This is a genomic window from Limnohabitans sp. (assembly GCF_044361645.1).
Lineage (GTDB): Bacteria > Pseudomonadota > Gammaproteobacteria > Burkholderiales > Burkholderiaceae_C > Limnohabitans_A.
The window spans coordinates 1-56542 of sequence record NZ_JBIKIL010000002.1; the positions used below are offsets into that span (position 1 = coordinate 1).

The 56542-nt window shown below is 58.3% G+C and carries 56 protein-coding genes, 3 tRNA genes and 2 pseudogenes (1 of these 61 cut by a window edge); 25 read left to right on the forward strand and 36 right to left on the reverse strand.

All coding sequences use genetic code 11. The annotated features are described in order from the left end of the window. Window positions 1–164 precede the first annotated feature (164 nt). The 15 genes from carA to rpsB all read right to left on the reverse strand — a co-directional run bounded on the left by carA (window position 165) and on the right by rpsB (window position 14617). Window positions 165–1334 carry a glutamine-hydrolyzing carbamoyl-phosphate synthase small subunit gene (gene carA, locus ACIQ39_RS00385; RefSeq protein ID WP_396432625.1) on the reverse strand — a complete coding sequence of 390 codons (1170 nt, stop codon included), beginning with the start codon at window positions 1332–1334 and terminating at the stop codon, window positions 165–167. 199 nt (window positions 1335–1533) lie between these two features. Continuing rightward, window positions 1534–2307 (reverse strand): TrmH family RNA methyltransferase, encoded by a 774-nt coding sequence (locus ACIQ39_RS00390; protein ID WP_396432626.1) that lies wholly within the window; start codon window positions 2305–2307, stop codon window positions 1534–1536. Next, complete coding sequence (gene rnhB, locus ACIQ39_RS00395; protein WP_396432627.1) at window positions 2298–2921, reverse strand: ribonuclease HII; 624 nt, start codon at window positions 2919–2921, stop codon at window positions 2298–2300. The genes ACIQ39_RS00390 and rnhB overlap by 10 nt, the downstream gene beginning before the upstream one ends. Then, a complete protein-coding gene (gene lpxB / locus ACIQ39_RS00400; RefSeq protein WP_396432628.1) occupies window positions 2893–4047 on the reverse strand; it encodes a lipid-A-disaccharide synthase in 1155 nt (384 codons plus the stop codon). Before lpxB ends, rnhB begins: the two co-directional genes overlap by 29 nt. Window positions 4048–4067: 20 nt before the next feature. Then, window positions 4068–4862: an acyl-ACP--UDP-N-acetylglucosamine O-acyltransferase gene (gene lpxA / locus ACIQ39_RS00405; RefSeq protein WP_396432629.1), complete on the reverse strand. Its 795-nt coding sequence runs from the start codon at window positions 4860–4862 to the stop codon at window positions 4068–4070. Window positions 4863–4867: 5 nt separating this feature from the next. Continuing rightward, window positions 4868–5314 (reverse strand): 3-hydroxyacyl-ACP dehydratase FabZ, encoded by a 447-nt coding sequence (gene fabZ, locus ACIQ39_RS00410; protein WP_396432630.1) that lies wholly within the window; start codon window positions 5312–5314, stop codon window positions 4868–4870. After that, a complete protein-coding gene (gene lpxD, locus ACIQ39_RS00415; protein WP_396432631.1) occupies window positions 5311–6303 on the reverse strand; it encodes a UDP-3-O-(3-hydroxymyristoyl)glucosamine N-acyltransferase in 993 nt (330 codons plus the stop codon). The genes fabZ and lpxD overlap by 4 nt, the downstream gene beginning before the upstream one ends. Before the next feature lie 23 nt (window positions 6304–6326). Then, window positions 6327–6845 carry an OmpH family outer membrane protein gene (locus ACIQ39_RS00420; protein ID WP_396432632.1) on the reverse strand — a complete coding sequence of 173 codons (519 nt, stop codon included), beginning with the start codon at window positions 6843–6845 and terminating at the stop codon, window positions 6327–6329. After that, window positions 6845–9163: an outer membrane protein assembly factor BamA gene (gene bamA, locus ACIQ39_RS00425; RefSeq protein ID WP_396432633.1), complete on the reverse strand. Its 2319-nt coding sequence runs from the start codon at window positions 9161–9163 to the stop codon at window positions 6845–6847. The genes ACIQ39_RS00420 and bamA overlap by 1 nt, the downstream gene beginning before the upstream one ends. 235 nt (window positions 9164–9398) lie before the next feature. Then, window positions 9399–10592: a 1-deoxy-D-xylulose-5-phosphate reductoisomerase gene (locus ACIQ39_RS00430; RefSeq protein WP_396432634.1), complete on the reverse strand. Its 1194-nt coding sequence runs from the start codon at window positions 10590–10592 to the stop codon at window positions 9399–9401. 16 nt (window positions 10593–10608) lie between these two features. Then, on the reverse strand, window positions 10609–11457 hold the full coding sequence (locus ACIQ39_RS00435) for a phosphatidate cytidylyltransferase (RefSeq protein ID WP_396432635.1): 849 nt from the start codon (window positions 11455–11457) through the stop codon (window positions 10609–10611). Between the two features lie 71 nt (window positions 11458–11528). Next, window positions 11529–12089, reverse strand: a complete 561-nt coding sequence (gene frr / locus ACIQ39_RS00440; protein WP_396432636.1) for a ribosome recycling factor — start codon at window positions 12087–12089, stop codon at window positions 11529–11531. 24 nt (window positions 12090–12113) lie between these two features. Continuing rightward, on the reverse strand, window positions 12114–12836 hold the full coding sequence (gene pyrH, locus ACIQ39_RS00445) for a UMP kinase (protein ID WP_396432637.1): 723 nt from the start codon (window positions 12834–12836) through the stop codon (window positions 12114–12116). Between the two features lie 59 nt (window positions 12837–12895). After that, entirely contained in the window at window positions 12896–13789 is an 894-nt protein-coding gene (gene tsf / locus ACIQ39_RS00450; protein WP_396432638.1) for a translation elongation factor Ts, read from the reverse strand. Window positions 13790–13867: 78 nt separating this feature from the next. Next, window positions 13868–14617 (reverse strand): 30S ribosomal protein S2, encoded by a 750-nt coding sequence (gene rpsB, locus ACIQ39_RS00455; protein ID WP_396432639.1) that lies wholly within the window; start codon window positions 14615–14617, stop codon window positions 13868–13870. A 223-nt stretch (window positions 14618–14840) separates the two neighbouring features. Here rpsB and ACIQ39_RS00460 point away from each other — a divergent pair, with 223 nt between their 5' ends. Together ACIQ39_RS00460 and ACIQ39_RS00465 are read left to right on the forward strand one after the other, a co-directional pair. Continuing rightward, entirely contained in the window at window positions 14841–16196 is a 1356-nt protein-coding gene (locus ACIQ39_RS00460; RefSeq protein ID WP_396432640.1) for an amidase, read from the forward strand. A 4-nt stretch (window positions 16197–16200) separates the two neighbouring features. After that, the gene (locus tag ACIQ39_RS00465; RefSeq protein WP_396432641.1) at window positions 16201–17691 is read left to right on the forward strand and encodes an NAD(P)H-hydrate dehydratase; all 1491 of its coding nucleotides are present in this window, start codon (window positions 16201–16203) and stop codon (window positions 17689–17691) included. A 6-nt stretch (window positions 17692–17697) separates the two neighbouring features. Here ACIQ39_RS00465 and rnr read toward each other — a convergent pair whose 3' ends face one another. After that, window positions 17698–19974 (reverse strand): ribonuclease R, encoded by a 2277-nt coding sequence (rnr, locus tag ACIQ39_RS00470; RefSeq protein ID WP_396432642.1) that lies wholly within the window; start codon window positions 19972–19974, stop codon window positions 17698–17700. A gap of 18 nt (window positions 19975–19992) precedes the next feature. On the opposite strand from rnr, the gene ACIQ39_RS00475 reads away from it, so the two are divergent. Next, window positions 19993–20077 (forward strand) — tRNA-Leu (locus ACIQ39_RS00475). A gap of 219 nt (window positions 20078–20296) precedes the next feature. Here the strand turns inward: ACIQ39_RS00475 and rimO are convergent. Together rimO and phaR are read right to left on the reverse strand one after the other, a co-directional pair. Further along, window positions 20297–21694 (reverse strand): 30S ribosomal protein S12 methylthiotransferase RimO, encoded by a 1398-nt coding sequence (rimO, locus tag ACIQ39_RS00480; protein WP_396432643.1) that lies wholly within the window; start codon window positions 21692–21694, stop codon window positions 20297–20299. Window positions 21695–21751: 57 nt separating this feature from the next. Beyond that, window positions 21752–22336 carry a polyhydroxyalkanoate synthesis repressor PhaR gene (gene phaR, locus ACIQ39_RS00485; RefSeq protein ID WP_396432692.1) on the reverse strand — a complete coding sequence of 195 codons (585 nt, stop codon included), beginning with the start codon at window positions 22334–22336 and terminating at the stop codon, window positions 21752–21754. Window positions 22337–22594: 258 nt separating this feature from the next. Here phaR and ACIQ39_RS00490 point away from each other — a divergent pair, with 258 nt between their 5' ends. The 10 genes from ACIQ39_RS00490 (at window position 22595) to ACIQ39_RS00535 (ending at window position 30405) form a co-directional block, all read left to right on the forward strand. Next, on the forward strand, window positions 22595–23230 hold the full coding sequence (locus ACIQ39_RS00490) for a riboflavin synthase (RefSeq protein WP_396432644.1): 636 nt from the start codon (window positions 22595–22597) through the stop codon (window positions 23228–23230). A 13-nt stretch (window positions 23231–23243) separates the two neighbouring features. Next, complete coding sequence (ribBA, locus tag ACIQ39_RS00495) at window positions 23244–24371, forward strand: bifunctional 3,4-dihydroxy-2-butanone-4-phosphate synthase/GTP cyclohydrolase II (RefSeq protein ID WP_396432645.1); 1128 nt, start codon at window positions 23244–23246, stop codon at window positions 24369–24371. Between the two features lie 2 nt (window positions 24372–24373). Then, window positions 24374–24904, forward strand: coding sequence for a 6,7-dimethyl-8-ribityllumazine synthase (gene ribH, locus ACIQ39_RS00500; protein ID WP_396432646.1), 531 nt, complete (start codon window positions 24374–24376; stop codon window positions 24902–24904). Further along, window positions 24901–25452, forward strand: coding sequence for a transcription antitermination factor NusB (gene nusB / locus ACIQ39_RS00505; RefSeq protein WP_396432647.1), 552 nt, complete (start codon window positions 24901–24903; stop codon window positions 25450–25452). The genes ribH and nusB overlap by 4 nt, the downstream gene beginning before the upstream one ends. A gap of 20 nt (window positions 25453–25472) precedes the next feature. Continuing rightward, window positions 25473–26660: a pyridoxal phosphate-dependent aminotransferase gene (locus tag ACIQ39_RS00510; protein ID WP_396432648.1), complete on the forward strand. Its 1188-nt coding sequence runs from the start codon at window positions 25473–25475 to the stop codon at window positions 26658–26660. Beyond that, window positions 26657–27124: a YbgC/FadM family acyl-CoA thioesterase gene (locus tag ACIQ39_RS00515; RefSeq protein WP_396432649.1), complete on the forward strand. Its 468-nt coding sequence runs from the start codon at window positions 26657–26659 to the stop codon at window positions 27122–27124. The genes ACIQ39_RS00510 and ACIQ39_RS00515 overlap by 4 nt, the downstream gene beginning before the upstream one ends. Further along, a complete protein-coding gene (gene tolQ, locus ACIQ39_RS00520) occupies window positions 27121–27831 on the forward strand; it encodes a protein TolQ (protein ID WP_396432650.1) in 711 nt (236 codons plus the stop codon). The genes ACIQ39_RS00515 and tolQ overlap by 4 nt, the downstream gene beginning before the upstream one ends. A 14-nt stretch (window positions 27832–27845) precedes the next feature. Beyond that, window positions 27846–28262 carry a protein TolR gene (gene tolR, locus ACIQ39_RS00525; protein WP_396432651.1) on the forward strand — a complete coding sequence of 139 codons (417 nt, stop codon included), beginning with the start codon at window positions 27846–27848 and terminating at the stop codon, window positions 28260–28262. An 11-nt stretch (window positions 28263–28273) separates the two neighbouring features. Continuing rightward, on the forward strand, window positions 28274–29212 hold the full coding sequence (tolA, locus tag ACIQ39_RS00530) for a cell envelope integrity protein TolA (RefSeq protein ID WP_396432652.1): 939 nt from the start codon (window positions 28274–28276) through the stop codon (window positions 29210–29212). Between the two features lie 170 nt (window positions 29213–29382). Then, window positions 29383–30405 (forward strand): DUF533 domain-containing protein, encoded by a 1023-nt coding sequence (locus ACIQ39_RS00535; protein WP_396432653.1) that lies wholly within the window; start codon window positions 29383–29385, stop codon window positions 30403–30405. A gap of 245 nt (window positions 30406–30650) precedes the next feature. Here ACIQ39_RS00535 and ACIQ39_RS00540 read toward each other — a convergent pair whose 3' ends face one another. After that, on the reverse strand, window positions 30651–31865 hold the full coding sequence (locus ACIQ39_RS00540) for a hypothetical protein (protein WP_396432654.1): 1215 nt from the start codon (window positions 31863–31865) through the stop codon (window positions 30651–30653). Window positions 31866–32130: 265 nt separating this feature from the next. On the opposite strand from ACIQ39_RS00540, the gene ACIQ39_RS00545 reads away from it, so the two are divergent. Next, window positions 32131–32658, forward strand: a complete 528-nt coding sequence (locus ACIQ39_RS00545; protein WP_396432655.1) for an SOUL family heme-binding protein — start codon at window positions 32131–32133, stop codon at window positions 32656–32658. Between the two features lie 7 nt (window positions 32659–32665). Further along, entirely contained in the window at window positions 32666–33085 is a 420-nt protein-coding gene (locus ACIQ39_RS00550; RefSeq protein ID WP_396432656.1) for a dihydroneopterin aldolase, read from the forward strand. Window positions 33086–33280: 195 nt separating this feature from the next. Here the strand turns inward: ACIQ39_RS00550 and ACIQ39_RS00555 are convergent, their stop codons facing one another. Next, entirely contained in the window at window positions 33281–33640 is a 360-nt protein-coding gene (locus tag ACIQ39_RS00555; RefSeq protein ID WP_396432657.1) for a DUF1161 domain-containing protein, read from the reverse strand. Window positions 33641–33874: 234 nt separating this feature from the next. Here ACIQ39_RS00555 and ACIQ39_RS00560 point away from each other — a divergent pair, with 234 nt between their 5' ends. Beyond that, window positions 33875–35548 carry a choice-of-anchor I family protein gene (locus ACIQ39_RS00560; protein WP_396432658.1) on the forward strand — a complete coding sequence of 558 codons (1674 nt, stop codon included), beginning with the start codon at window positions 33875–33877 and terminating at the stop codon, window positions 35546–35548. Window positions 35549–35585: 37 nt separating this feature from the next. On the opposite strand, the gene cho is transcribed toward ACIQ39_RS00560, so the two are convergent. Continuing rightward, complete coding sequence (gene cho, locus ACIQ39_RS00565; RefSeq protein WP_396432659.1) at window positions 35586–36473, reverse strand: excinuclease Cho; 888 nt, start codon at window positions 36471–36473, stop codon at window positions 35586–35588. Window positions 36474–36493: 20 nt separating this feature from the next. Then, the gene (locus ACIQ39_RS00570; RefSeq protein ID WP_396432693.1) at window positions 36494–36925 is read right to left on the reverse strand and encodes a LexA family protein; all 432 of its coding nucleotides are present in this window, start codon (window positions 36923–36925) and stop codon (window positions 36494–36496) included. 1112 nt (window positions 36926–38037) lie between these two features. Between ACIQ39_RS00570 and ACIQ39_RS00575 the strand changes: the two genes are divergently transcribed. Both ACIQ39_RS00575 and ACIQ39_RS00580 read left to right on the forward strand, forming a co-directional pair. Then, window positions 38038–38409 carry a flagellar protein FlaG gene (locus tag ACIQ39_RS00575; RefSeq protein ID WP_396432660.1) on the forward strand — a complete coding sequence of 124 codons (372 nt, stop codon included), beginning with the start codon at window positions 38038–38040 and terminating at the stop codon, window positions 38407–38409. A gap of 161 nt (window positions 38410–38570) precedes the next feature. Next, complete coding sequence (locus ACIQ39_RS00580; RefSeq protein ID WP_396432661.1) at window positions 38571–39404, forward strand: flagellin; 834 nt, start codon at window positions 38571–38573, stop codon at window positions 39402–39404. A gap of 61 nt (window positions 39405–39465) precedes the next feature. On the opposite strand, the gene ACIQ39_RS00585 is transcribed toward ACIQ39_RS00580, so the two are convergent. Beyond that, window positions 39466–41217: a motility associated factor glycosyltransferase family protein gene (locus ACIQ39_RS00585; protein WP_396432662.1), complete on the reverse strand. Its 1752-nt coding sequence runs from the start codon at window positions 41215–41217 to the stop codon at window positions 39466–39468. A 254-nt stretch (window positions 41218–41471) separates the two neighbouring features. Between ACIQ39_RS00585 and pseB the strand changes: the two genes are divergently transcribed. From pseB to ACIQ39_RS00620, 7 genes are all read left to right on the forward strand, one after another. Further along, a complete protein-coding gene (pseB, locus tag ACIQ39_RS00590) occupies window positions 41472–42470 on the forward strand; it encodes a UDP-N-acetylglucosamine 4,6-dehydratase (inverting) (RefSeq protein WP_396432663.1) in 999 nt (332 codons plus the stop codon). A gap of 3 nt (window positions 42471–42473) precedes the next feature. Next, window positions 42474–43634, forward strand: coding sequence for a UDP-4-amino-4,6-dideoxy-N-acetyl-beta-L-altrosamine transaminase (gene pseC / locus ACIQ39_RS00595; protein WP_396432664.1), 1161 nt, complete (start codon window positions 42474–42476; stop codon window positions 43632–43634). Then, window positions 43631–44323 carry a pseudaminic acid cytidylyltransferase gene (gene pseF / locus ACIQ39_RS00600; RefSeq protein WP_396432665.1) on the forward strand — a complete coding sequence of 231 codons (693 nt, stop codon included), beginning with the start codon at window positions 43631–43633 and terminating at the stop codon, window positions 44321–44323. The genes pseC and pseF overlap by 4 nt, the downstream gene beginning before the upstream one ends. After that, window positions 44320–45429: a UDP-2,4-diacetamido-2,4,6-trideoxy-beta-L-altropyranose hydrolase gene (pseG, locus tag ACIQ39_RS00605; protein ID WP_396432666.1), complete on the forward strand. Its 1110-nt coding sequence runs from the start codon at window positions 44320–44322 to the stop codon at window positions 45427–45429. Before pseF ends, pseG begins: the two co-directional genes overlap by 4 nt. Next, a complete protein-coding gene (pseH, locus tag ACIQ39_RS00610; RefSeq protein ID WP_396432667.1) occupies window positions 45422–45961 on the forward strand; it encodes a UDP-4-amino-4,6-dideoxy-N-acetyl-beta-L-altrosamine N-acetyltransferase in 540 nt (179 codons plus the stop codon). Before pseG ends, pseH begins: the two co-directional genes overlap by 8 nt. Then, on the forward strand, window positions 45948–47003 hold the full coding sequence (pseI, locus tag ACIQ39_RS00615) for a pseudaminic acid synthase (protein WP_396432668.1): 1056 nt from the start codon (window positions 45948–45950) through the stop codon (window positions 47001–47003). The genes pseH and pseI overlap by 14 nt, the downstream gene beginning before the upstream one ends. Before the next feature lie 383 nt (window positions 47004–47386). After that, complete coding sequence (locus ACIQ39_RS00620) at window positions 47387–48214, forward strand: flagellin (RefSeq protein ID WP_396432669.1); 828 nt, start codon at window positions 47387–47389, stop codon at window positions 48212–48214. A 376-nt stretch (window positions 48215–48590) separates the two neighbouring features. On the opposite strand, the gene ACIQ39_RS00625 is transcribed toward ACIQ39_RS00620, so the two are convergent. The 13 genes and pseudogenes from ACIQ39_RS00625 to uvrC all read right to left on the reverse strand — a co-directional run. Further along, window positions 48591–49142 carry a tripartite tricarboxylate transporter substrate-binding protein gene (locus ACIQ39_RS00625; RefSeq protein WP_396432670.1) on the reverse strand — a complete coding sequence of 184 codons (552 nt, stop codon included), beginning with the start codon at window positions 49140–49142 and terminating at the stop codon, window positions 48591–48593. A 269-nt stretch (window positions 49143–49411) separates the two neighbouring features. Next, window positions 49412–49600 (reverse strand): annotated as a pseudogene (locus tag ACIQ39_RS00630) (hypothetical protein); the annotation flags it as partial. Between the two features lie 118 nt (window positions 49601–49718). Beyond that, window positions 49719–50009 carry a CcdB family protein gene (locus ACIQ39_RS00635; protein ID WP_396432671.1) on the reverse strand — a complete coding sequence of 97 codons (291 nt, stop codon included), beginning with the start codon at window positions 50007–50009 and terminating at the stop codon, window positions 49719–49721. Beyond that, on the reverse strand, window positions 49997–50251 hold the full coding sequence (locus tag ACIQ39_RS00640) for a type II toxin-antitoxin system CcdA family antitoxin (RefSeq protein ID WP_396432672.1): 255 nt from the start codon (window positions 50249–50251) through the stop codon (window positions 49997–49999). The genes ACIQ39_RS00635 and ACIQ39_RS00640 overlap by 13 nt, the downstream gene beginning before the upstream one ends. Window positions 50252–50317: 66 nt before the next feature. Next, window positions 50318–50491 carry a hypothetical protein gene (locus tag ACIQ39_RS00645; protein WP_396432673.1) on the reverse strand — a complete coding sequence of 58 codons (174 nt, stop codon included), beginning with the start codon at window positions 50489–50491 and terminating at the stop codon, window positions 50318–50320. Window positions 50492–50609: 118 nt separating this feature from the next. Next, window positions 50610–50747: pseudogene (locus ACIQ39_RS00650) on the reverse strand (IS630 family transposase); the annotation flags it as partial. Window positions 50748–50831: 84 nt separating this feature from the next. Then, window positions 50832–50907: transfer RNA gene (locus ACIQ39_RS00655), tRNA-His, on the reverse strand. A 57-nt stretch (window positions 50908–50964) separates the two neighbouring features. Beyond that, window positions 50965–52878: a SurA N-terminal domain-containing protein gene (locus tag ACIQ39_RS00660; protein WP_396432674.1), complete on the reverse strand. Its 1914-nt coding sequence runs from the start codon at window positions 52876–52878 to the stop codon at window positions 50965–50967. A 61-nt stretch (window positions 52879–52939) separates the two neighbouring features. Continuing rightward, window positions 52940–53015 (reverse strand) — tRNA-Val (locus ACIQ39_RS00665). A gap of 14 nt (window positions 53016–53029) precedes the next feature. Then, a complete protein-coding gene (locus ACIQ39_RS00670; RefSeq protein ID WP_396432675.1) occupies window positions 53030–53302 on the reverse strand; it encodes an HU family DNA-binding protein in 273 nt (90 codons plus the stop codon). 283 nt (window positions 53303–53585) lie between these two features. Beyond that, window positions 53586–54671, reverse strand: coding sequence for a tartrate dehydrogenase (locus ACIQ39_RS00675; protein WP_396432676.1), 1086 nt, complete (start codon window positions 54669–54671; stop codon window positions 53586–53588). A gap of 193 nt (window positions 54672–54864) precedes the next feature. Beyond that, a complete protein-coding gene (pgsA, locus tag ACIQ39_RS00680) occupies window positions 54865–55434 on the reverse strand; it encodes a CDP-diacylglycerol--glycerol-3-phosphate 3-phosphatidyltransferase (protein WP_396432677.1) in 570 nt (189 codons plus the stop codon). Window positions 55435–55488: 54 nt separating this feature from the next. Further along, window positions 55489–56542, reverse strand: partial view of an excinuclease ABC subunit UvrC gene (uvrC, locus tag ACIQ39_RS00685; protein ID WP_396432678.1) — the 3' portion only. Its footprint extends 941 nt past the window's final position; only the last 1054 of its 1995 coding nucleotides appear in the window; its start codon lies beyond the right edge, outside the window; its stop codon occupies window positions 55489–55491.

Below are 56542 nucleotides of genomic sequence, written 5' to 3' on the forward strand. Positions count from 1 at the left end.
GATCGGTCATGATCGTGGCCGGGTTGCTGTTGATCAGGATGACTTTGTAGCCCTCTTCACGCAAGGCCTTGCAAGCCTGCACGCCCGAGTAGTCGAACTCGCAGGCTTGACCAATGATGATCGGGCCTGCGCCGATGATGAGGATGCTTTTCAGGTCGGTACGCTTAGGCATTGTGGGTCTCCATCAAGTGGATGAAGCGGTCAAAGAGGTAAGCAATGTCGTGCGGGCCGGGCGATGCTTCAGGGTGGCCCTGGAAGCAAAACGCGGGCTTGTCGGTGCGGGCCAAGCCTTGCAAGGTGCCGTCAAACAAAGACACGTGGGTGGCGCGCAAGTTGGGGGGCAAGGACTTTTCGTCCACCGCAAAACCGTGGTTTTGGCTGGTGATGGAGACGCGTCCGGTGTCAAGGTCTTTCACCGGGTGGTTGGCACCGTGGTGACCGAACTTCATTTTGAAGGTCTTGGCGCCACTGGCCAGGGCCATGATTTGGTGGCCCAAGCAAATGCCAAAGGTCGGGATGCCGGTCTCGATCAATTCGGTCGCCGCCGCAATGGCGTAGCCACAGGGCTCAGGATCACCGGGGCCGTTGGACAAAAAGACGCCATCGGGCTGGTGCTTGAGCACTTCAGCAGCTGGGGTCTTGGCTGGCACCACCGTGACTTTGCAGCCGCGCTGGGCCAGCATGCGCAAGATGTTTTTCTTGACGCCAAAGTCGTAGGCCAGCACATGGAACTTGGGCTGCGCCAAGCTGCCGTAGCCTTGGCCTAAAACCCACTCGGTCTCAAGCCAATCGTAAGACTGGGACACAGACACTTTTTGTGCCAAATCGAGACCAGACATGCTGGGCGCAGCTTGCGCAGTCGCCACCGCTTGGTCGATCAGGGTTGGCGTGACTTGCTGACCTTGGGCCAAGCCCACAATGGCCCCGTTTTGGGCCCCTTGGGTGCGCAAGATGCGGGTCAGTTGGCGCGTGTCGATGTTGGCCATCGCCACAGTGCCCGCATCGATCAAATAGGCCGACAAGCTTTGGCTGGATCGGAAGTTGCTGGCGATCAAAGGCAGGTCTTTGATGATCAAGCCAGCGGCATGGACTTTGTCAGATTCGATGTCTTCCAGGTTGACGCCATAGTTGCCAATGTGCGGGTACGTCAAGGTGACGATCTGCTGGCAGTAGCTGGGGTCGGTGAGGATTTCTTGGTAGCCGGTGAGCGCGGTGTTGAACACCACTTCGCCGACTGTGGAGCCAGTGGCTCCGATCGAGTTGCCGATAAAGACCGTGCCGTCTGCAAGCGCCAAAATGGCGGGCGGGAAAGTTCCCTGAAGAGACAAGAGCACTGGGTTCTCCGGAATAGTTCGGGTACGCCTCAGCGCTCACCAGAGATGCGATCTCTTTTGGGCTGCTTGTTCGAGGATGGGGCCTAGGCTGGACTGTGGCGTACGGGTTGATGCGGGAAAGCCCACTATTATAGCTGAGGACTCCATAAAAACCCTGATAAAAAGCCTGCGCCAAAAGCGGCCCAGCGCCCATGGCCGGTCAGGGTTTGGCGGTCGCGCTGGCGTGCAAACAGATGGCGGCAGCGGTGGCCACATTCAATGACTCTTCCCCTCCGGGCTGGGCAATGCGCACGGTTTGCTGGGCTATGGCCATCAGGGATTCGCTCACGCCCTGCCCTTCGTGCCCAAACACCCAAGCGCACACCGATGGCACCTCACCGCGTCTCAAGCATTCGTGCAAAAAAGGGCCTGCGTGCGAACTGGTGGCCAAAAGGGGGACCCGTAAAGCGGCCACCTGAAGCTCGCTGACCGACTCCACCAGTTTCAAGCCAAAATGCGCCCCCATGCCGGCCCTGAGCACCTTGGGTGACCACAAAGCCGCTGTCCCTTTGAGCGCCATGACTTGCCGGTAACCAAAGGCCGAGGCGCAGCGCAAGATGGCACCCACATTGCCCGCGTCTTGCAAGCGGTCCAACACCACGGTGGGCACTTGGGGCAAGAGCTGCGTTTCAGGGTTCCAGGCCAACACAAAACCCATGCGAGCAGGCGACTCCAAGCCGCTCAAGCTGGCAAACAAAGCATCGGGCACAACAAAGGTCTGCGCCGACACATCCGCCCACTGCTCCCCCTTGTGCGCTTGGAAAGACTCGGTCAAGACCATTTGCATGGGCCGCAGGCCGCGCGCCAAAGCGGCGCGGCAAAGATGATCACCCTCCAACCAAAACTGCCCGGCCTTGCGGTAGGCCGTGCCATCTTGTGCCAAACGCCGCCAAGCCTTCACATGGGGGTTGTCTTTGGACGTGATCAACTGCACCGCACACTCCTGGCCACCGGGGCAAATGTCATTCTGTGGCAGTCCGTCGGACCGTGCGCTTGCAAGGCCGCCATGTGCTGGGCCGTGCCGTAGCCTTTGTGCTGGTCAAAGCCGTAGGCCGGGTAGCGCTGGTGCATCGCATGGCACAAATGGTCACGGTGCACTTTGGCCAAAATCGAAGCGGCCGATATGGCGGGCACCAAGGCATCACCTTTCACAATGGCCTCGGCCCGCATGGCCAATGTGGGGATGCGGTTGCCGTCCACCAGCACCAGTTTGGGCGGCAAGCGCAAGGCCTGAACGGCACGCTTCATGGCCAGCATCGTGGCCTGCAAAATGTTGATCTGGTCAATCTCTTGCACACTGGCTTCGGCGATGGCAAAACACAATGCACGCGCCCGAATTTCATCAAAAAGAAGCTCGCGCCGCTTGGCTGTGAGCTTTTTCGAATCGTTCAATCCTCGGATGGGGTTCAAATCATCCAAAATCACAGCGGCAGCCACCACCGGGCCAGCCAGAGGCCCCCGTCCGGCTTCGTCCACACCGGCCATGAGGCCGGTGCTTTCAAACCACAAGGCGGCTTGGTCAGCGCGCAAGGACTTTTTCGAGGACATCGGTGGACAGCTTTGCAGTTTCGCGCTGCAACGTCAGGTGCAATTGTTGGAATCGGATTTGCAAAGCGTCCACCCGGTCTGGCGCGGACAACCAAGCCAAACAAGCTTGCGCCAAGGCCTCGGGCGTACAGCGTTCCTGCAGAAATTCGGGCACGATGAATTCGCCGCACAAAATGTTGGGCAAGCCGACCCACGGCTGCAACTGTTGACGTTTCATGATCTGCCAGCTGAGCCAATTCATCTGGTAAGCAATGACCATGGGCCGCTTGAACAATGCCGCCTCCAGCGTGGCCGTGCCACTGGCGATTAAACACACATCACAGGCAGCCAATGCCGCGTGAGACTGTCCGGCCACCAGTTTCAAACCCGGCACACCGCCTTGCGCCGCGACCCATGCTTGGATGCGGGGCAACAAACTCGGGATGGCGGGCAGGACAAATTGAAGGCCCGGCTGCTGGCGCTGCATGTGCTGTGCGGCTTGCAAAAATCGGGGGGTCAAATGCTCAATTTCAGAGCGTCGACTGCCGGGCAAAAGGGCCACCACAGGCCGCTGCGCATCCAGGCCCAAAGTCTGCCGGGCCGCCCATCGGTTGGGGGCCATGGGAATGGTTTGCGCCAGAGGGTGGCCCACATACGTGGCCTGCACGCCCGCTTTGGCCAAAAGCGCGGGCTCAAAAGGAAAAATGCACAGCATGTGGTCCACGCTGCGCCGGATTTTATCGAGCCGTTCGGCACGCCAAGCCCAAACCGAGGGACAAACAAAATGCACGGTGGGAATGCCCGCTGCCTTGAGCTGGGTCTCCAAATCCAGGTTGAAGTCTGGCGCATCCACACCGATGAAAACATCGGGCTTTTGAGCGAGCAAGCGTTGACGCAACTGATTGCGCACCGCGACGATGCCCCGGTAGTGGCGCAGCACCTCGACATACCCGCGCACAGCCAACAGCTCATGCGACCACCAAGCCTCAAAGCCTTGGGCTTGCATGCGTGGCCCGCCAATGCCAAAAGCCTGCGCCTGAGGCCATCGCGCCTGCAAGCCTTGCAGCAACAAAGCGGCCAGCATGTCGCCAGAAACCTCGCCAGCCACCATGGCAAAGGACAAAGCCCCCGCGGGGGATGCAGACATGGGCAAATGGGCGGACGCTGTCAACGCACGATACCGCGCTGGGGCGACGCTGCCTGCAAAAAGCGCAACATCATCTCCACATCCGCTTGGGACTCGGGCTTGGCCTGGGCCAAAGCAGCAATGCGGGCCATGGCTTCTTGCAGTGAGCAGCCATCGCGGTAGAGCGCTTTGTGCATGGCCTTGACGCTGCTGATGCGTTCGGCTGAAAAACCTCGGCGGCGCAAGCCTTCAAAGTTCATGGAACGCGCCTGCGCTGGTTGGCCCTGGGCCATGACAAAGGGCGGCAAATCGGCAAACAGCAAGGTGTTCATGGCGGTGAAGCTGTGCGCACCAATGCGGCAAAACTGGTGCACCACCGTGAAACCGCCCAAAATCACCCAGTCATCCACCACCACATGGCCGGCCAACTGGGTGTTGTTGGCAAAGATGGTGTGGTTGCCCACCTGGCAGTCATGCGCCAAATGCACATAGGCCATGATCCAGTTGTCGTGGCCCAGTGATGTCAGTGCGCGGTCGCCGGGCGAGCCAATGTTGAAAGTACAAAACTCACGGATGGTGTTGCGGTCCCCGATCATCAATTCACAGGGTTCGTTGTTGTATTTTTTGTCCTGCGGTACAGCGCCCAAGGAGTTGAACTGGAAAATCCGGTTGTCGCAGCCAATCGTGGTGTGACCCTCGATCACACAATGACTGGCCACTGCCGTGCCTGCACCGATGCGCACATGGGGGCCAATCACGGTGTAAGGCCCCACCGAAACCGAACTGTCCAGTTCGGCGCCCGCGCTGATGATGGCCGTTGGGTGGATCTGGCTCATGCCGCTCAAGCCTGTGGGATTTTCCGCATGGTGCACATCAACTCGGCCTCGGCCGCTATCTCATCACCCACTTTAGCCCTTGCTTTGAACTTGAAAACGCCAGACTTCATGCGATCGAGTTCAACTTCCAAAATCAACTGGTCACCCGGCTCCACAGGCCGCTTGAACCGCGCAGCGTCGATGCCCGCGAAGTAGTACACCGTTTGGTCATCGGGTGTTTCACCCAAGGTGTCAAAAGCCAGCAAAGCTGCGGCTTGGGCCAAAGCTTCGAGCATCAGCACCCCCGGCATCACTGGCCGGTGGGGAAAATGGCCTTGAAAATGGGGCTCGTTGATGGACACGTTTTTCAGCGCCTTGATGCGCACGCCCTTTTCGAGTTCCAACACCCGGTCCACCAACAATATCGGGTAGCGGTGCGGCAACTGTTTGAGAATTTGATAAATGTCCATCATGGTGAGGTGTCCTTGTTGTTGTCATGCCCGCTCTCTAAGGCCTTGATGCGCTCACGCAAGCGTGACAATTGTTTGAGACTGGCCGCGTTTTTTTCCCACTGGGCATTGCTGTCCAATGGGAACATGCCCGTGTAATGGCCGGGCTGCAAAACCGATCGCGTGACCACCGATGCGGCCGAAATGTGCACATGATCTGCCAAAGTCAAATGGCCCAGTACCACCGCGCCGCCGCCAACGGTACAGTGCGCCCCGATGCGAGCGCTGCCCGCCACGCCAGCGCAGCCCGCCATGGCCGTGTGCGCACCGATGTGCACGTTGTGGCCGATCTGGACCAGGTTGTCGAGCTTGACACCATTTTCGATCACCGTGTCGTCCAAGGCACCTCGGTCAATGCAGGTGTTGGCACCAATTTCCACATCGTCGCCAATGCGCACCGCGCCCAGTTGTTCGATTTTTTCCCATTGTCCTTGGTGCAAGGCAAAACCAAAACCATCGGCACCGACCACCACACCCGAATGCAAAATGCAGCGCTCGCCCACAGTGCAAGCCTCGGACAAGGTGACGCGCGATTTGAGCACGCTGCCCGCCCCCACTTTGGCACCACGCTCGAGCACGCACAAGGGGCCGATGATGGCATCCTCGGCCACCCAAGCTTCGGGCGAAATGACGGCGCTGGGGTGGATGCGAGGACCGGCAGGCACAGGCTCGCGCTGCTTCCACAAGCGCGTCAAACGGGCGAAATACAAATAAGGGTCATCGGTCACAATGGCCGAGCGGCCAATGCTGGCCGCCGCCTCAAAAGCCGGCGAAACCACCACACACCCAGCTTGGCTGGTGGCCAATTGGCTTTGGTATTTGGGGTGACTGAGAAAACTGATTTGCTGCGGCCCGGCCGACTGCAAAGAGGCCAGGCCACCGACCACCCAGTCAGGGTCGCCGTGCAAACGCCCACCCAAGCGATCAACCAAAGTGCCAAGCGTCAAAGACACAAAGACAGACCGAAAAGCCGTGCTTATTTCGCCACAGAGGCGTTGAGCGCCTTGATGACTTTGGCGGTGATGTCATGCTTGGGATTGACGTACACGGCTTCTTGAAAGATCACGTCGTATTTTTCAGACTCAGCGACCTGCTTGACGGCCCGGTTAGCACGCTCGACCACGATTTGTTGCTCCTCGTTTTTGCGTGCATTCAAGTCCTCTTGGAACTCACGGCGTTTGCGCTGGAACTCACGGTCTTGGTCGATCAATTGTTTTTGACGGGCGGTGCGCTGCGACTCGGCCAAAGTAGGGGCTTCGCGCTCAAATTTTTCTGAGGCCTGCTTGAGGGTATTGCCTGCTTCGACCAGCTCTTTTTCGCGCCGAGCAAACTCTTGCTCGAGTTTGACCTGCGCTTGCTTGGCCGTGTCGGCTTCACGGAAGATGCGCTCGGTGTTGACAAAGCCCATCTTGAATTCTTGCGCCTGAGCCAAGCAGGTCAACGAGCTGGCCGCAAGCAGCAAGGCCAAGGATAATTTTTGACGCAAGGTTTTCATCAGAATGAGGTTCCAATTTGGAATTGAAGTCGTTGGATTTTATCGTTGGTCTGCTGGCGAACCGGCAGGGCATAAGAAAAGCGCAAGGGCCCCAAAGGCGATATCCAGCTCAAGCCAATGCCCACAGAGGCGCGCAACTCGTCGGCAGAGACACTTTCGTCCTCAGCATACGCACGCCCAATGTCGGTGAACCCAAACAAGCGCAAAGTGCGGTCGTTGCCCGCGCCAGGAAAAGGCATCAACAGCTCGGCGTTGAGCACCAGCTTTTTAGGGCCACCTAAATAAATGGGGGCCGAATTCGCAGTTGTGGTGGTCTGGCTGGGGCCCAAGGTGGACTGTTCAAAGCCGCGCACACTGCCCAAGCCGCCGACATAGAAGTTTTTAAACAAGGGGTATTCCTGCCCCCTCAAGCCTTGTCCCCAACCCAAATCGGTATTGAAGGCAAAGGTGTATTTTTTACTGATGGGAATGTATTGCTGGAACTGGTAGCTGGTGCGCACGTAGCGCACGTCGCCCGCCACGCTCACATCGGCGTTGAAGCGCTGCAAGCTGCCCTCGGTAGGCACCAAAGCACTGTCGCGGCCGTCACGAGCCCAACCCACTGTCAGCGGCAGGGCCGTGCTGGTTGTGCCAAATTTATCAGCATACTGGCGGTAAGCGTCTGGCAAACCATTGCCCTCGCGAATTTCTGTCTGCTCGGCATTGAGCCCAAAAAACACCGTGTCGTTTTCTGTCACCGGCACACCAAAACGCAAACCAGCGCCCGTATTGATCAGGCTGTAGGCGTCAAGGTCCCCCAGATAGGGTCGGGTGGTGCGGTGAAACACATCGAAGGTTCTGGATATGCCGTTTTGAGTGAAATAAGGGTCGGTGGTGCTCACCACAAAATTGCGGTTGAACTTGCTGGTGTTGACTTCGACCGCCAAGAAATTGCCTGTACCAAAGGCATTTTCTTGGCGAATGCCAAAGCTCAAAGCGACTTTTTCTGCCGATGAGAAGCCAGCACCCAAAGAAATGCTGCCGGTTGGTTTTTCGGCCACGGTGAAGAGCAAATCCACTTGATCAGGCGCGCCAGGCACTTCGATGGTTTCGACGTTCACGTTGGTGAAATAGCCCAAGCGGTCCACCCTGTCGCGTGACAAACGGATCTTGTCGCCGTCGTACCAAGCGGATTCGAACTGGCGAAATTCGCGGCGAATGACTTCGTCACGTGTGCGGTCGTTGCCAGCCACCTGAATGCGGCGCACATAAGCCCGGCGAGACGGCTCGGCCTCCAAGACAAATTCCACCCGGTTGTTTTGGCGGTCAATTTCAGGCTTGGCTTGAACACGCGCAAAGGCAAAACCAAACTTACCAAAATAGTCGGTAAAAGCCTTGCTGGTTTCGGCCACAGTCTCGGCGTTGTAGGGCTTGCCAACGGCGATTTTGACCAAGGACTTGAATTCATCCTCGCGCCCGAGGTAATTGCCCTCTAGCCGCACGCCCGAGATCACAAAGCGCTCACCCTCGGTGATGTTGATGGTGATCGCCATGTCCTGTTTGTTGGGCGACATGGCCACTTGCGTGGAGTCAATGCGAAACTCTAAGAACCCGCGCGACAGGTAAAACGAACGCAAGGACTCGAGGTCGGCGTTCAGCTTGGTGCGCGCATAGCGGTTGGATTTGGTGTACCAACTCATCCAGCCACCGGTGTCCAGATTGAACTGGTCGCGCAAAGTGGCTTCACTGAAAACCTGGTTGCCAACGATGTTGATTTGTTCGATCTTGGCGGGGCCACCTTCTGTGATCGTGAAGGTCAGGTTGACACGGTTGCGGTCGATTGGGGTGGCCGTGGTCACAACCTGCGCGCCATAAAGGCTGCGGCTGATGTATTGGCGCTTGAGTTCTTGTTCAGCTTTGTCGGCCAGGGCTTTGTCGTAAGGACGACCCTCGGCCAAGCCCACATCTTTCAAGGCACGCAAAATGACGGTTTTGTCAAACTCTTTCAAGCCGACAAACTCCACATCGGCCACAAAAGGGCGCTCTTGCACCACCACCACCAAAACCTCACCTTGGATTTCGAGCCGCACGTCTTGGAACAAACCCAGTGCGAACAAGGCCCGAATGGCTGCTGCCCCTTGCTCATCTGAGTAGCTGTCACCCACCCTGAGCGGCAAGGACGCGAAGACCGTACCGGGTTCAACCCGCTGCAAGCCCTCGACCCGAATGTCGCGCACAGTGAAGGGGTCAATCGCCCAAGCAGGCAAACTGAGCATGGCAACGGCCAAGGCCTTCAGGGCGCAAGGAAGGGCGGTACGGCGGAGATCGGAAAAAATCATGGTGCAAGTGCTCAAAAACCAAAGTCATTTCCAGGCTTGGAAATCAGACTTTTCAAAATGCCCCAATGGGGCTCAGCCTCATCGACAGCCGACAGAAAAAACCAATCCTGTCTTGGTCTTACCCCGGCCAAGCGGCGCGTAAACATCGAAAGATAATACATCAGGACGAGGCCTGCTGGGCCGTCATGCGCTGCGTTATGAGGCCTGTGTTGCGAGGGGTCAAAGGAACAGGAAGTCAACGCAAACCCACGATGATTTCCTTGGCTTTCTGGCGGCTCAAGCTGTCCAAATCGAGCAAATCGTCCAGTCCATTCGGCGGCGCACAGACCAGGCTGTCCAAGGTCTGTTGGTTCACGCTGTGGATCTGGTCAAAACGAATGCGTTGTTCCAAAAATGCTGCCACGGCCATTTCATTGGCCGCGTTCAAAACCGCGCAACTGCCCGGCGGACCCTTGAGCGTGTCCCAAGCCAGGCGCAAACCCGGAAAACGCTGCAGATGCTCGGGCGTGTCCATGGCCTCAAAGGTCATGGCCGACAAGGCGTGAAAGTCCAAAGCTGCCGCACCCGAGGTGATGCGCTCGGGCCAACTCAGGCCGTAGGCAATCGGCACGCGCATGTCGGGCGTTCCCAATTGCGCCACCACCGAATGATCGCGAAACTGCACCATCGAATGGATCACGCTTTGCGGGTGAATCACCACCTCCAACTGCTGCGCTGACAGGCCAAACAAATAGCGCGCCTCGATCACCTCAAGGGCCTTGTTCATCATGGTGGCCGAATCCACCGATATTTTTCGCCCCATGACCCAATTGGGATGGGCGCAGGCCTGCTCGGGCGTCACGTCTTTGAGCGTGCGCGGATCTCGGGTGCGAAATGGGCCGCCCGATGCAGTCAAAATGATTTTTTGCACACGCCGCTGCCAACTTGAGGGGTCTTCCGGCAAGGACTGAAAAATGGCCGAATGCTCGCTGTCGATCGGCAGCAGCAAGGCCCCGCCCTCGCGTACAGCGCGCATGAAGACTTCACCGCCCACCACCAAAGCCTCTTTGTTGGCCAGCATCAATCGCTTGCCCGCTCGCGCCGCCGCCATGCACGGCGACAGACCTGCCGCGCCGACAATGGCCGCCATCACCGCATCCACGGCCGGGGCGCAGGCCACTTCGTCCAAAGCCGCCGCGCCCCATCGAACCTGCACGGGCAAACCTTCTGCCCGCACCCGTTGGGCCAACAGCTTGCCCGCTGGCTCTTGCGCCATCACCGCCACCTCTGGCAGAAACTGAGCGCATTGGGCGAGCATCAAATCCACCTGGCTGGAGGCCGTCAAGGCATGGATGCGGTATTGCCCAGGGTGACGCCCCAGCACATCCAAAGTACTCATGCCGATAGAGCCGGTCGAACCCAAAATCGTGATGCACTGTTGTTTGTTCATGCCAAACGTCTCCCCATCAAGTCCAGGTCACCAGCATCATGGCCAAGGGCAAGGTGGGCAACAAAGCGTCGACCCGGTCGAGCACCCCACCATGGCCGGGCAGCAAACCCGAGCTGTCTTTCATGCCAGCGCTGCGTTTGACCAGCGACTCGACCAAATCACCCACCACACTCATGGCCGACATGAACAACAAAGCGGGCACGGCGACCCAAGCACTCTTGGCCCATAGCAGGGTGTAAAAACTGTCACTTGCGCCCGGCTGATGGCTGTCAAAGGCAGTCCACGCCCATGACACCAAAAAGACACCCAAGATGCCCCCCAGCACGCCTTCCCAGCTTTTGCCGGGGCTGATGGCGGGTGCCAGCTTCACCGCAAAGCAACGGCCGCCCAAAGCCCGGCCCACAAAATAGGCGAACACATCGGCGGCCCAGACCAAAACCAACACCGACAACAGGAAATTCACGCCCCTTTGGTGGCCTTGCGCCAAAGCCAGCCAAGCCAGCGCCAGCAGCAACAAGCCAGCCACCCAGCGCACTTGACGCGGCCACAAAGCCCAACCGCTCACACCGCGCTGGATCATCCAAGCACCGAGCAAAACCCACATGGCCCCAGCCACCAACCACAACTGGGGCGGGGTCGATTGCACCCAACCGAGCTGATAGGCCAGCGCACACGCCGCCACGCACAAGCCGCCGCCCAACCAAGCTTGCAGCGGGTTCAATCCATTGAGTCGCCCCCACTCCCAAGCCCCGGCCCCAATCAAAACCACCGTCAGAACCATGAATGGCCAAGGCGTGGTTGCCAACAGGGCAAGCAGCAGCAAGCTCAGCAAAAGCAGCGCGGTGATGACACGTTGTTTGAGCAAAAAATCTCCAGAAAAAAGGCCGCCAGGGGCGGCCGTTCAAGCCGCAAGACAGCACGGCAGCATGATTTGCTTCAGACCGCCATGATCTCTTGTTCTTTGGCGGTCACCAACTGCTCGATCTCAGACATGCGCTTATCGGTCAGTTTTTGAATGTCGGCCTCGGCACGCTTTTGGTCGTCTTCAGAGGCCTCTTTGTCTTTGACCAGTTTTTTCACCGATTCATTGGCATCCCGGCGCACATTGCGAATCGCGATCTTGGCGTTTTCACCTTCGGTGCGGGCCAGCTTGGTCATCTCTTTGCGGCGCTCCTCGCTCATGGCGGGCATGGGCACACGGATCAACTCACCCAATGACGCGGGGTTCAGACCCAACTCGCTTTCCCGGATGGCTTTTTCGATTTTGGCAGCCATGCTCTTTTCCCAAGGCTGCACACTGATCGTGCGCGAATCCATCAAGGACACATTGGCCACTTGCGACAAAGGCACCAAAGAGCCGTAGTAGTCCACATGGATGGTGTCGAGCAAGGCTGGGTTGGCGCGGCCCGTGCGGATGCGGGTCAGGTTGTTTTTGAAAGCCGCGATGGATTGCTCCATTTTGGTTTCACTGGTTTTTTTGATGTCGGCAATGGTCATGGGGCTCTCCTCGTCAGAACGTTCTCAAGCATAAACCAGGGTGCCTTCGTCTTCACCCAGAACCACGCGCTTCAAGGCACCGTTCTTGATGATCGAAAACACTTTGATGGGTAATTTTTGGTCTCGGCACAAAGCGAACGCAGTGGCATCCATGATGCCTAAGTTGCGCGAAATCGCCTCGTCGAAACTGATTTCAGAGTAACGCGTGGCTGTGGGGTCTTTTTTGGGATCGGCAGAGTAGACCCCATCCACCTTGGTGGCTTTGAGCACAATTTCAGCACCGATCTCTGCCCCGCGCAAAGCCGCCGCGGTGTCGGTGGTGAAAAACGGATTGCCTGTGCCGGCCGCGAACACCACCACCTTGGCCTCTTCCAAATACTGCAAGGCCTTGGGGCGTACATAGGGCTCCACCACTTGGTCGATGCCAATGGCCGACATCACGCGCGCAGTCAAACCGGCCTTGTCCAAGGCATCGGCCAAGGCCAAGGAGTTCATGACCGTGGCCAGCATGCCCATGTAATCGGCGGTGGCCCGGTCCATGCCCACGGCGCCGCCGGCCACCCCTCTGAAAATGTTGCCACCACCAATGACCACGGCCACCTGCACGCCCAGCCGCGTGATCTCGGCGATCTCCTCGGCCATGCGCACAATGGTGGCACGGTTGATGCCAAAAGCATCGTCCCCCATCAAGGCCTCGCCGGACAGCTTGAGCAAAATGCGCTTATAGGCTGGTTTGGCTGTGGACATGACAAGCTCCTAAGTGGGATATGGGGACAGTGAAACGGCAACTCAACAAAGCCATGAACTCAGGCAGCGCCTTGGGCTGCGGCCACTTGGGCTGCCACCTCAGCGGCAAAGTCATCGACTTTTTTCTCGATGCCCTCTCCCACCACGTACATGGTGAAAGCGCTGACAGTGGTGCCGGCAGCCTTGAGCATTTGCTCCACGGTTTGCTTGTCGTTTTTGACAAAAGTTTGGTTGAACAAAGACACCTCTTTGAGGTACTTTTGCACCGAACCTTCGACCATCTTGGTGACGATGTCGGCAGGTTTGCCCGACTCGGCCGCCTTGGCCGCAGCCACTGAGCGTTCTTTTTCGATCAAATCGGCTGGCACTTCGGCGCTGGTCAAGGACACCGGCTTCATGGCCGCAACGTGCATGGCAACGTCTTTGGCGGCGGTTTCATTGCCTTCGAACTCGACCAACACACCAATGCGGGTGCCGTGCAAATAGTGGGCGATCTTGACGCCACCGGCAACGCGTTTGAAACGGCGAAAACTCATGTTCTCACCGATCTTGCCAATCAAGCCCCGACGCACATCTTCCAAGCTGGGACCGAAACTGTCTTGCGTGTAAGGCAGCGCGCCCAAAGCCGCGACGTCAGCGGGGTTGTGCTCAGCCACCAGCTTGGCCGCAGCATTGGCCAGTGCCAAGAAGCTGTCGTTCTTGGTGACGAAATCGGTTTCGCAGTTGACTTCGATCATGGCCCCCGTGGTGCCGTTCACAAAGCTGGTCACCACGCCTTCTGCGGTCACGCGCGAAGCGGCCTTGCCAGCCTTGGTGCCCAGCTTGACGCGCAACAACTCTTCGGCTTTGGCCAGGTCGCCTTCGGCTTCGGTCAAAGCTTTTTTGCATTCCATCATGGGCGCGTCGGTTTTTGCGCGCAGTTCAGCGACCATGCTTGCGGTGATTGCAGCCATTTGATTTCTCCGTATTCAGTCAAAAAGTCAGGTTAAAAAAAAGGGGCCAAAAAGCCCCTTTCATCGAGTTTCAGGGACTCAGGCAGAAGCGTTGGCTTCTTCGATGAATTCGTCAGCACCTTCGGTCACGGCCTTGATCACATCGTTGACCGCATTGGCACGGCCTTCGATGATGGCGTCGGCGATGCCACGGGCATACAAAGCCACGGCCTTGGCCGAGTCGTCGTTGCCGGGGATGATGTAGTCAATGCCTTCGGGTGAGTGGTTCGAGTCCACCACGCCGATCAATGGGATGCCCAGTTTCTTGGCTTCCGAGATGGCAATTTTGTGGTAACCGACATCGATCACAAAAATCGCATCGGGCAAAGCGGCCATGTCCTGGATGCCGCCGATGTCTTTTTCGAGTTTTTCCATCTCGCGTTTGAACATCAGCTGCTCTTTTTTGCTCAGGCTGTCCATGCCCAGCTCTTGCTGAGCCTTCATGTCTTTGAGGCGCTTGATCGAGGTCTTGACCGTTTTGAAGTTGGTCAACATGCCGCCCAACCAGCGCTGGTCAACATAAGGCACGCCAGCACGTTGGGCTTCGGCCGCCACCAAGTCACGCGCTTGGCGTTTCGTGCCGACCATCAAAATGTTGCCGCGGTTGGCCGACAACTGCTTGGCAAATTTGATCGCGTCCTGAAACATCGGCAGCGATTTTTCCAGGTTGATGATGTGGATTTTGTTGCGGTGGCCGAAAATGAAGGGGGCCATCTTGGGGTTCCAGAAGCGGGTTTGGTGACCAAAGTGGACACCGGCTTCCAGCATTTCGCGCATGGTAACGGACATAAAAATACTCCAAAGGTTGGGTCTAAAATCCAGTCCACTCATTGAGCACGTTCTCAAAAGACAGCGCTCAACACCTTGACGGGACGGATTCGCGGATGCGCTTGGCATGACTTGGATCACTGTTCAAGTGCATGTTCGGCATGACACTCAAAAGACAGTGCCCGCACTCAGCAAAGCCTTAGGATTATAGCACCCCGACTTGCCCGAAAGAGCCTTCCAAGCCATGAAACCCGACCTGATCGCCACACGGCAAGCCATCGCTCTTGGCACCACCCACCCCCAAGCACAGGCACAGGCTTGCTTGGACTTGGCGCGCAGCGCGGCTTGCAAGCATGCCTTTTTGGTGCTGACACCCGAGGCCCTGCTGCACACCGCGAGCCAAGCCCATGTGCACGCCAAACCACTGGCGGGATTGGCGGTGTCCATCAAAGACCTGTTTGATGTGCAAGGCCAGGTGACCCAAGCCGGATCGGTGGTTTTTTCAGACCAAGCCCCCGCCCTGGCCGACGCGGTAGCGGTGGCGCGCCTGCGGGCAGCGGGCGCTGGCTTCATCGGGCGCACCAACATGGTGGAGTTTGCTTTTTCAGGCGTGGGCACCAACCCTCATCACGGCACGCCTGCCGCTTGGGACGCGACATGCGACCGAGCCGTTGGCACTGCCGGACAAGCGCATGTTCCCGGTGGCTCCAGTTCGGGGGCGGCCGTGTCTGTGGCCACAGGCGCTGCCTTTGTGGGCCTGGGTTCGGACACAGGGGGCTCGATTCGGGTGCCTGCTGCCCTGAACGGCATCGTGGGCTTTAAAAGCACCGCCCGCTGGGTGCCGACCCTGGGGGCGGTCCCCTTGTCCACCACTTTGGACACTGTCTGTGCCATGACACGCACGGTGCGCGACACCATCTTGGCCCATGAAGTGTTGAGCGCCAGGCGCGTTGCGCGCGCCCACCGCCCGCTGAACGGCTACCGCATGGCCGTGGTTCAAAGCCTGATGCAAGACCGCATGGACCCCAGCGTGACCCAAGCCTTTGAACGCAGTCTGCACAGGCTACGGGCCGCTGGTGCGCGCATCGAGGACATCCGCTTGCCTGAGTTGAACGAATTGACCGCCATGATGAGCACCGGCGGCTTTAGCCCTGCGGAGGGCTACGCGTGGCACCGACAACTGATCAGCCGCGATGGCGCACGCTACGACCCACGTGTGGCCCAACGTGTGATGCGTGGCGCAACCATGATGGCGCACGAATACATGGATTTGGTACAGGCGCGTGCGCATTGGATTCGCCGAGTCGACACCGCGCTGGTGGGCTATGACGCTGTTCTCTCGCCCACCACGCCCATCACAGCGCCACTCATTCGTGACGTGGCCCCAGGCTCCGAGCGCGATGCCGAATTCTTTCGGGTCAACGGCTTGCTGCTGCGCAACACCAGCGTGGTCAACACATTGGATGGCTGCGCCATCACCCTGCCCTGCCACGCACCCGGCGAGTTGCCGGTCGGCTTGATGGCTTGGCACGCCGCCCTCCACGACGACACCATTTTGCAACTCGCTGTGCTGCTTGAACCCCTGCTGCGGCCTGACTGAGGCCATGCAAAGCCTGAACCGCACATCGACCTGGCCCGTTTTAAGCCCGCAGCAAGTGCGGCAATTGGAGCCCGCACTTCAAGCCCAAAGCGCGATCCCGCTGATGCAAAGCGCCGGTTTGGCCTGCGCCCGCTTGGCTTTGGCATTGGCCCCACATGCGCAGCGCCTGTGGATTGCCGCTGGCCCAGGCAACAACGGCGGCGATGGTCTGCAGGCCGCACTCTACCTGCACCAATGGGGCAAACCGGTGCTGGTCAGCCTGATGGCTTCGCCAGAACAAAGCCCCCAAGACGCACAAGCAGCCCTGCAACGGGCCCGGCTGGCGGGTGTTCGCATTGAAAACCAGGTGCCCGACAAGTGGCTCGCGCAAATGGGTGCGCAGGATTTGTGCATCGATGCGCTGCTGGGCATAGGTGCCAGTCGGGCATTGAGTCCAGACATGTGGGCTTGGGTGCAGGCCCTGCAAGGCTGCGCAGCCCCAGTGCTGGCCATTGACGTGCCCACCGGTTTGAACCCACGCTCGGGTCAATGGCTGGGCAAGCAGCGTGGCCAAGAGACGGCCGTGCGGGTTGACCACACCTTGAGCCTCATCGCTGTTCAAGCGGGTCTTTTGATGGGCCATGGGCGCGATGCCAGTGGCCAAATCTGGCTTGACGACTTGGGTTACCGGCCCGACCAGCATGGCGTGTCACCCCTGGCTTGGCTCAACCGCGCACACAGCCCACCAAGCAAACCGCACGCCAGCCACAAAGGCAGCCATGGCGATGTGGCCGTGATCGGTGGAGAAATGGACGACGGGGGCATGGGCATGGGCGGCGCGGCGATCTTGGCGGCCAAGGCCGCACTGAACGCGGGGGCGGGTCGCGTGATGTTGAGTTTGCTCTCCAGCGGCCGCGCCCACAGCAGCGCACCGCCTGACTTGATGCAACGCGATCACAACCAACTGGCATTGCACCAGCTGAGCGTGGTCTGCGGTTGCGGCGGGGGCCAGGCCGTGCAAGCGGTCTTGCCCAAGGTATTGCTGCACAGCGCGCAATTGGTGCTGGATGCCGATGGCCTCAATGCCCTGGCGCAAGACCCGCAACTGCAAACCCTGTTGCGCCAACGCGCGCCCTTGCAAACCACCGTCTTGACCCCGCACCCACTTGAAGCCGCGCGGCTGCTGCACTGCAGCACCTCAGAGGTGCAACACGATCGGCTGACGGCTGCGCAAAGCTTGGCCGAACGTTTCCAGTGCTGCGTGCTCCTCAAAGGCTCGGGCACGGTCATTGCCGCACCCGGCGAGACGCCACGCATCAACACCACAGGCAATGGGCGCTTGGCCATGGGCGGCACAGGCGATGTGTTGGCCGGTCTGATCGGCGCACGCTTGGCACAAGGCCTGGGTGCTTTTGAAGCCGCTTGCTCGGCCGCCGCCCAGCATGCTCAGTTGGCCAACGACTGGCCCGAAGGCCAAGCCCTCACGGCCAGTCGTTTGGCCGCTCGGTTGGCTTAGTTCCTGTCAACGCCGTGGCTTGATGTTGAGCGTGCCTTTTTTCTTGGCGGCCAGCTTTTTCACCGAGGCCTTGAGCGCCTGAACAGGTGAGCGCTTGCGCTCAGCATCGCTTGGCCTGGGCTCGCCCGAAGCGGGTCTTTTGCTGCGCCCTGCGTCCGCGGGCACAGACACGCCCTTGTCGCGCAGGGCTCGGGGCACCAAATCGTCGCCCGCATTCACCAGTCTGAAATCGATCTTGCGGCCATCCAAATCGACCCGACTGACCTGCACCTGCACCCGGCTGCCAATGGCGTAACGGATGCCGGTGCGCTCACCGCGCAGCTCTTGGCGCAGTTCGTCAAAGCGGTAGTACTCGCCACCCAACTCGGTGATGTGCACCAGACCCTCCACATACAAGTTGTCCAAGGTGACGAAGATGCCAAAGCTGGTCGCCGCGGACACCACGCCGCCAAACTCTTCCCCCAAATGCTCGCGCATGTATTTGCATTTGAGCCAAGCCTCCACATCGCGACTGGCCTCGTCGGCGCGGCGCTCGTTGGCGCTGCAATGCAGGCCTGCGGCCTCCCAGGCGCGCTGGTCGGCAGCCGACATGCGCACGCGGGGCGCAGACGACTCGGGCGCATCGCCCTGAGCCGCACGCCCTTTTTCCAGGCGCTTGCTCAGCTTGGCATGCGCCTCGCCGGGCACAGGCAAGGTGGGCAGCGTGTATTTGCGGTTCAGCAAAATGGCTTTGATGACCCTGTGCACCAACAAATCCGGGTAACGCCGAATCGGGCTGGTGAAATGGGTATAGGCCTCATAGGCCAAGCCAAAGTGACCGCTGTTGACCGGGGTGTAAATGGCTTGTTGCATGGAGCGCAGCAGCATGGTGTGGATTTGCTGGGCGTCCGGGCGGTCCTTGGTGGCTTGCGCGATTTTTTGAAACTCGCTGGTGTGCGGCTCGTCGCTGATGCTCATCCCCAGACCCAAGGCCTTGAGGTAATTGCGCAAGATGTCTTTTTTCTCGGCCGTCGGACCTTCGTGCACACGGAACAAACCCGGGTGTTTGCCCTGCTGGATGAAGTCGGCGCTGCACACATTGGCCGCCAGCATGGCCTCTTCGATCAAGCGGTGCGCCTCGTTGCGCACACGCGGCACGATCTTTTCGATGCGCCCGCTTTCATCACACACAATTTGCGTTTCGGTGGTCTCAAAATCCACCGCACCCCGCACCGCACGCGAGGCCAGCAGGGCTTTGTACACGTCCTGCAAGTTCATCAGGTCGTTGACACGCGCCTTGCGCTTGACCGCCTCAGGGCCACGCGTGTTGGCCAAAATCGCGGCCACCTCGGTGTAGGTGAAACGCGCATGGCTGTGCATCACCGCCGGGTAAAACTGGTAGGCCTGAACATCGCCCTTGGCATTGACCAACATGTCACACACCATGCACAAACGGTCCACATCGGGGTTGAGCGAACACAGGCCGTTGGACAACTTCTCGGGCAACATGGGGATCACGCGGCGCGGAAAATACACGCTGGTGGCGCGGTCGTAGGCGTCCACGTCAATGGCGCTGCCGGTCTGCACATAGTGGCTCACGTCGGCAATGGCCACCAACAAACGCCAGCCTTTGCCACGGCCCACTTTGGCCGGTTCGCAATACACCGCATCGTCAAAGTCGCGCGCGTCTTCACCGTCGATGGTGACCAAGGCCACGTCGCGCAAATCCACCCGGTCCTTGCGGTCCTTGGCCAGCACCTTGTCGGGCAGGCCCTTGGCTTGTTCCAAGCAGCCGGGCGAAAACAGGTGCGGCACGCTGTATTTGCGCACCGCGATTTCGATCTCCATGCCCGGGTCGTCGATCTCGCCCAGCACCTCTTTCACGCGGCCCACAGGTTGACCAAACAAGGCCGGCGGCTCGGTCAACTCGACCACCACCACCTGCCCCGCCTTGGCGGTGCCCGTGGCGCCTTTGGGGATCATCACGTCTTGGCCATAACGCTTGTCCTCGGGCGCGACCAACCACAAACCGCCTTCGTGCAGCAGGCGGCCAATCAGGGGCTGCTCGGGGCGCTCCACGATCTCCACAATGCGGCCCTCCGGCCTGCCTTTGCGGTCTTGCCGAACAATGCGCACCTTGACGCGGTCCTTGTGCAACACGGCCCGCATTTCATTGGGCGAGAGGTAGATATCCGACTCGCCGCTGTCGCGGATCAAGAAGCCATGACCATCGCGGTGACCTTGGACACTGCCTTCGATTTCTTCCAGCAAGCCGCTGGGTGGCGCTACTTTTTTGATATACAATCCTTGGATTCCTGAGGCGCCCAGATGGCGGAATTGGTAGACGCACTAGTTTCAGGTACTAGCGAGTAACATCGTGGAGGTTCGAGTCCTCTTCTGGGCACCAAACTTGTCGAGCACGATGAGACAAAAACACTGTAAGCCGTTGATTTTTGATCAACGGCTTTTTTGTTGTTCAAAGCCCAAGCCTTGGTTTTGCAAGGCGATGCCAAGGGGTTTGAAAACGCAAGCCGTCGCGGTTTTGCCAGCCACGTCGGTGATCGCGGCAAAAGGCTCAAACCTGAACCCTTCAAGGTAGAAACGCTCAGCCAAGTACCGCAAAGCATCAAACTGGCACCCCCACCAAATCATGGCCTTCCACGCGCACGATGCGGGCGCGGGTGAACTCGCCCACCTTGAGGGTCTTGCTCAGTTTTTCGGGTGGCAACAAGCGCACCACGCCATCGATCTCGGGGGCATCGCCGAAGCTGCGGCCCACACCACCGCGCCGACCCATGGCCGGAGCACTGTCCACCAAGACCTGCATGCTCGAGCCCACGCGTTGCTGCAATCGGGCAATCGACACCGCTTCGGCCACCGCCATGAAACGGGCGCGGCGCTCTTCGCGCAAGGCCTGGGGCAGCATGCCGGGCAAATCATTGGCCGTGGCCCCTTGCACCGGGCTGTAAGCAAAGCAACCTGCCCGGTCAATTTGCGCTTCACGCAAAAACCCCAGCAGGTGTTCAAACTCTTCTTCGGTCTCGCCTGGGAAACCCGCGATGAAGGTGCTGCGGATCACCAACTCCGGGCACAGCTCGCGCCAGCGCTGGATGCGCTCGAGGTTCTTCTCGCCACTGGCGGGGCGCTTCATGCGCTTGAGCACATCGGGGTGGCTGTGCTGAAACGGCACATCTAGGTAAGGCAACACCCAACCCTGCGCCATCAAGGGAATGATGTCGTCCACGCTCGGGTAGGGGTAGACGTAGTGCAAACGCAACCAGGCGTCGTGGGCGCGGGCCATCTCGCCCAAGGCCTGCACCAACTCCAGCATGCGGGTTTTGACCGGTTTACCGTCCCAAAAACCCGTGCGGTATTTCACATCCACGCCATAAGCCGAAGTGTCTTGGCTGATCACCAGCAACTCTTTCACGCCACCGGCAAACAGTGCCTGGGCTTCTTTGAGCACATCGCCAATCGGGCGCGAGACCAAGTCGCCGCGCATGGACGGGATGATGCAAAAGGTGCAGCGGTGGTTGCAGCCTTCGCTGATTTTCAAGTACGCGTAATGGCGCGGTGTGAGCTTGAGGCCGGCCTCACCAAAGCCCCCGGGCACCAGGTCCAAAAACGGGTCATGCGGTTTGGGCAAGTGCGTGTGCACCGCGTCCATCACCTCTTGGGTGGCATGCGGTCCGGTCACGGCCAGCACGCTGGGGTGCAACTCGCGCACCATGTTGCCGCCAGCCTCGCCTGTTTTGGCCCCCAGGCAACCGGTCACGATCACTTTGCCGTTTTTGTTCAAAGCCTCGGCGATGGTGTCCAGACTTTCCTGGATGGCCTCGTCGATGAAGCCACAGGTGTTGACAATGACCAAGTCAGCGCCTGCAAAGGTTTTGGAGGTTTGGTAACCCTCGGCGCTCAGTTGCGTCAGGATCAGCTCGGAATCGGTCAGCGCCTTGGGGCAACCCAGGCTGACAAAACCCACTTTGGGGGCGGCAAGGTTTGCTTTGGCAATGGTTTCACTCATCCCTGCATTGTCCCCGGAAAAACGACCACCGCATGACAAAGGTGCTTGCTGGACAAATCAAGACTTCAAGCCCAGCACCCCCAAGAACTGTTCGGTGTTCTTTTGAATCTGTTTTTGCATCTGTTCTTGCATTTGTGCCATGACGTTCTGCGAGGGGTCAGCCAAGCCTGAAAACATGTTGTGCATCAGGGGCGCTTGCCACTGCATGAATTGCGCCCAAACCTCGGGGCTCAAGTTGGGGCTGGATTCGCCCAGCTTGCTTTGCCAATCCATGAAGGACTGCACATGACTCTCTAAATAAGAACCCATGTGCCCCTGCATGGTGTGGCCATAAAAACGGATGATGTTGTACAACACCGCCTCGCTGAACATGGGCGCGCCTGCTGATTCTTCTTCCAAAATGATTTGCAGCAAAATCGACCGCGTCAGGTCTGCGCCCGTTTTGGCGTCCACCACCACCATCGGCGCAGCCTGCATGACCAGTTTTTTGATCTCAGACAAGGTCACATAGGCCGAAGTGGCGGTGTCGTACAAGCGCCGGTTGGGGTATTTTTTAATGGTTCTGAGGGCCGCCGACAAAGGGGCCGCACTGGGGTCAAGCTTTTCGGATGGGGCAAGCGCCTGGGCGGAGGGTTTGGCAATAGTGCCGGGTGTGGCGGCTTTGGTTTTGCCTGGGGTTTTGGCCGAGGCCTTGGCTGTGGTCTTGACCGGCAAAGAAAACTCCTGTTTGGTGACTGCCCATGCAAAATCTGCTGCAATGCACCATTTTAGGCACACACCCGCCCGCTCCATGCCTTGGTTTACCCTGAGCTTTGGCGTTCTGCCACCGGATAATGGCGTTCTGCTTTTTTGTCATTGGCCTCGTCAATTCATCTTCTTAACCTGCGAAAATACACGGCTATGTTCACCGGAATCATCACCGGCGTGGGGCGAATCGTCGCCATTCACGACCTGGGTCGCTCTTTACACCACGGCAAGCGCCTCACCATCGAGGCCCCCGCCGGGTACCTTGACGATGTGGGCCTGGGCGACAGCATCGCCTTGAACGGCGCTTGCATGACCGTCACCACCTTCAGCCCCGAGAGCCGCCAGTTCACCATCGACATCTCGGCCGAATCGCTGGACAAAACCAGCGGTTTGGACCAAGAAGGCCGGGTGAATTTGGAAAAAGCCCTGCGCGCCAACGACCGCCTGGGCGGGCACATCGTGTCGGGCCATGTGGACGGCGTAGGGCAGATCAGCCACTTTGCGCAAATCGGCGAAAGCTGGGAACTGCGCGTTTTGGCCCCCCCCACTCTGGCCAAATACCTGGCCTACAAAGGCTCGATCACGGTCAACGGCGTCAGCCTCACGGTCAACCGTGTGGCCGATCTGGCCGATGGCTGCGAGATCAGCATCAACCTGATCCCCCACACGGTGGACAACACCGCCCTCGGCAGCCTGTCAGCAGGCAGCCGGGTCAACCTCGAAATCGACACCGTGGCCCGGTATGTTGAGCGCATGCTCAGCGCCGACTTGCTGCCCAAACCCCACTGAACTGGACCCCACCATGAACGCCCCCGCGCTTTTGACACCCGTGGCCATCTCGCCCGTTGAAGACATCGTGGCCGAGATCAAAGCCGGTCGCATGGTGATCTTGGTCGACGAAGAAGACCGCGAAAACGAAGGCGATTTGGTGCTCGCTTCTGACCACGTCACGCCCGAGGCCATCAACTTCATGGCCCGCTTTGGCCGGGGCCTGATTTGCCTGACGCTGACCCGCGAGCGCTGCGAATTTCTCAAGCTCCCCCCCATGGCCACCCGCAACGGCACGTTTTACAGCACGGCTTTCACCGTCTCGATCGAAGCCGCCGAAGGTGTCACCACCGGCATCTCGGCCGCTGACCGCGCCCGCACGGTGCAAGTGGCCGTGGCCAAAGCCAGCCAGCCCACCGACTTGGTGCAGCCGGGCCACATCTTCCCGCTGCAAGCGGTGGACGGCGGCGTGCTCATGCGCGCTGGCCACACCGAAGCCGGCTGCGACTTGGCCGCCATGGCTGGATGCTCGCCGTCATCCGTGATCTGCGAGATCATGAAAGACGACGGCACCATGGCCCGTCTGCCCGATTTGCAACTTTTTGCTGCCGAGCACGGCTTGAAAATCGGCACGATTGCCGACTTGATCGAGCACCGCAGCCGCCACGAATCACTGGTGGAACGCATCGGCAGCCGCCTCTTGCAAACCGCGCACGGCGAATTCACCGCCCACGCTTTTCGTGACCAAACCAACCAAGCGCTGCACCTGGCCTTGGTCAAAGGTGCATGGACGGCCGAATTCGAAGTGGCGGTGCGCGTGCACGAACCGCTGTCGGTGCTCGACGCCCTCGAAGTCAACCGCGCCATGCACTCCTGGAGCCTGGACGCCAGCTTGCAGTACATCCACGCCCAAGGCAGCGGCGTGGCGGTGCTGCTCAACTGCGGCGAATCGGCCGAGCAATTGCTGGCCCAGTTTGAAGGCCGCGCCCGCTCGGCCCAAGCGCCCGAACGCGGCAAGATGGACCTGCGCACCTACGGCGTCGGAGCGCAAATTCTGCGCGAATGCGGCGTGCACAAAATGCGCCTCATGGGCAAGCCGCGCCGCATGCCCAGCATGACCGGCTACGGCCTCGAAATCACCGCTTACATCACCAAGGAATAAGCATGCAAGGCGCAAACCAAGGCCAGGTCGAAGAACTCGACGGCCAATTTCTGCACATCGGCATCGTGCAAGCCCGCTTCAACCAAGACATCACCAACGCACTGGCCACAGCCTGCATTGCCGAGCTTGAAGCCTTGGGCGTGACCAGCATCGACCACGTCATGGTGCCCGGCGCTCTCGAAGTGCCGGTGGCCCTTCAGGCCATGGCCGAGCGCGCCGAATACGACGCGCTCATCGCCTTGGGCTGCATCATCCGCGGCGAGACCTACCACTTTGAGTTGGTGGCCAACGAATCCGCTGCCGGTGTCAGCCGCGTCTCGCTCGACTACAACCTGCCGATTGCCAACGCGATCTTGACCACTGAAAACCTGGCCCAAGCCATCGCCCGGCAAACCGACAAAGGCCGCGACGCGGCCCGCGTGGCGGTCGAGATGGCCTGCATCATGGACGACCTGGCCGCTGACATGGACGCCGACATGTCCGATTTGGCCGACGGGTTCGACGAAGAAGACCAAGAAGACAACGCCAGATGAGCGACGCATCCCACACACCCGCCGTCGACACAGGGACCGACACGCCCAGCGCTGCCATTTCAGCAACGACAGCAGCCATCCCCGGCACCCGCAAATCCTCGGCCAAACCTGCCCGCAGCCGCTCGCGCGAGTTTGCGCTGCAAGCGCTTTACCAACACCTTGTGGGCCGCAACGAAGCGGCAGACATCGACCTGTTCACCCGCGACTTGTCGGGCTTTCACAAAGCCGACTCGGCCCATTACGACGCCTTACTCTACGGCTGCATCGAACATGCCGCGGAGCTCGACGCGCTGATCGGACCCAAATTGGACCGCCAGTTTGCCGAGATCTCGCCCATCGAACACGCCATCATGTGGATCGGCGTGTACGAGATGCAACACTGCCCCGACGTGCCTTGGCGCGTGGTACTCAACGAATGCATCGAGCTGGCCAAAGACTTTGGCGGCACCGATGGCCACAAATACGTCAACGCCGTGCTGAACGGACTGGCTCCGGAACTGCGCAGTGCCGAAGTGCAGGCCGACCGCCAGTCTGGCCGTGCCAAATAACACCTCTTACACCAGACACCATGCGCATCTCTGAGCGTGCCGAGCGGATCGAGCCCTTTTGGGTGATGGAAGTGGCCAAAGCGGCCGCACAAAAAGCCCGTGAGGTCGCGCACACCGACCGGCCCGTGGTGTTTTTGAACATTGGCGAGCCCGACTTCACCGCCCCACCCCGGGTGCAGCAAGCCGCACAAGCGGCCATCGCATCCGGCCAAACCCAGTACACCCCCGCTTTGGGCTTGGACGCCCTGCGCCAAGCCATCAGCGGCTGGTACGCGCAGCGCTTTGACGTGCAAGTGCCTGCCAGCCGCATCGTGGTCACGGCCGGGGCTTCGGCGGCTTTGCAGTTGGCGTGTTTGGCCTTGATCGACAAGGGCGATGAAATCCTCATGCCCGACCCCAGCTACCCCTGCAACCGCCACTTTGTGAGTGCGGCCGATGGCACAGCCGTGTTGCTGCCCACCACGGCTGCAGAGCGCTTTCAGCTGAGCGCCGCCAAAGTGGCCGCCGCTTGGGGGCCACAAACCCGGGGCGTGTTGCTGGCCTCGCCCTCTAACCCCACCGGCACCTCGATCGATCCGGCCGAATTGGCGCGCATCGTGCAAGTGGTGCGCAGCCGTGGTGGCATCACCCTGATCGACGAGATTTACCTCGGCCTGAGCCACGACGCCGCGTTTAGCCAAAGCGCCTTGGCTTTGGGCGACGATGTCATCAGCATCAACAGCTTCAGCAAATACTTCAACATGACTGGCTGGCGCTTAGGCTGGCTGGTGGTGCCCGAGCAGCTCACACCCGTGCTGGAGCGCTTGGCACAAAACCTGTTCATTTGCGCCAGCAGCGTGTCGCAACATGCGGCCTTGGCCTGCTTTGAACCCGACAGCCTGGCCGAATACGAACGCCGCCGCACCGAGTTCAAAGCCCGGCGTGATTACTTTATCCCGGCCCTGAACGACTTGGGATTGAGCGTGCCCGTAGCCCCTGATGGCGCGTTTTACGCCTGGGCCGACTGCCGCGCCGCTTGCCAGCAACTGGGCCTGCAAGACAGCTGGGACTTTGCCCTGGCGGCGCTGGAACACGCCCATGTGGCCATCACCCCCGGGCGCGACTTTGGCAGCGACCAAACCGCCCACTTCGTGCGCTTTTCCACCGCCAACTCGATGGCCGAACTGCACACCGCCATTGCCCGCTTGAAAGCTTGGTTGCAGCCATGAACAGCCCCAACGCCAGCGCCAGCGCCAAGCCCAGCGCTGATCCCGGCCTGAGCTCCAGCGTTTTTCGGCACCCCATACGCGTTTATTGGGAAGACACCGACGCGGGCGGCATCGTGTTTTATGCCAACTACCTCAAGTTTTTTGAGCGCACCCGCACCGAATGGCTGCGCGCCCTGGGTTTTGGCCAGCAACAGCTGCGCGACACATCGGGCGGCATGTTTGTGGTGTCTGAAACCACGGTGAAATACCACTCCCCCGCCCGCTTGGATGATTCTTTGCTGGTCACCGCCATGCTGCAAAATGCGGGCAAAGCCAGCCTCACGATTGTTCAGCACGCCTACCTGCGCACTGGCCACTTGGCTGACCGCTTGCTGGCCGAGGGCAGCATACGCTTAGGCTGGGTCGACAGCACCACATTGAAACCTGGCCGCATCCCGGCCCCCGTTCTGGAAGCCCTGAAATGAACCAAGACATGTCCATCGTCTCGCTGATGCTCCAAGCCAGCTTGGTTGTGCAACTGGTGGTGCTGCTGCTGCTGAGCATTTCGGTGGCCAGTTGGGCCGCCATCGTCCGCAAAATCACCGCCATCAAGCGCATCAAATCTCTCAACGACGAGTTTGAACGCGTTTTTTGGTCCGGCACCAGCTTGAACGAATTGTTCACAGCCGCCAGCCAAAACGCCCGAATGTCTGGCCCGATGGAGCGCATTTTTGCCAGCGGCATGCGCGAGTACCAAAAACTGCGCGAACGCCGCATCAACGACGCCGCCACCCTGCTGGACGGCGCACGCCGCGCCATGCGCGCGAGCTTTCAACGCGAGATGGACGTGGCCGAATCGCAACTGGCCTTCTTGGCCTCGGTCGGCTCCATCGCGCCCTATGTGGGTTTGTTTGGCACCGTGTGGGGCATCATGCATGCCTTCACCGGCTTGGCCAGCTTGCAGCAAGTCACGCTCGCAGTGGTGGCACCCGGCATCGCCGAAGCCCTGGTGGCCACAGCCATCGGCCTGTTTGCCGCCATTCCGGCAGTGCTGGCTTACAACCATTTCTCACACGACGTGGACCGCATCGCCATCAAACTGGAAACCTTCATCGAAGAGTTCTCCAACATCTTGCAACGCAGCCTGGGCTCGGCCAACGCCAATGTCCACACCTCTGGCTCTGGCCACTGAGAACGGATCAGGCCATGCCCTCCACCTCACGCGGCCGCGGTCGCCGCACCATCTCTGAAATCAACATGGTGCCCTTCATCGACGTGATGTTGGTGCTGCTGATCATCTTCATGGTCACCGCCCCCATGATCACGCCCAGCATGATCGACCTGCCCAGCGTGGGCAAAGCGGCCAAGCAACCCGACAAAGTCATCCAAATCGTGATCCAAAAAGACGAAAGCCTGTCGCTTTTGATTGACGGCAAAACCGACACCACCAGCTTGCAAAACGTGGCCACCCAGGTGAAACGCCAAGTCGGCGAGGATGCCAACACCGCCGTGGTCATCAGTGCCGACCGCACGGTCAAGTACGAAACCGTGGTCAAGGTCATGGACAGCTTGCAGCGCGCAGGCATTGCCCGTGTAGGCCTGTCGGTCCAGCTGGCCCCCTGAAAAGCCCAGCCGTGAAAGCCCAACCCGCACCACACCTAGAGTTTGCCCCGCCCGCCCCGCCCGGCATGGGGCGCGCCTGGCTGGTGGCCGGCATGGCACACGCCGCGCTGTTCGTGGCATTGGGTTTGGCCACGGCCTGGAAAACCCAACCCCAAACCATGCTGGCACAAGCCGAATTGTGGTCGGCTGTGCCGCGTGCGGCGGCACCCAAGTTGCAAGAACCGACACCGCCGCCGCCCATTGACAAAGCCGAGCCCAAAGCCGAGCCCGAGCCTGTTCGCCAACCCAAGCCTGCACCTGCCGCCGAGCCCGACATGCGTTTGCGCGACGCCCAAATAGCGCTTGAAAAGAAAAAACTGGAAGACCAGAAAATGAAAGAAGCGGCCGAGCTCCAGCGCAAGGCCCTTGAAAAGAAGAAAAAAGAGGCCGAAGAAAAAGCTGCAAAAGACAAAGCCGAGAAAGACAAAGCAGCCAAGGAAAAGGCCGAAAAAGACAAAGCCGCTGAAGCGAAACGGGCGCAAGCGAAAAAAGAAGCAGACCAGAAAAAAGCAGCCGAAAAAGCCAAGGAAGACTTGGCCAATGAGCAAGCCCGACACCAAGAAAACCTGCAACGCATACAAGGCATGCTGGGCGCTTCGGGTGGGCCCAACGCCACCGGCACAGCACTCCAGTCATCGGGCCCATCGGCCAGTTACGCGGGCAGGCTGGTCGGGCGCATCAGGCCCAACATCACCTACCCGGGTGATGTGGTGGGCAACGCCCGCGCCGAAGTCGAAGTGCGCGTTGCACCCGACGGCACCATCATCAGCCGCCGCATCGTGCAATCGAGCGGCATCAAAGCCTGGGACGACGCGGTGCTCAGAGCCATCGACAAAACCGAAATCTTTCCCCGCGACACCGACGGCCGCGTGCCGCCGGTCATCGTTTTAGGCTTCAGGCCACTGGACTGAAAGCGTTCGGGTACCCAGGCAATCGCTGTCGCTCGCAAACGGGGCGCTTAGGTCTTCGCCCGGGGTGCCCCAATCCCCACCAGCGACAGGTCATTGCCCCTCAACTGCCGGTCCCCTTTTGGCCCACATGTGCTTGAATCAACTTTTTTATTCCACCCCTTCAGACGCACATGACCAACACCCCCACACAACAAGCGCTTTTGGCCATCATGGTTCACGCCGCCATGGCCGATGGTGAAAAGTCTCAAGCCGAGCGGAACTTTGTGCGCGACCTGTCCTTGCAACTCGACGAACAAGGCGGTGGCAAGCAATTGGCCCAAGCCGTGCAGGCGGCACTGCTGGGGCGTTTGTCGGTGCAACAAGCCGCAGCGCAACTGCCAGACCCGATGCACCGCCAACTGGCCTATGAGTGGGCCACCGCTGTGTGCCACGCCGACGGCCTGTGCAGCCCCGCAGAAACCGCGTTTTTGCAAGCCCTCAAAATCGACCTGCAACTGGGCAGCGCCGAGCCCGAGGCCACCGCACACACCCACGCCTTGGCGCACGCCGCTTATGCAGAACAAGCGGCTGCGCCACTGCCCGTGGAGACAGCAAGCGCTGCCGTGCACGACGTGCCCAACGTGCCGACTGCCCGCACCGAGCCCACCGCGCGCACATCCCCCGCTTTGGACCATGCCACGGACAACGCCGCCATTGACCGTTCGGTGCTCAACTACGCCATCTTGAACGGCGCGCTGGAGTTGCTCCCGCAATCGTGGGCCTCCATGGCCATCATTCCGCTGCAAATCAAAATGGTCTACCGCGTAGGCCAAGCCCATGGCGTCTCGCTGGACCAAGGCCACATCAAAGAGTTCATTGCCGCCGCTGGCGTGGGCCTGACCTCGCAATACATCGAACAGTTTGGCCGCAAATTGTTGGGTGGCTTGATCGGCAAGGCGGGTGGAAAATTATTGGGCGGCCTGACCGGCCAAGCCACTGGCATGGCGTTTTCCTTTGCCAGCACCTACGCGCTCGGCCATTTGGCCAAACGCTATTACGCCGGTGGCCGCGTCATGTCCACCGACCTGCTGCGCCAAACCTACCAAGACCTTTTGGGCAGCGGCAAAAACCTGCAACAACAGCACATGGGCGAGATCCAAACCCGTGCCGCCACCCTCAATGCAGCCGAAGTGATGCGCATGGTCAGAAGTTGATGCAGCGCAACGCGGGCTCATGTGGCTCCATCGCCACTCGCCACCCAAGCCTTGGCGCGCCCGCCCCTGTCTAGCCAAAAGTCTGCTTTTCACCCCACACGCCCAGCAACTTGTCGGCTTTCATCTCGGTGACGAGCCTCTGCTGATGAGGCCCAGAAAAGTTTGCAACAACCGAGGCCTGGCCGTTTTTTCTCATTTGTGGTTTTATCTTGCTCACCCCGGAACTGAACCCGTGACCATAAAGGCTAGCGTTTGGTGGGTTGTTGCTTGGGGTCGGCGAACTCTCGCCTGGCCTCTTGGGCTGCATTGGCCAGTGCGGTGCAGTTGGCGCTGTCTTTATTTGGGTCAGCACACCAAAAGCCCGCTTCGCTGGCTTGTTGCAAAAACAAACGTGTGGCCTCTGTTGGGTGGCGCAACTGGCCACGCCCCAAGGCCCACAGGCCGTAGCGACGCACGTTTTGGTGGGCGCTGCCGGTTTGTCGCATCAAATAGTCACGCACAAAAGCCTGTGCATCATCGCGCCCCAATTCGGCCAATGGCACCAAGGCATTGATCCTGACCGCCTCACTCATGCGGGCCAGCAAAGCGCTGTCGGTGCTGGCTGCTGGCTCGAGCAACACACGCAATGTCAGCAAGGCCGCATCGTTCAGATGCTCCAGCGGGGCCAGTGGCAGGCCGTGCTGACCCGCACGCAAGACAAAGGGGATCAACTCCTGCACCGTCACAGGCCTGAGCGGCGCAGGCGCGTCGGCCTGAGGGTTGCGCCCCACTGCTGCGCCCGCTGCAGCACCACCCCCGTCTGCCATAAGGCCCAAGCCAGGAAAGTAGGCAGGCTCTGGGGGCACCAAGCTGGTGGACTGCGGCATGGGCATGTAAGTCATGATCCGCTGCGCAAACGTGGTCGGTGAAACTGCAGAGTCGGGGTGGCCCAAGCCCACCGTGTGCCCCATCTCGTGCGCCCAAATCACCCACTCGGGTGCCAGGTCACTGAAGGTGCTGTGCGGCTTCAAGTAGACCAAGGGTGCGCCTATTCTGGGGGTGCAGCCCAAGATGTAGCCCGAGGCGCCACCACACTGTGTGATCGCACCCACCACCACCAGGGTCAAATGACCGGGGGTCGCCGAGACGGCGGTCTGCATGGCCGCGTTGTTGGCTCGGCCCAATGTAGGGTGCACCTTCACCGTCCCCATCACCTCAAAACGCATCGCCACGCCTTGATCTTGCAACCGGTGGCTGACTTCTTCAAGCCGTTGACAAACCTTTTGGGTGCTGTAGTTGTTCAATGCAGGCTCTAGGCCGCGCCACACTTCAACCGGCACCGACCGCGTCGCCGATTCAGGCCCCACGCGGCAAGCCAAGGTGCCCGCAGGTGCCGCGTCATTGACTTGCGGCCCAGTGGTTTCACACGCGCTCAACAAGCCCATCACACACAAGCACACGGCGATACGAAGACAAATCATCTTGCACTCCTTGAATCAATCAAACGCCCAGAAAAAGGGCCCCATGCTTATAAAGAATATTTTATTATTAAATTATGATGCATTGTTAGCGCTGCTTGGCTTGAGCCTCGCCCCCATCAAGCCCGCCAACCCACCCTGCCGATTGAAAGGGTGTGCGCCAGCAGACCGTGGCTTGCGACTGAATTTGCTGTAATACCCCACAACCCAACGAAAGACACCGATGCGCTGGATCTTCTCACTCTTGTTTCTTTTTAGCGGAGCTGCCATGGCTGTTGAAGAACCCCGTTACACCGTGCTCGTCTCGGAGCCGCCTTTTGAGCTTCGCCGCTACGCTGCGTTCACGGTGGCACAAACCCAAATCAACGGCGATTTTGACGCAGCCAGTCGCAGTGGTTTCAGGCGCATTGCGTCGTACATCTTTGGTGACAACCTGCAAGCCGACTTGGGGGCGCAGCGCAAGATTTCGATGACCGCGCCTGTCACCGTTGTGCCCGAGGACCAAGGCTGGCGCGTGCATTTTGTGATGCCCTCGGCCGAGACCATGCAGACCTTGCCCAAGCCACTCAACCCACAAGTGCAACTGCGCCTGGTGCCCGAGCACGAGACGGTGGCGGTGCGCTTCAGTGGCCTCACCACACAAGCGAGCTTGCAAGAGCAAACCGCGCGCCTGCGCGCTTGGGCCCAGGCGCGACAGTTGAAGCTCAGCCCCAGCGCCCAAATCGCCCGCTACGACGACCCCTTCACCCTGCCGTGGAACCGGCGCAATGAAATCTTGATCGACCTGCTGCCCTGAACGCGCCATGACGCCGCCCAAAACCGACCCGCCCACGACCGGCTGCATTGAGCTGCGTGACTTCAAATTGCTCACCCGCATCGGCACCTACGGCCCCGGCGAAACCGTGCCCGAGCACCATGCGCTGGACTTGACCCTTTGGATCAGCCCCGAACTGGTGCTGATCGCGCAAGACGGCATGGCCCATGTTTTTGACTACGACCCTTTGGTGCTGCAGATCGAGCACTTGGCCGCCGATGGGCATTACGCCACCCAAGAGCGCTTGATGACGCGCATCGTGCAGGCCTGCGCGCAATACCCAGCCATCGAGGCGCTGGAAATCGCTTTGCGCAAATTTCCGGTACGCCCCGACAGCGGCTCTTTGGGTGTGCGATTGCGTCTAGGCCAATCGCAATGGCTGTCAATGCGAAGCGCTCAGACCCCTTGACCAAGCCGGCACGGACTCCGACCGAGCGAAATGAGAAAAGACCCGGATCAATCGACTTTTTTGTCACTGCAGACCCGCTCTTTGTGTCATCCAGGACCCGCGTTTTGGGTCATCCCGAACTCGATCAGGGATCCAGTTTTTTTCCCCGCATTGACCAAGGGCAGCGTCGCACACGGCCGCTCTACCCCGCGTCGCTCAGGGCTTGCAGCGTCCGCTCAAGGACACGGTGCCGTCTCTGCACTCGGTCACGATGTCGCTGCCACTGCCGGACGATGGGCCAGCAGGCTGCGCGGAAGGCCCTAGCGGGCGCAAGCCTTGGGTGTAGATGATTTTTTTGCGCCCTTGCGCGCAACGCCCCACCACTTGGCCCAAGGCAGAGACCTCGGCATCCACCACGGTGAGGGCGAAATGAAGCACCCCGTTGGAGGCGATTTTTTGCTCAATTTGTGCGCGCACAGGCTCGCAGTTGTCGGGCATTTGCGCCATGCCCCCAATGGGCAACAAAACCCCGGCAGATACAAGCAAGCGGCAAAGCAGCATGGTGGTGGCCCTCATCGATGGTCAAGAAACAGAACAGGAGCCGTTTTTTAGCACAATCGCCACTCGCGCTGTGGGCCGGGCCAAAGTGGCAGCCATCCACCCAAGCAGGCGCTGCGCGCACAAAACCCGCCAAGTCAAACTCGGGACGTCAAAGCCGCCAAGTTGACTTGCGGGGGTCGCAGGAATTTCATCAATGTGTCACAAGGCATTTTTAAGCTCGAGAGGTTTTTAACCCACCAGAGACTCCCCATGAAATCCTTGCGCCTTTGCCAAAGTCTGATCGCCACTGCCGTGCTGGCCACCTTAGCCGCTTGTGGCGGCAGCAGCAACAACGATTCCGTTGCTGAAACCACTGCCCAAGCCACTTTGATTGGCCGCTACGCTTACAACGTGTCGGCGGGCATGTCTGAAATCGTGGCCCTGCATGCTGCCAGCAAGTCGGCTTTCATCACGGTCGATACCGCCAATGTGCCTTCGTCGTTTCAGCGCATCAGCTTGCGCAATTTGAGCAGCACCGCACTGGCCAACCCGACCACCGCCAGCAACCTGGAAAGCGGTGCCACCACCTCGGTGGCCGCCCATGTCAATGACGCCAATTTCACAGCCGCTGGCGTGCAAACATTGGCCATCAGCGGCAATTTATTGGCGATTGCTGTCAAAGCCACGCCCAAAACCCAAAACGGCGTGGTGGCTTTTTATACGCTAGACAGCCAAGGCAACGCCAAATTCTTGAAAAAGGTCACAGTGGGCAGCCTGCCCGACGGCATGGCCTTCAGCCCCGATGGCAGCCGACTGGTGGTGGCCAACGAAGGCGAGATTGATGGCGATGAAGACTTTGTGCTGGCGGGTGACAAATCCAATGACCCTCTGGGCACCATCTCCATCATTGCGATCGCCAACGGCACGCCCGCCGACACGGCACAAAGCTTGGATTTCACCGCCTTTGACAACGGCGGTGCGCGCGCCAATGAACGTCCAGCCAATGTGCGCATCGGTATTGCAGGCAACGATTTCTCGCGCGATGCCGAGCCGGAATACGTCAGCATCACCGCCGACGGCAGCAAAGCCTATGTGACGCTGCAAGAAAACAATGCAGTGGCCATCGTGGACCTGGCCAGCGCACGCATCGAGCGCCTCATCGACCTGGGCTTCAAAGACCACGGCTTGGCGCGCAACGCTTTGGCACCGTCTGATCGGGTCAGCGCGACAGCGCCGTTTGCACTCAAGTCTTATGCCAATTTGTTCGGCATTTACATGCCCGACGCGATTGCCAGCTTCAGCATTGGCAATACGCCCTACTTCATCACCGCCAACGAAGGCGATGACCGCGACGACTTCTTGGCCACCTCAGAAACTGGCCGCGTATCTGGCCTGACCTTGGATGCCACCGCATTCCCCAATGCAGCGGCGCTGAAGGAAAATCTGGAGCTGGGCCGCCTGACGGTGATCCGCACCATGGGCTTGAACAGCAACAACCAATACGAAAAACTTTACGCGCTGGGTGGTCGCTCGTTCTCGATCCACAACGCCAGCACCGGTGCGCAGGTCTACGACTCGGGTTCTGACCTGGAAGAGCGTGCTTACGCTACCTTGCCAACCAGCTTGCTGGACAAGGATTCCGTCAAAGGTCGCTTGGACAACAAAGGCCCAGAGCCCGAGAGCGTGGTGGTCGGCCAGATTGGCAGCAAGACTTATGCCTTCGTGGCACTGGAGCGCACCAGCGCCATCTTGGTATACGACGTGAGCAACCCAGCAGCTCCGGTGTTTGTGCAATGGCTGCAAAACACCAGCGACATGGCCGATGGCGACATTTCGCCTGAAGGCCTGGCCTTTGTACCCGCGGCGCAAAGCCCTACAGGCCATCCCTTGCTGCTGGCTGGTCACGAGGTCAGCGGCTCCATGGCGGTTTGGGAAATCAAATAAGCGCACAACAGGGCGACCTGACCACATCGCCCTGTTTTTACAAAATCAAAATTTCTAAGCTGCCTGTGAGCAGCGGACGGCATAAAATTTTGTAGCTGTCGGCGTCGAAACCATCGACCACTTGGCTGGCTCCTGGCTTCGGGGTTCGGCTCAGTTGGCGGGCCGCCTCGGGTGTGGGGGTGCTGCCCAAATAACACCAGTGCTGAACCACGTGGATTTGGGTGAGTTCAGCATCGCGCTCGACCAAACCCACCGCGCCCGGGTAGGGCCAACATTCAACACGCAGCGCCAACAGGCTGGTGAACAGGCGTTCGCGGTGGGCGTCTGGGCTTTCGTCGCCCCGGCACACGCCCGCGCATTGGCCAATGGCGGATCGAAAGCAGGCTTTGCCAAGAGGCAGCTTTTCCAGGCCCAGCGCGCCATAGCAAAGTTTGTGCTGGTCGGCCACGGCCCGCAGCGCGTTCAGGGCCGCATGGCGGCTGGCGTACAGGCCATACAGGTCGGGCTGGGTGGCGAAGGCTATGTCTTTGGCATAAACCACTTGAGGCACATCACCCGCCATTTGCAAGCTGCACAGTTGTTTGTTGCGGCGCAGTTTTTGGTTGAACAGCGGGTGCTGGGCCTTGATCATTTGCGCCTCTAGCAGCAGCGCCCCAAGCTCACCCGCCGTGCGGATGTGGCTGATGCGCTGGGTTTGGCGCAGCATGCGGGCCTCGTTCGGCGTGCGCAGGTGCGAGAGCAGACGGGCGCGGATGTTGATGCTTTTGCCGATGTACAGCGGCAGGTCGCCCTCTTGGCCATGAAAAATGTACACGCCTGCCCCGGTAGGCGCATCTTCGATGGCGCCCCGCAGGTGCTGCGGGTATTCGTAAACGCGCTCGGCCTCGAAGTCGTCGCGGCGGCGGCGTGGGGAAATGCTGGCCATGTCAAACGTGGGAGGGCAGATCAGGTTTGGTGCTGGTGAATGGTCGCGACCACCACGCCCCACACTTGTACGCTTTGCCCGTCTTTGGGCACGATGTCGGGGTAATCTGGGTGGGCCGCCTGCAGGCGGATGCCCCCACCTTGCAGGCGCAGGGTTTTGCAGGTGAAATCGCCATCGATCACGGCCAACACGATTTGCCCGTCAGCCGGGGTGATGGCGCGGTCCACCAGCACGACCGAGCCATCGAGGATGCCCGCATCGCGCATGCTTTCACCGCGCACGCGGATGTAAAACGTGGCCTGCGGGTGTTTGACCAGCTGCTGCATCAGGTCGATGCGCTCGACCTGGTGGTCTTCGGCGGGCGAGGGAAAGCCCGCCGCGATGCTGGCAGGCAATGCCTGCAGCCACCAGTTGGCAGGAGGCAGGGCTCGGGGGGTGTCTAGGGCGTGCATGAGGTCAGCGGTGGCTGCAGGTGGGTCGGTGAATGCGTCAAAGTACTGTTTATATTGCCAGTATACTGACTTGGTCACGCTGACTGCAGTTGCTTGACATTTTTGTTGATTTTCGCCCCGGGCTTTGCCGCTCGGGGCTTTTTTGTGCCCTGCGCTGCCGGATACGCAAGGCCCTGCAGAGGGCTCTGCGGCTGTGGAGCCAGCCAACAGGATGGATTGCCCCCGCCACCGACTGCGCCACCAACTTCACGCCCAAAGCCTTGAACAATTGGGGGCAAACAATTGGGGCAATTGGGGGGGGGAATTGGGGTCTGACCCCAATTTATGACCCCAATTTACACGTGGTGACCTTGCCAGCGTCATTGCGAGCGAAGCGTGGCAATCTGCAATGTCACTGCGAGGCGCTTAGCGACGCGGCAGTCCATGGATCGCTTCGTTCCTCGCGATGACAGGAAAAGGCAATTGGGATCTGACCCCAATTTAGTGACGGGAAAAGCGCGTGGTGACCTTGCCAGCGTCATTGCGAGCGAAGCGTGGCAATCTGCAGCGTCATGGCGAGGCGCTTAGCGACGTGGCAGTCCATGGATCGCTTCGTGCCTCGCGATGACGGGAAAATTCCTCGCGATGACAGACAAATTACCGTCACTGCGAGGCGCTTAGCAACGCGGCAGTCCATGGATCGCTTCGTTCCTCGCGATGACGAGAAAATTCCTGGCGATGACAAAAAAGAACGCGATGACCATTCCAGCGCCATTGCGGGCGAAACGTGGCATCTGCAGCGTCACTTTCAGGGCCCTGGCGCTGGGCCGGGATAACAGCGCCAGAGGCGGTAATCTGAATAAATAGGCCTAGCCATTGCAAACTTGACAAGGCCGAATCAATAAATCACAGGCCGTACCTGAGTCATCGCCAGGCACAAAGTGAATCATTTTTTAGTTATTTCAAAACCGCAATTCACCCCACCGGCAAATACTTGCCGCTTTTTTAACAAATACGCTCAAGTTTTGGCCGCTACTGCCGAATCAGAATCACGATACCCCCATATTGGCCCGCTCAAACAGGGTCATGTGCCCGTTATGTCTGAGGGGGTGGATTGACCCAAGGAACCAACCATGAGCAACGACATCACCCCCAGCAAGCTGCCTCAGGCCCCCGCCGCTTTGACGTCTGCTCAGCCAGCACGCGCAGTTGAAGCCGCTAAGCCCTCACCCGTCGAAGCACCTGAACCGACCCCTGAGGTCAAAGTCGACCCGCGTGAAACCCTCCGCTCCCTAGAAGAGGCCAGCGAACAACTGAACAAGCAAATGTCGCGCAACAACCGCGATCTGAGTTTCAGTGTTGACAATGTGTCGAGCAAAGTGGTGCTCACGGTCACCAACAAGGAAAGCGGCGAAGTCATCCGTCAAATTCCCAGCGAAACCGCGCTGCGCGTTGCCCACAACTTGGACAACGTCAAGGGGTTGATGCAAGACAAAAAGTCTTGAGGGTCAGAGAAATTTTGCACACAGCCCTCAAGCTTTTTGTGCAACTTCCGAATCACTCAGTAACAGAGATTCAATTCAGATTTTCTGTGAAAAACAGGCAGGTCTACTCCCTTCGGGTTCCTGCCAACCTTTTGAAATAAATCTCTTCAAGGAGTTAGACCATGTCAGTTATCAACACCAACGTGAAATCACTGGTTGCTCAAAATGCGGCAACCGTCAACAACCGCTCGATGAGCAAAACCATGGAACAGTTGTCCACTGGCAAGCGCATCAACAACGCATCTGACGATGCCGCTGGCTTGGGCATCAGCAACAAGTTGACCGCACAGGTCCGTGGTCTGAACCAGGCAGTACGCAATGCCAACGACGGCATTTCGATGATCCAAACCGCAGAAGGCGCGACCAAAGAAGTGACCAACATGCTGCAGCGCATGCGTGAATTGGCTGTTCAATCCGCCAACTCCACCAACACCGAGGACGACCGCGCTTCCATTCAACTGGAAGTGACTGAGTTGCAGGCTGAAATTGGTCGCATCGCAACGAACACTCAATGGAACGGCATGAACATCAGTGGTGGTTCCGGCACAACTGCTTTGGCTTCTGCAACGTTCCAAGTAGGTGCCAATGCCGAGCAGGTGATCACCGTGGGCTTCAAAGCCGTAGGCGATCTCAGCGGCGTGGGCTCTTCTTTGACGGCCAGCGTCAGCTCCATCACAGGTGCCAATGCCGCCATCACGGCGATCGACAACGCACTCAAAGGGGTTGACGAATACCGTGCCACTTTGGGCGGCAAGATCAACCGCTTGACTTACGCTGCAGACAACTTGGCCAACGTCTCCATCAACACCGCCGAAAGTCGCAGCCGTATCTTGGACACTGACTACGCTCAGGCCACGACAGAGTTGGCTCGGACTCAAATCATCCAACAAGCGGCCACCGCCATGCTGGCCCAAGCCAACCAGGCACCGCAATCCGTGCTGTCATTGTTGCGTTGATTCAAGCGGTCCACCCCAAGGCCCTCAAGCTGCAAAAAAGCCCCCTCACGGGGGCTTTTTTTCATGCATCAAAATGGACATGCTGCAGTACGTGGCTGTCAAAGCTGCCCTGCTCGCTCAAACGCATGTAATGAAGTTTCACCTGCTCCAACATGGCCAGGCACAAGTAAGCCGACTCTTGCACACCTTGGTAAATTTTCAAATACTTTTCAACCGCACCCGATAAACTCTTTTTCGCAGCGCCAGTGCTTGTTTCATATTTAATTTGGTGCATCTTCACTTGACTAAAAGCATCCACTGCGAATCTTGCATGTTCATCAAAATTCATTATTTCGGTGTTGACAGAATCTATTCGTTTCAGTAACTTGTCATTGGGCTTGACTTTTTTGGCGTTGATCAAGTCCTCACCCTTGCGGGCTAAAGCTAAAAAATTTTCGACTTTGACCATTAAAAGATCAAGTTCAGTTTTCAAAGACTCCACGAATTCAGCATTGAACACATTGTCACGCCACTGGAATCCATTCGATTTTATAAAATTGTTAGCATTCAATTCTTGACATACAACCTCAAATGGAATTTGGAGTGCGCCTTTTATTTGGGCCCCACCTTCCGTTGAATTGATCACCAGTGTTTGCGCATCCCCCGCTATTTTTTCTTCGTACCAAGTCTTGTAAAACAACAATTGCTTTTCTGTTTTGACCTTGTCCCCATAGTAGCCCTCCACCTCAAAACCACCTTCTGATCGGTTTTTCAATACTGAATCGGTGTAGGTTTGCAGGTAGCCATCTGCGTGGTCTTTTCCACCCGTCAAAGCCAGATCTTGTCCGATCAAAATGATGGGGTTGGCACCCAAGATCTTGGCAAAACCAAAAGCTGAGGTGGCCACTGATCCGCCAGTCGTCAAAATGTCCAAACGAACACCGAGACTGGCCAAGAGCTTTTTGACAGATGCGTTGGTGCTGGTAAAAAAATAATTTTTATCATGTGACCACACCAAACGCGGGGCGCAACCGATGTCGACGGCAAAAACGCATTGGTGAGATAGTTCATTGGTTTTCCACGAAGGTTTCGAGCGTGAATCCAGCGCAAACAAAAAGTCGGGTTCAATGCCGTGGTTTTGCAAAATAGGCCAAACAGTATCCACTGCCAAAATGGTGAATAGATGTTGGTACGCTTTCAGCGTTGGCAACTGCTTGTTGAGTGAAGGCCCCGCAGCGACCACCAAGACGGGTTTATTTTTTTGACTTTGACTCACCGTACTCATCGAAACATAGTGATGTGCGAGCGGTGCATTGATGAGTGCATTGCGCAAAAACATATAAGTTGTATTGATCTGAGTTGCCCGATACAAGCTTTTGATATTTATTTTGGCGGCAAGATCTCTATAGAAAATTCGATAATAATCAATGTCATCCTCTATTTTGCAGGACTCAACCAATGGTTGCCATCCAGAGAAACTGTCGATGTCAATGATTTCTGAAAGGCATTTCGATTGCTCGGTGGCCTCGCCACCTGCAATCAATACAAGCCGACCATCCTCAAAATACCGGGTGTAATTTTGAAGATCCATGGAATCAGTCACTTTGTCAATTGCATTCCTGAGGACCACGATCAAAATTGAGCTGAGTGGAAGATCGCTCACTTTTTTAAATAAATCTAAGTCATGCGCCACCCATATTTTATGGGTCGCCGTAAAATCATGGTTTTTGTATGTGATTGGCGTGGCGTGATCGGAACCATTTCGGGTTGCCCGTTTCATTTTCAACAGAGTTTTAAAATTATTTTTATTAACAGTAAATAAATCATCTGCCATGATCACATTTTCTCCACGATTGGATTGTAAAAAATCGATGAAAGTCCGGCTTATTAAAACCCTGACCTTGACCCTCATGGCATGAAGCAAGAACTAGGCCCAACTTGAAAATTGACAGGGCCTGGATCGTCCACAGCAGGCAGTTGACAGGGGCCGGACGGTGGCACGCCTATTGCTTAAACGGTGCAGGTGTCTGCGTGTCAACTTTCAGTCACCTTGAACCCTGTTCCCATTTTTTAGCAAGGCGTGTCTTCATGTTCAACAACTCATCGATTTTGGTCACCGGTGGCACTGGCTCCTTTGGAAACACGTTTGTACCCATGACCTTGGCCAAATACAACCCTCGAAAAATCATCATTTTTTCGCGCGACGAAATGAAACAATGGGAGATGGCTAAAAAATTCCAAGGCGACAGCCGTGTGCGCTTTTTCATTGGCGACGTGCGTGACAAAGACAGGCTCCACCGAGCCCTTGACGGTGTCGATTACGTCGTTCACGCTGCGGCGACCAAAATAGTCCCCACCGCCGAATACAACCCTTTTGAATGCGTCAAAACCAATGTGATGGGTGCCATGAATTTGATCGATGCGTGCATAGACAAAGGCGTCAAACGTGTTGTGGCCTTGTCCACAGACAAGGCCAGCAGCCCCATTAATTTGTATGGCGCGACCAAACTAGCCTCTGACAAGCTGTTCGTCGCCGGAAACTCTTACTCTGGCGGAAAATCGACACGCTTCTCCGTGGTGAGATATGGCAATGTGATGGGCTCAAGAGGTTCGGTTATTCCATTTTTCATGTCCATCAAAGAAAGCGGCGTCATGCCCATCACCGACGAACGCATGACCCGTTTCATGATTTCACTCGAAGAAGGTGTGGAGTTGGTTTGGCATGCTTTTGAAGACATGGTGGGCGGAGAAATTTATGTCAAGAAAATACCTTCCATGAAAGTCACTGACTTGGCCAGGGCGGTTGCACCGCTTGCAACGCAAAAAGTAGTGGGTATCCGGCCCGGAGAAAAACTGCACGAACAAATGATCAGTGCAGAGGATGCTCATTACACCTATGAATACCCGGAGCACTTCAAAATACTGCCCACCATCCACGATTGGTCGACTTGCGCCAAACGCATCAAAACAGGCAAACGCGTCGCAGAAGGTTTTGTCTATGCCAGCGACAACAACCCCGAATGGATGAGCCAAACCCAACTGACTGACTGGCTCACTGCCAACAAAGACAAAATCGGGAGCATTTGAGCCATGATTTCTTATGGCCGTCAGGACATCACCCAAGCGGATATTGACGCCGTCATTGCCGTCCTGAAATCCGACCACCTCACCCAAGGCCCTGCCATCACTCGTTTTGAGCAAAGCGTAGTTGCCCACACGGGTGCCAAACACGCTGTTGCTGTCAGCAACGCCACCGCCGCTTTGCACATAGCGTGCTTGGCCCTCGACCTTGGTCCCGGTGATTGGCTCTGGACCACGCCCAACACCTTTGTGGCTTCAGCCAACTGCGCCTTGTATTGCGGTGCCCAAGTGGATTTTGTCGACACCGACCCGCGCACCTACAACCTGTGCCCCCAAAAGCTGGAGGTCAAACTTATCCAGGCCCAACAAGCCAATAAGCTGCCCAAAGTGATCGTGCCCGTTCACCTGACGGGCCAGCCTTGCGACATGGCGGCCATTCATGCGCTGGGCCAAAAGTACGGTTTCAAGATCATCGAAGACGCCTCGCATGCCATTGGCGGTCAATACAAAGGCGAACCCATTGGCAACGGCCGCTACAGCGACATCACCGTCTTCAGCTTCCACCCTGTCAAGATCATCACCACGGGTGAAGGTGGCATGGCGATCACCAACGACGAGGAGCTGGCCACCCGCTTGGGCCTGCTGCGCAGCCACGGCATCACGCGTGATCCGGACCTCATGACCGAACCCATGCACGGCCCGTGGTACTACCAGCAAGTGGCATTGGGTTACAACTACCGCATGACCGACATGCAAGCCGCTTTAGGCTTAAGCCAGATGTCGCGTCTGGCCGATTACGTCAAACGTCGCCACGACATCGCCAAGCATTACCAAACATTGCTGGCCGAGCTGCCCCTGACCCTGCCTTGGCAACACCCAGACAGCCACAGCGCTTACCACCTCTACGTGGTACGACTGCAGCTGGACAAAATAAGCACCACACACCGCCAAGTGTTTGACGCCCTGCGGGCCAAAGACATCATGGTCAACCTGCACTACATCCCGGTGCACACCCAGCCCTATTACCAAAAAATGGGTTTCAAGCTGGGCGACTTTCCGGACGCCGAGCAGTATTACCGCGAAGCCATCAGCATCCCCATGCACGTCAACTTGAGCGATGGAGATCTGCAATTTGTAGCCAGCAGCCTGCGCGAGGCCATGGGCTTATGAGGCTGGCGGTCATTCCTGCGCGTGGCGGCAGCAAACGCATACCGCGCAAAAACATCAAAGCCTTTGGTGGTCTGCCGATGATCGCGTGGTCCATACGAGCCGCCCTGCAAAGCCAATGTTTCGACCGTATTATCGTCAGCACGGACGACTCAGAAATAGCCCAAGTGGCCCAAGCCCACGGCGCAGAAGTTCCCTTTGTGCGCCCACTTGAACTGTCAGATGATCACACCGGCACCATCCCGGTCATTGCACACGCCACCCAATGGCAAGCCGATCACGGCACGCCGACTACACAAGTCTGCTGCATCTACGCCACCGCGCCGTTTGTGCAAGCACAAGACCTGCAGCGCGGCTTGGAGCTGCTGCAAAGCAGCGGCGCAAACTACGCCTTCAGCGTGACCAGTTACGCCTTCCCCATTCAGCGCGCCGTCCGCATCACACCAGACCAGCGGGTTGAAATGTTTCAGCCTGATCAATTCAGCACACGTTCTCAAGACCTAGAAGAGGCTTGGCACGACGCGGGCCAGTTTTATTGGGGGCAAGCGACAGCATGGTTAGCACAAAAACCAATCTTTACGCAACAAGCTACCGGCGTGCCCCTGCCGCGCCATCGCGTGCAAGACATCGACACGCCCGAAGACTGGACCCGCGCTGAATGGATGTTCAAAGCCCTGCAAGAACAGCCATGAACGCCCTGGCCCAGCCCCACATCGCCTTCCGCACTGACGCATCACTGCAGATAGGCACTGGCCACGTCATGCGCTGCCTGACCCTGGCCGATGCCCTGCGCGCGCGCGGAGCGCAAAGCACTTTCATTTGCCGCCCACACACCGGTCATCTTCTGAACATGATCCGTCAGCGTGGTCACACCGCGACAGCGCTGGCGGCTGCGGACGATGGATTCACAGCGCCAAGCTTCCCAGCACACGCCCAGTGGTTGGGTACAGATTGGGCCAAGGATGCAGAGCAAACGCGACAAGCCCTGGGCGGCCAAGTGGCCGACTGGCTGGTGGTAGACCATTACGCACTGGCACATCAATGGGAACAAGCCCTGCGCCCGCACAGCCGGCGCATCATGGCCATTGACGACCTGGCCGACCGCCCGCACGACTGCGACCTCTTGTTGGACCAAAACCTAGGGCGCCAAGCCCAAGACTATGCTGGGTTGCTCAGCGGAAAGACGCTCACCTTAACCGGTCCGGCATACGCACTGCTAAGGCCTGAGTTTGCCCAATGGCGCGAACACAGCCTGCAAAACCGCAACGAGCCACAGCGCAAAAACCTGCTCATCAGCATGGGCGGCGCAGACCAGCACAACGCTACAGGCACGGTCTTAGACGCAATCAAGAGCAGCAATCTACCCTCTGACCTGCGCATCACCGTGGTCATGGGACCAACCGCCCCTTGGCTGGCGCAGGTGCAAGCCCAAGCGGCGGCCATGCCCCAGTCAACTCAGGTGTTGGACGGCGTGAGCAACATGGCACAACTGATGGCTGAAAGCGATTTGTGCATCGGGGCCGCTGGCAGTAGCGCATGGGAGAGGTGTGCGATGGGCCTGCCGACCGTTGTTTGGATCATGGCCGCCAACCAGCAAAAAGGCGCTTTGGCCTTGCAGGCGCATGGTGCAGCTGTGATTGCGGCCGACAGCAGTCAATTGACGCATCATTTGACAACCCTGCTGGTGGACGATCAAACCTCCCTAAGCTTGCGGAAAATGAGCCATCAAGCCTCCATATTGACCGCCAGCGATGGCACAGCGCAGGTTGTTGAATTACTTTTAGCAAGCCATGACTGACACCTGCTCATTAAAAGCGTTGACCCTGAAAGACCTGTCAATGGTCTTGGCTTGGCGCAATCACCCTGTTGTGCGCAGCCGCATGTTGGCTCAACATGAGATCAGTCTGCAAGAACACAGCAGCTGGTTCGAGCGCGTTCAAAACGACCCCACCCGGCATCAATTCATCGTCTTGAATGGCACTGATCCCTTTGGCTTTGTTCAGTTCAATCCGGTCAACCCAGGCGGTATTGCCGACTGGGGCTTTTACACCCGGCCAGACGCCCCCAAAGGCAGTGGCAAAAAATTAGGCCAAGCGGCTTTGAATCACGCGTTTACAAATTTGGGTTTACACCAAGTTTGCGGACAAGCACTGATAAACAACGCCGCATCCATCGCCTTTCATCAACGCCTAGGTTTCACACAAGAAGCGCGCTTGCGCGAGCACCAGTGCGCTGATGGCTCCTGCCACACGCTGATGCGCTTTGGCTTGCTGGCCCATGACTGGCAGAACCACCAATCTTCATCGAAAGCATCACATGCCCCAAATTGAAATCGCCGGTCGCCCCATTGGGCCAGACCATCCCCCCTATGTCATTGCCGAGGTTTCTGCCAACCACAACGGCAAACTCGCAACCGCCATGCGCATCATCGAAGAAGCCCAAAAGGCCGGGGCCGATGCAGCCAAGCTGCAAACTTACAAGCCCGACACGATCACCCTCAACTGCGACAGCGAAGACTTCAAGATTCGCGGCGGCCTTTGGGATGGTCGAACCCTGTATGAACTGTACGAAGAAGCTCACATGCCCTGGGAGTGGCACAAGCCACTGTTTGAGCATGCCCGCAAAGTCGGTATCACCCTGTTCAGCTCACCGTTCGATAACACCGCCATTGACCTGCTGGAAGACCTCAACGCACCGGCTTACAAGATCGCATCGTTTGAAGCAGTGGACCTGCCGCTGATCAAATACGCCGCCAGCACGGGCAAGCCCATGATCATCTCTACCGGCATGGCCGACGCCGAAGAGATCCAAGAAGCCATTGACGCCGCTCGCGAAGGCGGCTGCAAGCAACTTGCTGTGTTGCACTGCGTGAGCGGCTATCCCGCCCCAGCAGAAGACTACAACCTTCGTACGATTCCCGACATGATTCAGCGCTTTGGCTTGGTCACGGGTCTGTCGGACCACACCCTGGACAACACCACTGCCATCACCAGCGTGGCCATGGGTGCCAGCATCATTGAAAAACACTTCACACTCGACCGCAGCGGCGGCGGGCCAGACGACAGCTTTTCGCTGGAGCCCGCAGAATTGGCCGCACTGTGCCAGGGTGCCCAAACCGCTTGGTCGGCATTGGGGCGGGTCGACTATGGCCGCAAGTCAAGTGAACTTGGCAATGCCAAATTTCGCAGATCACTTTATTTCACGCGCGATTTGCCCGCCGGCTCCATCCTTCAATCCCATGACATTCGCAGCGTGCGCCCCGGCTTTGGCTTGCCTCCAAAGTTCATGGAACACATGCTTGGCCGCCCACTGAACCGTGATGTGAAAAGCGCCACCCCTGTTTTAGCGAGCGACATGATGGGTCGCGCATAAAAATATTTTTTTACTGAATACACGGTGAAATTTAATACGGCCAGAAGGCTAACCAATTTGTACCATCCCCCGATCAGCGACTTCACTGCACGCGGGCGATGTTAACCAAGGGCATCGGGACACGGTGAATCACGGGCCTTGCCATTTATGACAAAAGATGGGGCGATGACTTAAAACGCGAGGGGTGGCAGAAAACGCGTGAAATGACAAAAGGCGAAAGGAACGAGAACCACGAGGGTTGAGCAGACTGCTCAACCGCATCCTCGGACCGCATAAAAGGCGGTCGTTGGACCTATTCAAAAAAATTTCTTCAAGGCCCTCAAGTTCGGCGATTTGAGACCGATGCTAGTTCTGTACGTTTTTAACATACGAGGAATGTCATCATGACTATCGTCAACTCCAATTCCCAGGCCATCAAGGCCCAAAATGCCCTCGTTCAAAACAACCGTCATCTGAGTCAGACCATGGCTCAGCTGTCCACTGGCACGCGCATCAATTCAGCGGCCGACGATGCCGCAGGTCTTGCCATCAGCAACCAACTCACCACCCAGGTTCGCAGCCTCAATGTGGCCGTGCGCAACACCAATGACGGCATCTCCATGATGCAAACAGCCGACGGTGCCGCTGGCGGAATTCAAAACATGCTGGTTCGAATGAAGGAATTGGCAGTGCAAGCGGCCAACGACACCAACAGCACAGATGACCGAAATGTCTTGAATGCCGAGTTTTTGGAGCTTGAAGAACAAATCCGCAACACTGTGGCCAACACCACATGGAATGGTATGAATTTGCTCGATGGCACTGTGGGCGACTCTGGCAGCGTGGGCTACCACGTTGGTGCTGCTGCCAATGACAAGGTGGCTGTGATCTATGCAAATTTTGACTTGGCAGCTCAACCCTTGACCACCACCCGAGCCATTGACACCCGTGAAGACGCAACTCAAGCCCTGACGTCGATTGATGGTGCGATTGTGCAAATCAACAATGCACGAGCCACATGGGGCGCCGCGATGAATCGATTGGTTCATGCCGGGGACAATGCCGCCAACATCTCGATGAATCTGTCAGAGTCCAACAGCCGCATACTGGATACCGACTACGCCCAGGCCACTGCCGAGTTGGCTCGATCGATGATTTTGAATCAAGCGGGTTCTGCCATGTTGTCACAAGCCAATCAACAGTCTTATTACGTTCTGGCACTGCTCACCTGACACCCTCTGGTACCCGCTGATTGAGCTTGCACACAATTGAAGGCGCAGCTGCGGCACCTTGCAGCTGGGTGGATTTCAGCATCAAAAACGCCCAAGCCACGTTCTGCAAGCGCTTGGCGTCGCGTTTCGGGCGGGTGTCCTCGCCCAGAATGGCAAAGATTGGCCCGAATGAAAAAGACAGCCCCAAAATATTGGGGGGTCTGTGGGGACGATGGCTTGTTGCCGTAAAACCAAGCGCCTTGCTGACGAGCCGACTCCAGGCCTGACGAGGGTTTTGCGGTTTTGCCGTTTTGCCGTTTTGCTTGAAGCCGCCAAACGGGGTGAGTTTTGAAAACCGCCGCCAAAAGCGATGCGCTTTGGCGGCTTCACTCAGCCTTCATGAGTCGGCCTTGAAGCCAAGGGCTGACACCAAACGCCGCGCCATTTCTGAGTCTTCGGCAAGACGACGCGTGTGCTCGGCCGTGATGCTGGCCTCCAGGTTGGCGGCCAAGGGAGTCACAAAATCTCGAACGTCTTGCTGGCTCATGGCTTGGCGCAGCGCCGCATTGAGGTTTTGCTTGACCGCCTCGCTGACCCCGGCGGGTGCGAAGAAACCGAACCATTCGCGCACCAGCAATTCGCCAAAACCTTGCTCGCGGTAAGTGGGCACATCGGGGGTGAACACGGCCCGGTCGGGGCCTGAGGTGACCAAAATTCGGATCTTGCCGCCTTTGTGGTGTTGCACCCAGTCACCCAGAGGCGATGACATGCCCGCCAGCTGCCCGCCCAAGACTTGTGGAATGGCGGGGCCAGATCCGGCAAAAGGAACGTTGGTGATTTGAAAGCCACACTCATGTCGCCAAAGGTCTGGTCCACCACCAAGACCTTGCGCACGACGGGTGCCTGCTCGGCACCACCGTGGATTGCCACGTCGCTTCGCTCCTCGCAATGACGGGCTAGAGAGGTCCCGTCATTGCGAGCACCACTCTCGTCATTGCGAGCGCCACTCCCGTCATTGCGACCGCGAGCCTGCGTGGCGGGAAGCAATCCATCCCCGCCCCCCTCCCCAGCATGGTTGTACTTACTCAACCCATGCCGCAACACCAAGCCCCGCGCCCGCGCCACATCCCCCGCCACGCCCGCCAGCTCATCCGCATCACCCGCCAACAAAGCCTCCAGCGCCGAAGGTTGCGTGCTGTCGTAGTAGATGCCCAGCTCGTCCGCCACCAAAAACAAAGGCGGAAAACGCTCCCCCGTGCCAAACGACCGCAAAAAACCGTCCTCGGCCCGCAGCAGCGGCAAGCCCAACTGTCGTGCCAGCCGTTCGGCCTTCAAGGCGCTGGGCTTGCGCCCCCAAGCCAACACCGCTTGGGCCGGTGGGCCTGCCACCAGCTGCGCTTGCAGCATGGGGCCCAACAGGGTTTGTCGGCGCAGCGCAGCACTGCTCAACAGAAACTGAAAACGATCAGCCAAAAAGTTGCCTATACAGAACCCAGGCCAACCACACTGCTCAGCAAGGCCAAAACTACACGCCCGCCATCAGCACATCAACCGCGCGGCCAATGCGATCGCCCTGCTCTGCCACGCTGCCTGCACGGCGCAAGCTTGCGCGCCTAACGGCCGCAATCAGGCGAGTGGCCAGCACCAGGTGCTGGCCATCGTGCAAAACTTCTGGATTCAAGTCTTTGACTGCCGGGTAATCAACCAACAAGGGAATCACCACCACCGCAGGGTCGGGTGGTAACAGATCACTCTCGACCACCACCATCTTCACGCCGTTGTATTCGGCTACGTCGTATCTTTTTAGGCTTTCCACGATTGGCCTCCGGGCGCACTCAGGATGTCGGCCAGCGGATGTCCATGGCGCTCGTGCCAAGCTGCTTGCGCAGCAAAAGCCTCGTTGTTTTGCTTGAGCCATTGCGTCTGGCGTGCAGTGGCCACCGCGCTCTTGAGTGCCGCTTCAGCCACTGCAGACACGTTGATCTCCAGTGCCTTGGCACCATCCAGCAATTCAGCATCCAGGCTGAGCGAGGTTTTGCGTTTAAGAACTGATGCCATTTTTGCACCTCAAAATAATACCGCTTAAATATACCGCATTAATCCCAAAAGTGCCGCCACTCACGCTCAACCGTCCACCCCAAACAAATCCCGGCTGTACACCTTGCTGGCCACGTCGCTCAAATGGGGGCTCGGCCGCGACTCCTCGTGCATGTCCTCTTTGATCGTGCGTTCCAGCACATTGGCCACATACACCACATGCGGGGTCAAATCCAAATGCCGCCACACTGGGCGGGCCACATCGTCTCCACTGAACACAAAATTGGATCGAATCCCATCTGCACACACCGTCTGGCTTTGTTCAAACGCGTACAGCCCAGTTAAAGCCAGTAGTTCATTCCATTAAAACCAATACATATTAGGCGACACCGAGGTCGAACTTGTTCCAACGAAACACCACTGGCGATGCATTGATCTTTGCTGTGCCTTTGAGGATGCGCTGTTTCAGATCGTCTTTGGATGTGACCCGGATGTGCCGCAGGAATGTGCGCGCCATTCACGGCTGTGTGTAAACAGTCTGCAAGAGCCCACAAAGCAAAAAGCCCAACCGGTGAGGGCTGGGCTTTTTGCTTGATTTACTTGGGGTGGCTGATGGGGCTCGAACCCACGACAACAGGAATCACAATCCTGGACTCTACCAACTGAGCTACAGCCACCGCAGAACGCAAATTATAGCCCGAAGAGCCAAGCTTTCTTGCCGCCTTGCTGCAGATTTACGAGCCATTGGGCGCTTTGGGTTTGGCCACCAAAAACTCCACTTTGAACTGTTCGCGCAGGTGCGCAAGATACGCTGCGGCCTCGGCATTGCCCAACAAGCGGGCAAATTGCTCACGGCTTTGCGCGTCTTGCTGCGCATTGAGCTCTGTGCGGGGCATCAGTTTGTTCACGCGCACCACGGCATAACCTTGCGCGCCCAAATCGACCCCCACAAGGGCGGGCAATTGAGAGGGGTTTGCACGCAAAGCCGCCTCCACCAGCAAGGTCGGCTGTGCAGGCGAGGTGTCACGCGAAATCACCAGCGCTGGGCCCAGTTTGGCCTGATCGGGTTGGCTTTGCCATTCGGTCAGTTTCTTTTGGCCTTCGGCTTTGGCCAACACCACCGCCTGCTCGCTCACATACAGGCTGCGCACCAAGTCTTTGACCTCTGCGAATGGCTGCACAGCAGCTGGGCGATGCTTGACTATGCGTGCCGACACCAAGGTCGTGCTGTTCACCTCAACGGCCGCGGTGTTGCGCTGCTTGCTCACAGAATCCTGAGCAAACAAGGCCTCCAACAGTTTGGGGTCGGCCAACACCATAGGTGTGCTGCTGGACGGTGTGCGCGTCACGTTTTGAGCTTGTTGAACGGTCAGTTTCAACTGATCGGCCACAGGCTTGTAGGTATCGGCCAACACATAAACGCTGTCGCTGAAGGTTTCTGCAGACTCCGCAAACTGCCGCTTGGCCAGTTGGTCGCGCAAATCAGCCTCTAACTGTGCACGCATGCTCTCTAGGCTGGGCGCAGCAGGCGCTTTGATGTCGGTCAGCTGGATGATGTGGAAACCAAATTCAGACTCGACCACCGAACTGATGTCGCCTTTTTTCAGAGCAAACGCGGCTTCTTCAAACGCCTTGACCATGGCGCCTTTGGCAAAAAAATCGAGATCTCCCCCGTTGCTGGCTGAACCAGGATCGTCCGAATTGTCACGCGCCAACTGAGCAAAGCGACTGGGGTCTTTGCGCAAGTCGGCAAGCATTGCCTCCGCTTTGGCCCGCGCCTGGGTGCGCTCGGCTTGCGGCGCATCTTTCAAGGCTGTGACCAAAATGTGGCTGGCGCGGCGCTGCTCTTGCCCCGTCAATTTCTGCAAATTTTGTTCGTAATAAGTCCGAATGTCTTGCTCTGGCAGTTGGATGTTTTTGGCCAATGCCGCGGCTTCGAGCACCAAATACTCAACGTCCGCCGACTCTTGCGTCCGAAAACGCTCTGACTGCGATTTGTAAAAACTTTCCAGCTCGGCATCGCCAACTTGAACTCGTCCGACAAAGGTGAGAGGCTCAAATTTTTCGATTTGGACTTCACTGCGCTGCAAAAAGGCTTGCAAAGCAATGTCTGTTTGTTGCCGAGAGGCCAGGGCCGAGGTCTGCAAGCTGGACAACACCAGCTGACTGGACAAGTCACGGCGCACACGCGCTTCAAACATTTCGGTTGTCATGCCTTGGCCAGCGGCCAGTTGGCGATAGCGGTCCATGTCCAACTTGCCGTCGGGGCCACGCAAGCTGGCGATTGAGGGGTCTTGTTGCAAATAATTGGCCAACCTCTGGTCACTGGTGACGAGCAGTTGTTTGTCGGCGGCCACACCCATCAACCTGTCGTTCACAAGACGCTCCAAAGTGGCGTAGCGAGCCTCTGGCGAACCCAACAACTTGACGTCCAAGTTGGGCACTGCCGCACGGATTCTGTCCACCCCTTGCTGGTGCGCAGCGTCCCACTCTTGCTGGGTGATTTCCAGGCCAGCCACCTTGGCCACCACGGCACCTGTCTCGTTGTTGTTGTAGCCCTGAACGCCCAACAAAACAAACGAGGGGATGATCAGCAATACCAGCACACCCATCAGGATTCTGGAATTGTTGCGTATGGCGTCAAACATGTTCGAAGTCTCGGGTTAACAATGAAAAAGGCGAACCGGGGGTTCGCCTTGGATGGAGAGGTGGTGGGCGCTGACGGTCTCGAACCGCCGACCTACTCCGTGTAAAGGAGCCGCTCTACCAACTGAGCTAAGCGCCCTCTCACATGCGATTTCAGTTCAGTGCGTCTTTCAGACCTTTGCCTGGACGGAACTTGGGCACATTGGCTTTCTTGATTTTAATCGCAGCGCCCGTGCGGGGGTTACGGCCTGTGCGCGCAGCACGCTTGCCGACGGCAAAGGTGCCAAAACCCACCAAAGACACGGTGCCACCTTTTTTCAGTGTCACGCGCACTGCGCCCATGGTGGCTTCGAGAGCGCGACCGGCAGCGGCCTTAGACAAGTCAGCATGCTTGGCAATGTGTTCGATCAATTCTGTTTTGTTCACAAAAAACCTTTGGGTGTTGGTGCCGAAACAAGCCGGCGGTTGAGCTGAGAAGGGTATCAACAAAGCAAGTCTGTTGAAGCCGCTGGGTCAGGTTGTGCAAACCTGCTTGGATTAAATACAGACCTTATGGGTCTGTCAATCGCATCGAAGTCTGATTCGATGGTTCTAATTTTAGCCCTGAAATTTCAAAACTCAGCGCGTGGTTTGGATTTTTTGCACCCACGCCTGAGCGCAAGCCAAAAGGCTTTTGCGCGGCCCAGCGCAAGGCAACAAAAGCCACAGTCTACAAAGACTGCGCAATGGCCCGCCCCACATCCTCGGTGCTGGCCTGGCCGCCCAGGTCGGGCGTGCGCGGCGCGTGCTCACCTGCGGCCAACACCTTTTCAATGGCCGCCAATACCGCATCGTGCGCGTCTTTGTGGCCCAAAAACTCCAGCATCATGGCACCACACCAAATCTGGCCGATCGGGTTGGCGATGCCTTTTCCTGCAATGTCAGGGGCTGAGCCATGCACCGGCTCAAACAGCGATGGGAACTTGCGGTCAGGGTTCAAATTGGCGCTGGGTGCGATGCCAATCGTGCCGGTGCATGCCGGGCCCAGGTCGCTCAGAATGTCGCCAAACAGGTTGCTGGCCACCACCACATCGAAAAAGTCGGGGCGCTGCACAAAATGCGCGGTGAGGATGTCGATGTGGAACTTGTCCACCTGAATGCCTGGGTAGGCCTTGGCCATTTCGGCCACGCGCTCGTCCCAATACGGCATGGTGATGGCGATGCCGTTGGACTTGGTGGCGCTGGTCAGGTGCTTTTTGGGACGGGTCTGGGCCAACTCGAATGCAAATTTGAGCACGCGGTCCACCCCAATGCGGGTCATGATGGACTCTTGCATCACGATCTCGCGCTCGGTGCCGGGGAACATGCGCCCGCCCACGCTGGAGTATTCGCCCTCTGTGTTTTCACGCACGATGTACATGTCGATCTCGCCGGGCTGGCGCGCACTGCCATCGCGCCGCACCACCGGGGCGATGATGCCGGGCATCAAGCGCGCTGGGCGCAGGTTGATGTACTGATCAAACTCGCGGCGAAACAACAGCAGCGAGCCCCACAGCGACACATGGTCGGCGATTTTTTCGGGCCAACCCACAGCGCCAAAATAAATGGCATCGTGCCCGCCAATCAAGTCTTTCCAGTTGTTGGGCAGCATCTGGCCATGCTTTTCGCAGTAATCCCAGCTGGAAAAGTCGAAATGGTCAAAATGCAGATCGATGCCGAACTTGCGGGCGGCCGCGTCCATCACGCGCAGGCCTTCAGGCATGACCTCTTTGCCAATGCCGTCTCCGGGAATCACAGCGATGCGGTGCTTGCTCATAGATTCACTTTCTCATCAAAAAAACCAACCAGTGCTGCATGCGTGCTGCAGGCCTGCTGTGCAGCAAGCGGCCTGGGATTTGCCAATGCCAACTTCGCCGGGCCGGATCAAGAGCGAACAAGCCCACCCGCCAGATCCGCCAGATCAATTCCAACGCTGCGGCAAACGCCTGCGCTGAGGTCTTGGCCGCCACTCATTTCACGCGGGCTCGGATCTCGGGCAGCGCCTTTTGCATGTAATAAACCATGGACCACACCGTCAACACGGCGGCCAGCACAATCAACACCGCTCCCCAGGCGCGCGTGTCGATCACGCCAAACAGCGTGCCGTTGTAAAGCAAAAAGGGAATGGCCACCATCTGCACCGTGGTCTTGAGCTTGCCCACCATGTGCACCGCCACGCTCTTGCCAGCCCCAATCTGGGCCATCCACTCACGCAGCGACGAAATGGCGATCTCGCGGCCAATGATGATGAGCGCCACCAACACGTTCACCCGGTCCATTTGCACCAGCATCAGCAAAGCGGCGCAGACCAAAAATTTGTCGGCCACCGGGTCCAAAAAAGCACCAAAAGCCGAGGTTTGGTTGAGTGTTCGGGCCAAAAAACCATCCAGCCAGTCGGTGAAAGCAAACAGCACAAACATGACTGTGGCGATCAGGTTTTTCGTCTCGATGCTGAAACTGTCCAGGTAATAAACGCCAATGATCAGCGGAATCGCGACAATGCGCGTCCAAGTCATGATGGTGGGGATGGTGAAAAACATAAGCTCGATTGTGGCACGCGCATGTGACAGCAACGCGGCCAAGGCCACAGGCATTCAGTGCAAGGCGTTGTAAATGCTCTCGGCCAACTCGCGGGAGATGCCCTCCACCCCCAGTAAATCCTCCACGCTGGCACTCTCCACCCCGCGCACCCCGCCAAAGCGCTGCAGCAACTTGGCGCGTTTGCGGGGGCCGATGCCGGGAATTTCTTCGATCTTGCTGCCGCCCATGCGCACCTTGGCGCGTTGGGCCCGCATGCCGGTGATGGCAAAGCGGTGCGCCTCGTCGCGAATTTGCGCCACCAACATCAGCGCTGCCGAGTCTTTGCCCAAATAGACTTTCTCGCGGCCATCGGCAAACACCAGCTCCTCTAAGCCCACCTTGCGGCCCTCGCCTTTTTCCACCCCCACGATGCGCGACAAATCCAGCCCCAGTTGGGTGAACACCTCGCGCGCCATCGACACCTGCCCCTTGCCACCGTCGATCAACACCAGGTCGGGCAAGCGGGCCGTGCCCTCGTCCGAGCCGTCCTGTGATCGGAGTGCCTCGGCCAATTTGCCGTAGCGGCGCATCAACACCTGGCGCATGGCGGCGTAATCGTCGCCCGGCGTGATGCCCTCGATGTTGTAGCGCCGGTACTCGCTGCTTTGCAGCTTGTGCTGGCGAAACACCACACAAGACGCTTGTGTGTTTTCACCCGCTGTGTGGGAGATGTCAAAACACTCGATGTGCAAGACATCCAGGTCGTCCGGTGCCAAGTCCAGCGCATCGACCAAGGCCCGGGTGCGGGCTTGTTGCGAACCCTCTTCGGCCAGCAGCCGGGCCAGTTGGATGTCGGCGTTTTTCTCGCTCATCTCCAGCCACACCCGGCGCTGCTCACGCGGCTTGTGTACGGCCGCAATTTTGTAACCCGCTTGCTGCGACAAGGCCGCCAGCAAGCTGTTGTCCACCGCCACACTGGTGATCAGCGCGGCCGGCACCGGAATGCCAATGTAGTGCTGCGCTAAAAAGGCCTCGAGCACCTGCACCTCCACAGGCACTTGGGACTGCTCGTCGTCCAAGGTCAACAAGGCATGGGCGTCTTCCACATGCGCCGGAAAATACGCCCGG

Bases quoted from the DNA above. Each gene is read 5' to 3' on its own strand.
- rnhB (WP_396432627.1), bottom strand. From the start codon at position 2,921: ATGTCCTCGAAAAAGTCCTTGCGCGCTGACCAAGCCGCCTTGTGGTTT.
- lpxB (WP_396432628.1), bottom strand. From the start codon at position 4,047: ATGTCTGCATCCCCCGCGGGGGCTTTGTCCTTTGCCATGGTGGCTGGC.
- lpxA (WP_396432629.1), bottom strand. From the start codon at position 4,862: ATGAGCCAGATCCACCCAACGGCCATCATCAGCGCGGGCGCCGAACTG.
- fabZ (WP_396432630.1), bottom strand. From the start codon at position 5,314: ATGATGGACATTTATCAAATTCTCAAACAGTTGCCGCACCGCTACCCG.
- ACIQ39_RS00420 (WP_396432632.1), bottom strand. From the start codon at position 6,845: ATGAAAACCTTGCGTCAAAAATTATCCTTGGCCTTGCTGCTTGCGGCC.
- bamA (WP_396432633.1), bottom strand. From the start codon at position 9,163: ATGATTTTTTCCGATCTCCGCCGTACCGCCCTTCCTTGCGCCCTGAAG.
- ACIQ39_RS00430 (WP_396432634.1), bottom strand. From the start codon at position 10,592: ATGAACAAACAACAGTGCATCACGATTTTGGGTTCGACCGGCTCTATC.
- frr (WP_396432636.1), bottom strand. From the start codon at position 12,089: ATGACCATTGCCGACATCAAAAAAACCAGTGAAACCAAAATGGAGCAA.
- pyrH (WP_396432637.1), bottom strand. From the start codon at position 12,836: ATGTCCACAGCCAAACCAGCCTATAAGCGCATTTTGCTCAAGCTGTCC.
- tsf (WP_396432638.1), bottom strand. From the start codon at position 13,789: ATGGCTGCAATCACCGCAAGCATGGTCGCTGAACTGCGCGCAAAAACC.
- rpsB (WP_396432639.1), bottom strand. From the start codon at position 14,617: ATGTCCGTTACCATGCGCGAAATGCTGGAAGCCGGTGTCCACTTTGGT.
- ACIQ39_RS00460 (WP_396432640.1), top strand. From the start codon at position 14,841: ATGAAACCCGACCTGATCGCCACACGGCAAGCCATCGCTCTTGGCACC.
- ACIQ39_RS00465 (WP_396432641.1), top strand. From the start codon at position 16,201: ATGCAAAGCCTGAACCGCACATCGACCTGGCCCGTTTTAAGCCCGCAG.
- rimO (WP_396432643.1), bottom strand. From the start codon at position 21,694: ATGAGTGAAACCATTGCCAAAGCAAACCTTGCCGCCCCCAAAGTGGGT.
- ACIQ39_RS00490 (WP_396432644.1), top strand. From the start codon at position 22,595: ATGTTCACCGGAATCATCACCGGCGTGGGGCGAATCGTCGCCATTCAC.
- ribBA (WP_396432645.1), top strand. From the start codon at position 23,244: ATGAACGCCCCCGCGCTTTTGACACCCGTGGCCATCTCGCCCGTTGAA.
- ribH (WP_396432646.1), top strand. From the start codon at position 24,374: ATGCAAGGCGCAAACCAAGGCCAGGTCGAAGAACTCGACGGCCAATTT.
- nusB (WP_396432647.1), top strand. From the start codon at position 24,901: ATGAGCGACGCATCCCACACACCCGCCGTCGACACAGGGACCGACACG.
- ACIQ39_RS00510 (WP_396432648.1), top strand. From the start codon at position 25,473: ATGCGCATCTCTGAGCGTGCCGAGCGGATCGAGCCCTTTTGGGTGATG.
- ACIQ39_RS00515 (WP_396432649.1), top strand. From the start codon at position 26,657: ATGAACAGCCCCAACGCCAGCGCCAGCGCCAAGCCCAGCGCTGATCCC.
- tolQ (WP_396432650.1), top strand. From the start codon at position 27,121: ATGAACCAAGACATGTCCATCGTCTCGCTGATGCTCCAAGCCAGCTTG.
- tolR (WP_396432651.1), top strand. From the start codon at position 27,846: ATGCCCTCCACCTCACGCGGCCGCGGTCGCCGCACCATCTCTGAAATC.
- ACIQ39_RS00535 (WP_396432653.1), top strand. From the start codon at position 29,383: ATGACCAACACCCCCACACAACAAGCGCTTTTGGCCATCATGGTTCAC.
- ACIQ39_RS00540 (WP_396432654.1), bottom strand. From the start codon at position 31,865: ATGATTTGTCTTCGTATCGCCGTGTGCTTGTGTGTGATGGGCTTGTTG.
- ACIQ39_RS00545 (WP_396432655.1), top strand. From the start codon at position 32,131: ATGGCTGTTGAAGAACCCCGTTACACCGTGCTCGTCTCGGAGCCGCCT.
- ACIQ39_RS00550 (WP_396432656.1), top strand. From the start codon at position 32,666: ATGACGCCGCCCAAAACCGACCCGCCCACGACCGGCTGCATTGAGCTG.
- ACIQ39_RS00555 (WP_396432657.1), bottom strand. From the start codon at position 33,640: ATGAGGGCCACCACCATGCTGCTTTGCCGCTTGCTTGTATCTGCCGGG.
- ACIQ39_RS00560 (WP_396432658.1), top strand. From the start codon at position 33,875: ATGAAATCCTTGCGCCTTTGCCAAAGTCTGATCGCCACTGCCGTGCTG.
- cho (WP_396432659.1), bottom strand. From the start codon at position 36,473: ATGGCCAGCATTTCCCCACGCCGCCGCCGCGACGACTTCGAGGCCGAG.
- ACIQ39_RS00570 (WP_396432693.1), bottom strand. From the start codon at position 36,925: ATGCACGCCCTAGACACCCCCCGAGCCCTGCCTCCTGCCAACTGGTGG.
- ACIQ39_RS00575 (WP_396432660.1), top strand. From the start codon at position 38,038: ATGAGCAACGACATCACCCCCAGCAAGCTGCCTCAGGCCCCCGCCGCT.
- ACIQ39_RS00580 (WP_396432661.1), top strand. From the start codon at position 38,571: ATGTCAGTTATCAACACCAACGTGAAATCACTGGTTGCTCAAAATGCG.
- ACIQ39_RS00585 (WP_396432662.1), bottom strand. From the start codon at position 41,217: ATGGCAGATGATTTATTTACTGTTAATAAAAATAATTTTAAAACTCTG.
- pseB (WP_396432663.1), top strand. From the start codon at position 41,472: ATGTTCAACAACTCATCGATTTTGGTCACCGGTGGCACTGGCTCCTTT.
- pseC (WP_396432664.1), top strand. From the start codon at position 42,474: ATGATTTCTTATGGCCGTCAGGACATCACCCAAGCGGATATTGACGCC.
- pseF (WP_396432665.1), top strand. From the start codon at position 43,631: ATGAGGCTGGCGGTCATTCCTGCGCGTGGCGGCAGCAAACGCATACCG.
- pseG (WP_396432666.1), top strand. From the start codon at position 44,320: ATGAACGCCCTGGCCCAGCCCCACATCGCCTTCCGCACTGACGCATCA.
- pseH (WP_396432667.1), top strand. From the start codon at position 45,422: ATGACTGACACCTGCTCATTAAAAGCGTTGACCCTGAAAGACCTGTCA.
- pseI (WP_396432668.1), top strand. From the start codon at position 45,948: ATGCCCCAAATTGAAATCGCCGGTCGCCCCATTGGGCCAGACCATCCC.
- ACIQ39_RS00620 (WP_396432669.1), top strand. From the start codon at position 47,387: ATGACTATCGTCAACTCCAATTCCCAGGCCATCAAGGCCCAAAATGCC.
- ACIQ39_RS00640 (WP_396432672.1), bottom strand. From the start codon at position 50,251: ATGGCATCAGTTCTTAAACGCAAAACCTCGCTCAGCCTGGATGCTGAA.
- ACIQ39_RS00660 (WP_396432674.1), bottom strand. From the start codon at position 52,878: ATGTTTGACGCCATACGCAACAATTCCAGAATCCTGATGGGTGTGCTG.
- ACIQ39_RS00675 (WP_396432676.1), bottom strand. From the start codon at position 54,671: ATGAGCAAGCACCGCATCGCTGTGATTCCCGGAGACGGCATTGGCAAA.
- pgsA (WP_396432677.1), bottom strand. From the start codon at position 55,434: ATGTTTTTCACCATCCCCACCATCATGACTTGGACGCGCATTGTCGCG.